This is a genomic window from Streptomyces sp. NPDC051104 (assembly GCF_040682835.1).
GTDB lineage: Bacteria > Actinomycetota > Actinomycetes > Streptomycetales > Streptomycetaceae > Streptomyces > Streptomyces cynarae.
In genome coordinates this window covers 56,397-112,045 of the sequence record NZ_JBFBBS010000001.1, presented here as the reverse complement: position 1 = coordinate 112,045, position 55,649 = coordinate 56,397, and the positions used below count along the sequence as shown (strand labels likewise).

Genomic DNA, 55,649 nt, shown 5'->3' with positions numbered 1-55,649 from the left:
ACTTCAGCCACCTCTATTGAAAATGGATGTCATGAGCATAGGCTGGTGGTGCGGCGAGGCGGTGTCAAATCACTCGCCCCCCAACTCGGTAGATCACCAGGCGAGTTCGGTCACCCGTGGCGCAAACAGGGGATTCCTTTGACCCATACGGAGGAGGCGCGGAGATGAGCGACACGGCGGGCGGCCGTCAGGGCCGTCCTTTCACCCTTGTCGTCTGCGGCTCATGTCATGCCGCCGCGGCCGGGCGGGTGATGGACGGGCTGCGCCGCGCGGTCCGGGGGTGCCCGCACGGGGTCATGGTCTCCACCGGTTGCCTGGCGCAGGTGCTGCACTGCCGGAGCGGCCGTGGGCTGTATGCCGCCGTGCAGGCGTGCGGGGTCGACCGCAGGCCCGCCGGGGCCGTCGTACGCCTGGGTCCGCTGGCGACCGAGGCCGACGCCGAGGCGGTCGGGGAGTGGCTGCGGGCCGGGATGCCCGACGACGGCACGCTGCCCGACCGGCTCCGGGCGGCCCCCGCTCCACGGCAGGCCGCCCAGCTCAACTGACGGGTCACGCCTCCCCGCATCCCGTGAACGGTGGTTGCGGTCAGCCGTCGATGGCTTGGCGGACGCGGCGGGAGGGGGTGAAGGCGTACAGGTCGAGTACGCCGGGTGGGTCTGCGAGCCCGGGGCCGCCGGCGGTGATCCAGGCGGCGATGTCGTCGGTGGCGGCGGGGTCGTTGACCAGGCCCAGCCACACCGGGCGCCCGCCGGCCGCCCGTCCGGCGGCGGAGGGCTGGACGACGATGACGTTGGCGTGCTCGCAGGCGTCCAGGCAGCCGGTCACCCGCACCTGTGCGGTGTCGGCGAGTGCCTGCCGCAGGCCGGCGAGCTGGGCGGCGTGGTCCACACCGGGGATCTTCGCCGTTCCGCAGCAGCAGCCGCGGCAGACGGTGACCGTGCAGCGGGCCGCCCCCGCGGTGGCGGGGGCGGTGGCCTTACGGGTGCGGCGGTTCACTGGCTGGTTCCGATCTCGGTGCGGGCGCGGCGCCAAGCGTGGTCGGCCAGCAGGCGCAGGCCGTTGAGGCCGACGATGACGGTGGAGCCCTCGTGTCCGGCGACGCCGAGCGGCAGCGGCAGGTTGCCGACCAGGTCCCAGATGACCAGGCCGGTGATGAAGACGCCGGCGATCGCGAGGTTCTGCAGGACCAGGCGACGGGCGCGGCGGGAGAGTGCGACGACGGTGGGGATGGCGGCGAGTTCGTCGCGCACCACGACCGCGTCGGCGGTCTCCAGGGCCAGGTCGGATCCGGCGCGCCCCATGGCGATGCCGGTGTGGGCGGCGGCCAGCGCGGGCGCGTCGTTGACACCGTCCCCGACCACCAGCACCTTCCGCCCGGCCTGCTCCAACTCCCGTACGGCGGCGACCTTGTCCTGCGGCAGGAGACCCGCGCGCACGTCGGTGATGCCGACCTCCTTGGCGAGCCGGGTCGCGGCGCGCGGGTTGTCGCCGGTGACCAGCACCGGCGTTGTGCCGGTCAGCTCGCCCAGGTCCGCGGTGGTGGCGGCGGCCTCCGCACGTAGCCGGTCGGCGATGCCGAGCACGCCGACCGGGATGCCGTCGGCCAGGACCAGCACCGCGGTGCGGCCCTCCTCCTCCAGATCGGTGGCCACCGCAGCGGCCGATTGGTCACTGCCCTTCAGCAGTCGGGTGGGGCTGCCGACGGCCACGGTGCGGTCCCCCACGGTCGCGGTCACGCCGGTTCCAGGGGTGGAGGCGAAGTCCTCCACCAGCGGAATGGTGAGGCCCCGGGTGTGGGCGGCCTCCACGACGGCGCGGGCCAGCGGGTGCTCGCTGGGGTGCTCAGCCGCTGCCGCCAGCCGGAGCAGGGCGTCCTCGTCCAGGCCCGAGCCATCCAGCGGCCGGATGTCGGTCACGCGCGGGGTGCCCTCGGTCAGGGTGCCGGTCTTGTCCAGCGCGACGGCGTCCACCTGCCCGAGCCGCTCCATGACCACGGCGGACTTCACCAGCACCCCGTGCCGCCCGGCATTCGCGATCGCGGACAGCAGCGGCGGCATGGTGGCCAGCACCACCGCGCACGGTGAGGCGACGATCATGAAGGTCATCGCGCGCAGCAGCGTGGACTGCACACCGGCGCCGAAGAGCAGCGGCACGACGAACAGCGCCACCGTGGCCGCGACCATGCCGATCGAGTACCGCTGCTCGATCCTCTCTATGAACAGCTGGGTGGGGGCCTTGGTCTCGGAGGCTTCCTCGACCATGGCCACGATGCGCGCGATCACCGAGTCGGACGGGTCGCGCTCGACCGTCACGCGCAGGGCGCCGGTGCCGTTGAGGGTGCCGGCGAAGACCTCGTCGCCCTCCTGCTTGGCCACGGGCAGCGGTTCGCCGGTGATGGTGGCCTGGTCGACCTCGCTCGCCCCGTCCAGGACCCGGCCGTCGGCGCCGATCCGCTCGCCGGGCCGTACCAGGATCGTGTCGCCGATGCCCAGTTGCCCGGCGGGCACACTCTCCTCGCTGCCGTCGCTCGTGAGGCGGGTGGCGGTGGCGGGGGCGAGGTCCAGCAGGCCGCGCACCGAGTCGGCGGTGCGGGCGGTGGCGATCGCCTCCAGCGCCCCGGAGGTGGCGAAGATGACGATCAGCAACGCCCCGTCCAGCACCTGGCCGATCGCGGCCGCACCCAGGGCCGCGACCACCATCAGCAGGTCCACGTCCAGTGTCTTGTCCTTGAGCGCCTTGAGGCCGGCCCAGCCGGGCTCCCAGCCGCCGGTGGCGTAGACGGCCGCGAACAGCGGGCCCCACGACCAGGCGGGCGCGCCGGTGAGGTACAGCGGCAGCGCGATCAGGAACAGCGCCAGGGCCGCGGCCGCCCACCGGGCCTCGGGCAGCGCGAAGATCCGGGTGTGCCGGCGGGGCGCGACCGTCTCGCGGGTGGCACCGCCGGGTGGGGCCGGGCGTGTGAGAGTGGCAGACATCGACAGGGGTTCCTTCACGGATGGGGGCGCGGTCCGACCCCACCACCGTAACAGGAACGAATGAAGACCGATTCATGCGTTCATGGGATCTTGCCGTATCCTGGGCGCATGGGTCATGGAGCCGCACCGCCTGCCGGAAGCGTCCCGCGCGCACGCCTGGACGCGGCCAATGCCGCCAAGGTGGCCACCACTCTGCAGGCGCTGGCGACCCCGTCCCGGCTGCTCATCCTGGCCCGGCTGCGCGAGGGCCCGCTGCCCGCGACCGAACTGGCCGCCGAGGTCGGCATGGAGCAGTCGGCCTGCTCCCACCAGCTGCGCCTGCTGCGAAACCTCGGCCTGGTCGTCGGCACCCGGCAAGGCCGGTCCGTGGTCTACTCCCTCTACGACAACCACGTCGCAGAACTCCTCGACCAGGCCCTCTACCACGTCGAGCATCTCCGCCTGGGCCTGAGCGACACCGCCGAGACCGGCGCGGAAGCAGGGCGTACAAGGGAAGCCGCCCCGACGATCTGACCCCTGGGCGCGCCGTGGTCGGTGTCAGGGCAGCCGAACGAGGCTGAGCCGGTAGTCCTCGACCTGCGGCACCGGCTGGGCGGCCAGACCGGAGAGCGTGTCCTGTTGGGCGGTGGGCAGCTCGCAGACGGCGGCCGGAAGGATGCTGACGGTCTGCGAGGAGAGGACCTCGATTCCCGGGCGCCACCGGCGTTCGCTCAGCCCGCCTGGACTCTCCTTACGGGTCGGTGATCAGCAGCCTTCGCCGCTCACGGGCTTCCCTCAGCCCGTGTCCCGCACTCCGAGGGGCAGGTGCTCGATGTGGTGGACGGCCTGGTCGAGGAGCTGGGCGACGTGGTCGTCGTAGAGGCTGTAGACGATGCTGCGGCCGTGACGTCGTCCGGTGACCAGACCCAGGGTGCGCAGCAGGCGCAACTGGTGGGAGACGGCGGACTGCTCCATGCCCACAGCGGCCGCGAGATCGCCGACTGGGTGAGGGGACTGCCGCAGGGCGAGCAGGATCAGCAGCCGGGAGGGCGTGGACAGGGCCTGGAGCGTGGCGGCGACGGAGGCCGCGGTGGTCCCGTCGACCATGGCACACGTCCTGGACGCCTTGGAGGCCAAGTTCCCCAAGGCAGCCCGGCGGTCGCGGCGCTGGCCGCGGGCCTACGGATCGGCACCGCCGCTGTTCTCCGTAGTTCCCCGCCGCGCACCCGTCAGATGGGCACGCAGCGGGCAGGTCGAACCGCGCTTCCGCCGGGGATGGAGTGATGCCAGGATGCGGCCATGCGGATTGGCGTTGTGACCTCCCGGACGGCTCGTCTCTGCGCTACGGTCGGCGGCATTGCGCTCGCCCCGATCCTTCTCGTGGCTGGCGGCCCTCTCCTCCGCTGCTATTTGCGGTACGTCTACAGCGACGGAGGTCCGGGGCTTGTGGACAAGGAACGTGGCTGGGTGAACCCCGGTTGGTACGTAGTCCACAACGTGGTCGTGCGGTGCCTGATCTGGCCTTCAGAGCAAGTGATGGCCAGGCTCGACCGCCGACGACCCACATGGCATCGCCAGGACGGTTCTTGACCACCGCCGGTGGCTTCCCAAACCGGTGACCATCTCGATGCGAACCTGCTGTACTACCGCCCGGACTTCGTCGGATTCGACATCGAGCTGCACACGTCCAGTGCTTGGAAGGCGCTCCGCTGGTTTGACGGGAGTAGGTCTCTGACCTGGGCAGTCGTATGGCCCGGCGGAGCCTTGCACGCCGACTTCGACAAGCATTCGACATGCTGTCTTCCGGTGCCTGCGGACGGCTCTGCCAGTAGCCGGTCTCTTCGCCCTCGACGTCCACGTACCAGGTGCCGGCGAGCTCCCAAGCAGCGGTGACCGTGGTCGTGCCCGTGCGAAAGGAATGCTCGCCCTCCCCCTCGGCTGTTTCGCAAACCAGCGATCGAGGCTGAAGGACCGCGCTGAGGACCGTGCTGAGGTCTCCGCATATGACGGCCAGTCGTCCCCGCTGGCAGTTCTGATCGTGTACTCGGCCACGGCGTCATCCTGGCCGGGCGCCTGCGAACCTGCCGTCGCCGAGAGGCGGGCTCTCAAAGGTTCCTCTCAGGAACGGCTGGCACTCTCTGCGTGGACACTGCCTGACTAGGAGAAACGCCATCATGACCGCTTACGATTCAACGGGCCCCCACGAGACGACCGCGACGTCAGTGCCGTCGGTCGCTGGAAGTTCAGGCGGCGCCGTACAGCGATCGCTGTCGAACACAAGCCGTCGACGGATCGGAACCGCTGCGCTGCTGTGTGCGGCAATCGGACTTTCCGCCGGCTGTGCCAACTCCTCTCCCTCGGCAACGAGCGGGTCCCCCTCGGGAGCGGCCGGGGGCCCCTCGGCCGCGGCCGGGCACCCCATGCCCGGAGGGAGCGGCTTCCCTGGCCGCCCCGGAGCCTCCGGTGGGGGATCCAACGCCCGCTCTGGGCCCGCGCCCGGGGGAGTAGTCGGCACGGTCGCCAGCACATCCAAGTCGACCTTCACGGTCTCGACGGCAACAGGTCAGACGGTCACCGTCGACGAGGCGTCCTCCACGACATACCGGAAGGGGACGGGATCGGCCACGGCGAGTGCCGTTGCAAAGGGCGAACCCGTCCTCGTACTCGGGTGGACCAGCAGCGCGATCGTCACAGCCACGAACGTCACCGTGCAACCGACTGGCGGCGTATCTGCAACTTCCTCGGCAATGCCCTTCAAGCAGGGTTCCCCGGCCGTGGACAAGAAAGTCGGGCAGATCCCGGCGAACTACACCGAGGGGGAAGGGACGCTCGTCATCGGAACCGAAGCGACCAAGGCAACGGAAGCTGCGCTGACCTCCGCCTACACGGGCGGCGTCGTCGACCGTGTCGTGAAGCTCAGCAACGGCGAGTACGAGGTCCATAACATCGGCACGGCATGGCCGCACCACATCTTCGTCGACCAGGCCTTCAAGTTCGCCGGCGCCTTCTAGGAGGTCCGCTCCAAGCTCAAGCGTCTGGTCAGCCGCGGCATCCTCACCGAGACCGAGCCCCCTGTTCACCCGGCCCGGCCCGTAACCCGGACACGAGCCCGCGACCAGCCGACCTCACCCAACCCCAACTCCGAAACGGGTATTACCTCGCAAATCGCCCTCAGTGCCTTCGCTGGACCCGTCGAGAGATGAATGTCGCTGACTGAGTGTAATCAGTACAGTTCATGGCGATCACCGGCAAGATCGAAGAGCCTGGTTATCTCCCGACGGGCCCGCTTTGGCACACTGCGGCCCATGACGACGAGCGATGTGGCAGAGGACGTCACCGAGGCTGCGTGGCAGGAGTGGCTTTCCAGCGACCGAGTCGACAGCACGCTGGTCCGGTCAGCGTATGCAGAGCCTCGGCTGCGACAGCTCTTTCCCTGGGTTGGCATGTGGGAGCTGCACTTCAGCCGCTGCACTGAGCATCCCCCCACGTGGGATATCCCGTATATCGCCCCGATGAAGGGCGGGGGCTTCCTTGTGGAGGGACCGTCTCGATCAGAGGTCGTCGGCCCGGCGGAGACGGCGGAAGCGGCCGTCGCGATCGTGGTCGGGCACCTATCTCCAGGCTGGGGCCCGGCCTTCCTGGGCAACCGGCATCAGCTCGCTCAGAAGGAGCAGGCCAAACAGCGGTGAACGTCCCCGCGCGGGCGTGACCCCCTTGAGCCGCGCCCTACGACACGCGCTCTGCGCCGCCGAGGTTCATGAACCAGGCCGCGAGACGGGATCCCCGAACCGTCCGCCGCACAGTCTGGTCGGATGGGGCGGGACGGGAATACGGCGTCGGCGGTCGGACCGCTGACGAGCGGACCGATCGCCGACGCACCCGGGTGTCAGGCGCCGGAACCGGCCAGGGGGACCCGGGTCCAGTTGAGGACCTGGGGGTTGTGTGGCTGGACGGTGACCTTCAGGTAGTCCTTGGCGTTGTTGGAGCCGTCGACGGTGATGCGGTGCAGGTTGGGCACCGCGGTGGTCAGGTGGTAGAGGGACAGCCACGAGGATCCGGTAGCCAGCGGCTGGTCGCTGTTGTAGAGGTGGCTGTCGCCGTTGAAGAGGTAGACCGGGCCGTCGAAGGCGGCCGACTCGCGGGCGATGGCGGCGACGATCGGCTGGAAGGCGTAGTAGTCGGCGTAGGAGGGATCGCTGACGGTGGGGTCGAACATGTCGGCCTGCATCATCAGGGTGACGGCTCGGTCGTGGTGGCGGCGGGCCGAGGCGAAGGTGTCGTGGATGGACTCGGTCACCGATGCCGTGCGGGCCAGTACCTCGGCGGCCTGCTCGGGGGTGGGCTGGGTGTTGCCGGTCCACGGCGCCATGCTGTTGTTGCTGCCCACAACGTCGACCGCGGCGAACGCGACGCCGGCGCGGGTGTAGCGGACGTCCTCCGGTATGCCCTCGTCGGCCTGCGAGGTCACCGGCACGCTGTTCTGGCCCAGGGTCCGGCCGGGGCGGGGGAAGAACACCTGGCGGATCTTGGCGAGGCGTTCCAGCGGGTTGTAGGAGCCGTTGTTCGGCCGGTGGCAGTCGGTCCACTCGTTGTCGCCCACCGTGTACACGAGCGGGTCCTTGAACTGGTCGAAGTCCGACTTGATCATCTGGAAGTATGCGTCGCTGCACACCGTCGAGCCGTTCTTGATGTCCCCGAGGTGCGTGACGAAACTGACGTCGGGGTCGGCGTTGATCTGGCTGATGACGTGCGGGAAGTCGGCGATCTCGGCGTCGCCGTAGGGCATGTCGCCGAACACCGCGAAGGTGAAGGGCTTGTCCTCGGTGATGGTGCCGGCATCTGCGGCGTGCGGGCGGGCCGATGCACTCCCGGCGGACACGGCGAGCGTGAGCAGGCTCAGGGCAGCGGTGGCGGACACGGCATGGCGCCACGATCTCATGGGTTTCTCCCTCGCGGTGGGGCGGCCCGGGCGGGCCGGGATACATCTGGTCAGCGGCCGGCGGGGGGTAGCGGTGCGGCTCACGGCGGGCGCGTGCGGCAGCCGGTGATCGGCCCGGCGGGAAGTGTGGCGGTCCCGGTTGACCTCGGGGTAGGTCGGCGAACGGACGGGCGGTGAATTCTTGCTGGCGCTCCGGTGGCCGGTCCGGGACCGTTCGCGCTGCGAGGGCGACGATCGGTGTGCTGGTCGTCGAGGAGGCGGAGGCGCTGTGAACCCAGGTCGTGACCGAGAGTGAGGTGCCACCCAACCCTGCAGCAGTCCCGGCAGCAGCACCTATTGCCGGGTATGACGAGACGCTCGCGAGTACACGCTACCGCCGGAACTCCAGGCCTCCACCCTTCGGGGACGAAGAGTTCGACACGGCCACAAGGCTGCCCGACTCGATGGTCGAGAAGGCAGCTTCCATGACCTGGTACGCCTTCGCTCTGAAGTACTTGGCCATGAAGGGCCTCACGCGGCGCCGAACACGCGCAACGGGATCAATGAGGCCCTGACCGCAGTAACTGTGGCTCTTCTCGACGATCGTCCGGGGCAGCCGTCCGAGGAACTGATCAGGAAGGCGCTCCGCAACTGGGCCTTTGTCCTTCCTGGCCCGGAGGAGCGCGATTTGCCGAGCGAGATCGCGAACACTTTGCATTGGGTGGGCAAGGCGTCGCGCCCGCTTTCGGACCTTGGGGACGCCGCGATCGGCAGGGCTGTCCTGGACTCGCTCAAGCTGAAGCTCGACGGGACGGCGGCAGCCGCGGAGACCGTCCGGCGCAAGCGTCGGACGCTCGTCAACGCGCCGCACTATGCAGTGGACCTCGGCGAGTTCAAAGAGAACCCGATCACGGGCATCCGCTGGAAGAAGCCGAAGGTCGCCGCGGAAGTCGATCCCCGGGCGGTCGCCAATCCCGCGCAGGCTCGTTCCCTGCTGACTGCGGTCTCGTACGTCGGTGGGTACGGCCGGGCGCGTGGCCGCCGGCTTGTCGGCCTGTTCGCCTGCATGTACTACGGCGCCTTGCGCCCGGCTGAGGCCGTCGGCCTTGCCGACGCGGACCTGAAGCTGCCCGAGGCCGGCTGGGGAACGGCGCTGCTGAACCGGACACGCCCCAGCGTCGGAAAGCAGTGGACGGACTCCGGCGAGACCCACGACGACCGAGGCCTCAAGAACAGGCCGGCGGAAGAGGTCCGCCTCGTACCGATCCCGCCCCAGCTCGTCGCCATCCTCCGGCAGCACCTCGACACGTTCGGCACTGCGGAGGACGGGCGGCTGTTCACCAACGAACGTGGGGGAGTGGTCGGCTCCTCGACGTACTACCGCGTCTGGCAGGAAGCCCGCGCGCTGGCCCTTCCGCCGGCCGCGGTCGCCTCCCCGCTCGCTGCGCGTCCGTACGACCTCCGGCACTCGGCGCTGTCGACCTGGCTCAACTCCGGGGTGGACCCGACCGAGGTGGCGGAACGTGCGGGCAACAGCGTTGAGGTTCTGCTGAGCCGCTATGCCAAATGCATCGACGGTCGGGAAGAGATCGCCAACCGCAAGATCGAAGAGCTGTTGCGCGAGTACGAGTGAGACCGGCTGCACATGCCTTGAGGCCCCTGGAATCCCAGGGGCCTCTTCGTTGCCGTAGCACCCCGTGGCAGTGTGTGCTCGTGCGCAATTCCACGGATGATCTGCCAAGAGTCCTGGCCACGTGCTGGCTCTACTGGATCGCTGTACCGACCGGTGACCGAGCAGGCGTCATGGAAATGATGGGGCTTGTTCAGCATCGTCCCGTGACGTTCGCCGAAGCCGAGGAGATCATCGACGAAGACGGCCACGGAGGAGCGGAGGACAACCCCGACGGGATGGCTCGGGTGTACGTCAGCCCGGAACTCGACGGGTGGACTTTGGTCATAGGCCCGTGGTGCGACCCGTGCGATGTCGAGCGCAGTGACGACGTGTTGCATCTCTGCAGGGATCTGAGCGCCCGCTACGGCCAGGCGCAGGCGTACTACTACGGGGCCCAGCGCGACGGTTCCGCCTGGCTCGTCGCTCAGGACGGCGTCGTGCTGCGGCGCTACTGCGAGACCGGTGAGGCCGAGAACGCCTACTTGACGGTGGGAGAGCCCCTGCCCATCGAACGGGCTCGCCGAGAGCAACTCGGATTGCCGGCGGTGTGGGACGAGGCAACGGAATCAGACGAGGATGAGGCCGAGTGGAAGTGGGCCGCGTTCGACCTCGCTCCTGAGATCGCCGCGGCTCTGGGTGTCAGTCCGCTGAAGCTGACGGCGGATATGCGCGTTGTGGGTACTGGGGTTATCGCTCTCACCCCGCACGCGGCAGAGGTTCGAGCCGAGTCCTCGCGCTTGGGCGCCGGGGCCGACCTGTTCACCTGATGGCCTCCTGGGCCTCGGGCCAGGCAGGCGCCGGTCCGGCTTCTACGGGTCTTGGTAATTCGCGGTGCTGAGCTCGGCCGATGCCCCAAGATCCTGTCCACGAATAGTCCACAGACCGTGTCATAGGGTCACTTCGAGCGGCAGACGCCTGCACATACACGAAGACCCCGACCGCAGCGTTTCCGCTGGTGACGGGGTCTCTGGGCACCTCATACAGGGTGGCCCCCGGCAACGGGCCCAGAACATGGGAACAGGGCAAGGGTGCGGTCGGGGGTGGGCATCTGGTCATCCAGGGGATCGTCCCCTTGAACCGATAGCCGCTTGGCAGCAGGTTCGAGTCATCGGCAGGACCTCCCGAGCCTGGGCTGGTTACTCCCTAGTCACTGTGACGTGTGGAGATGCCCTGCTGGTGGTGATGTCTAGGCATCTACCGAAGACGCGACCGGGCCGAAGCAGCGCCTCGCTGCTCTCATGTCCGTCACGTTGCGAGACGACGGCAAGCGCTTCGGCTCCGGCCTCCTGCCGTCCTGCGCTCCAGCCAGGGGCCGCCCTTCCTGGCTGTGGCTGAACCGCAGAGGGGTCATGAGCGCGTCGTGCTCACCGCCATGACGGCTGCGGCTGTGCTCACTGCGTGCGGATCCGGATCGGGTACTGCGCACGGACTGCAGCACCCCATGACATGCGAACAAGCTCAAGCCAAAGGCGTTAAGGGGCCCAGGGGTCACAAACGACGTGGAGGGGACCGACGCCAACCCACCGGGCGCGACATGGCGGAACTTCACGGTCAGCGCCAGGGCAAGTGTGCCGGGATGCTCCGATCAACATGTTTCCGAACCACGAGAGCTGATCACGTGGATCGCTGGGCGGTGAGCGTCGACGATCCACCGGGGCAGGCGACCGGTCAGATTCTGTCAGTCAGTTCCTCTGCGAACACCTGTGACAACGGTTGCGGTCCCACGTACCGCTGGCAGTTGCACTGCCCGGCTTCGTAGCGCAGCGGTTTCTTATTCTCGTCCCATGCCGTCGGCACCTCCACGCGTTCGTGGCAGCGACCCTGTTTGTCGTGCTTCGCCAGATGGTGTGTGCATCCGCACACCGGCTCTGGCGACTTGTACGCCTCTTCCACAGCCAAGCGTTCCTGCTGCGCGGCCTTCATCAGCTCCAGCTTCCGTTCGTGCCGGTTGCGCAGCGCCGTGCGGACCGTGTCGGCGACCCAGGCGAAGCCACCCGTCCAGAAGACGATGAGCACCCACCAGAACCAGTCCATCAACTACCCTTCCCCGTATGCTCCTGTGGAGCGGCCGGCCGTCGGCGCCGGTACCCGGTGCGCAGGACGCAGCCTCAGGTTCAGGATAGGTCGGCAGCGTTGTGTCCCAGTGTGCCCTCCCTGAGGACACGGATGACCGGGGTTGTCTCCATGGAATGCATCTGAAGCTTGCTCGCCTCTTCGAGATCGTGAGGAACCTCAGTCTCGCTCGTCTGCGTCCTCCCGTACGAAGTTCGCCCACAAGCCTGTGCCGGGCAGGGTTGGATATAGGCATGCACTCAAACGCTGATCAGCCACCTGGGACCATCGCCAAGGGGTCGGCCATGCTGATGGCCATCTTCGGTATCCTCTGGTGGTTGTCGGGATCGATGGCCATGGACATTGCGGCACGAGGAGCGGCCGCCGTCGCCGGTGTGGCTCTGGGGGCGATCCTCTGCTGGCTCGCTGCGCGACAGATCTCCGGGCACAGGAGCCATGACGTGTACGCCCGTGCCGCCAACAGGTTCCGCATGACGAATGTGATCCAGGCCGGGGCGATCGTGGCCGTCATCGTCATCGGTAACGCGACGGGTGAGCGGGGCTGGATTCCCGGACTGATCGCCGTGGTTGTGGGTCTTCACTTCCTGCCGTTGGCAGGACCTTTCGAGCGTCCCGAGTACCGGTGGGTCGGAGGCTTCATGGCCTTGCTGGGTGTGTCGGGGTGCGGCCTTGCCTTCGCCGGGGCACCGGCGGCTCGGGTACTGTCCGTGGTGGGGATGGGATGCGCAGTGGTCCTGTGGGCATCGGTGGTCTGGCTGCTGTCGGCCGCGCGGTCGCAACGCCGTGACCAGCTCGGCTGAGCCCTCGCGTACAGCGCCCAGCGGTGTCTGCCGGTCACCGGCTCGTCTGACGACCCGACACACTATGTAGTTGTAAGGGCCGATTCAGGCCCCGATCTGCATTTGACCCATCATCCCCATCATCTGGTGCTCCAGCATGTGGCAGTGATACATGAACAGGCCTTCGTAGTCCGTGAAGGTCAGTTTGATGCGAGCCGTCTCACCGGGGGCGACGACGACCGTGTCCTTCAGCCCCGACTCTCCGGGGGCAGGCGGTGCACCGTTGCGGTCCAGCACGGTGAAGTGGTTCAGGTGCACGTGCAGCGAATGAGGGATGTTCAACTCGGTATCGGCGTTGGTGATCTTCCATATCTCCGGTTTGCCGAGAGTGGGCCGGATGTCGATGCGGTCCATGTCGAAGGCTTTGCCGTTGATGAGATGCTGGCCCGTGGCCGGGTCGAACTTGAGGGTGAACTCTCGTTCCACGACTGCCTCGCCCTGTTCCGGCACATCACGCAGCCGGGCCGGAACGCTGCTGGGGTCCGCTGCCTCCCGGACCACGTCGAACCGAAGCACCTCTGGGGCCTCGCCTGGGAACGTGGCCAGGTTCTCCAGGACGACCTGCGAACCGACGGGGTGGCCGGAGAAGTCGATGACGATCTCCTTGCGTTCGGCGGGCCACAACGGGAGGACTGCGGTCGGGGCCGGCGCGGGCAGCAACCCGCCGTCCGAGGCGATCTGCACCAGATTGCCACCGCCGCGCAGCCGTAGGAGGAAGAAGCGCCTCGTCGGCCAGCAGCGGCACGGCATCGCCTTCCGCGCTGCCGCGGTTGCGCCGGCCGCGTTCCCGGTCTCCTCCGAGGCCGCTGCCTGATGACCGACCTGGCGACGCTTCTTGAAGCGGGTGGTCCCGTCGCCGTTCTCGGTGCTGGGGCCGCCTACGCCCGGGCCAAGCACCCGGGGGTGTACTGGTCCTCGGTCGGCCTGCCGATATCCACGGTCCGGCTTCTGGGCTCGTACGGGTCGGTCATGGAGGCGTGTGGCCTGACCGTTCAGCCTTCCCGGTTACGGGTCCTGGCCGTCAAGGCGACCACTCGCCGTGAGGTGCGGCCGGTGCCGCCGCGTCGGGGCATCATCCGGCCCACTTCGACCGGGCTGCGGCTTCGGCTACGACTGGGTCCGGGGCAGGAACCGGCCGATATCGCCGCCTCGGCGGAACGGTTGCGACACGCCTGGGGCGTGCACGCCGTGTACGTGACGGACGTGAAGCCGGGTGTGGTGGAGCTTCGGCTCGTCGGCTTCGACGTGCTGCGCAACGTTCGGATGCCCAGGAAGGCGGGTGGCGGACTCCTCAGAGTGCCGGTGGCCCTCAGGGAGGACGCGACGGCCTTCATACGGGACTACCGGACCATCCCGCACCAGCTCACCCTCGGCGCAACACTGTCGGGGAAGTCCATGTACCAGCGGCACCTGGTCACCGGGCTGGCACAGCAGCCGGTCGCGCTGGTCGGTATCGACTGCAAGCGGGGCGTGGAGCTGGCGCCCTTCGCCCCGCGTCTGTCGGCACTGGCGACTGATCCGCAACAGGCGGCCGAGCTGCTGCCGGTCCTTGTGCGGGAGATGGAAGACCGGTACGACCTGATCAAGGCCCGGCAGTGCATCGCGCCCAGCACCCCGGACGAGGAGATCACCTCCGACATCTGGGGACTGCCCGAGCATGAACGCCCGGTGCCGATCGTGCTGTTCGTCGACGAGGTGGCGGAACTCTTCCTCGTCGCCACAAGGAAGGACGAGGAACGGCGGGACGAGATGGTCACCCAGCTCATCCGCCTCGCCCAGCTCGGCCGCGCCGCCGGTATCTACTTGGAGGTGTGCGGGCAGCGCTTCGGTGCCGAGTTGGGCAAGGGAGCGACCATGCTGCGGGCCCAGTTGACCGGCCGGGTCTGCCACCGCGTCAACGACGAAGTCTCCGCCAAGATGGCGCTCGGCGACATCGCACCCGAGGCGGTCGACGCCGCATGCGCCATCGCACCAGAGCGGCCTGGCCTGGCCGTGGCCGGTGACACCTCCGGCGGCTGGTCCCGCATCCGTACGCCGTTCCTCTCCCTCGCCGACGCTGCTGAAGTCTGCCGGGAATCGGCGCACCTGGTGCCGGACCTGCCCGCGCTCGAACCCTTCCGGCCCGCAGTTCCGGCCCCGCCGACTGACCCCTCGGTATCGCTGGTCAAGCCGGTCCCGGTCGCCGAGTAGGCCGTTCACCCCTCCTCAACGGCCGGCACGTCCGACTCGTGCCAAGTCCCTACCCCGGCATGCCCGAACCCCGAGGGAGCCGCCTGTGTCCCGCCCGTCCATTTCCGAAGTCTCGGCGCTACTTGCCGACTTGACCGATCACCGCAAGTTCGGGGTCGGCGATTACGCCGAACTGATGAGCCGCAAAGCCGACCTGCTGGAACGTATCGCTGCTGATCAGCCCGGCGACGCCGAAGCGGCCGAGGTCGCCGCCGCTGCCCGCGCACGGGCCGACGAACTCAAGCCCACTGACTGACCGCACCGGAAGGAATCAAACCGTGCGCGCCCACCTGGCCCGCGTCGACGCGGTGCTTATTCAAGCGGTCATCGCCGCCGCGCTGTCCTTCGCCCACCTGCACGACCTGGCCTCGGCCGCAGGACAGCACGGGTGGAAGGCGTGGGCCTACCCGGTCTCCGTCGACCTGCTCTTGGTGGCGGCCTGGCGGCGACTGCGCTCCGGCGGGGCGAAAGCGGCCGGGTGGTGCTGGTTCTTCGTGGCGCTGACCGCCTCGCTCGGCGCCAACGTCGCCACCGCCGGCCTGCTGGACCTGGGCGCCGTACCGGCCTGGCTCCGCATCCTCGTCGCCGGATGGCCCGCGGTCGCCTTCCTCGGCGGCACCCTCCTCGCCCACACCGCACATGACGCGATCGGCGAACCCGTACCTGTCATGCCCGAGCCGACAGACCCCGAGCCCGAACGGCGACCGGCCATCGCTCCTTCTTCCGTACCGGTCCCGACCGCCCTGGTCGACCACGCCCGCAAGGTTGCCGCCGAACACCGTGCACGGACCGGAGCGGCCATCGACACCCCGACCCTCCGCGCACGGCTTGGTGTTCCGGCACAGCTGGCCGAAGCCATCGCCGCACAGCTCTGAAAGGAGCGCACATGTCCGCCAACCGCCGCTTCCGCAACGTCGTCCGCATCGACCCCGTCCAGGTCGGCACGTACTACGACGGCCGGGGCCGGGAGAAGCACACCGCCGCCTGCACAGCTCCGCGCTGTGGCTTCTCCACGGACTTCGACAGCCGCGCCGCCGCCGAGCTGGCTGCCCGCACCCACCGCTGCCCCGTCCGCTGAGGGGAGCTCCCGTGACCGTCTCACTCCCGCTCGTCTTCGTCCTGGGCGTCATCACCTGGGCCGCGATCAAGTTCCTCGGCATCCGCCTCTGGGTCGCTGTCGTGATCGCACTGTTCGGCTTCTGGCTCTCGCGCACCTTCCTCGCCCCCGCCATCGAGTCCGGCACCCGCTCCGGGGTCGGCGTCGTCAACGGCACCCACAAGTGACAAGGAGGTTCACCATGTTCCGCCCCAAGCTCCCCGACGTTCCGACGCTGCCGACGACGCCGGTCGTCCCTCAGCAGACGCAGGCTCCAGTGCCCCCCCATGGGCCGGTCACTCACGCCGTACGCGGGCGCGGTAGCCGCCGTGGTCGTCGTCGGCGTCGTCCTCACCGCGCTCCTGGCGGCCGTCGCCGTCACCGCCATGTCCGTGACCATCGCCGCCGTGGTCCTGCGGTCCCTGCTCAACAGCGCCACCAAGCGCTGACCGGCCGCCGGGGCGGCAAAAGCCGCCAAGCATCCCGCCGCCCCGGGGCCGTTTCCTCCCAACCGCTGAAACAGCCGAAAGGAAGTCCCATCATCACCCGGCAGCCTCCGCCTCCGCTGGCGGAACTCTCCATGCTGGCCTCACTCGGCACCATGCCCGAGCTGGCTCGCCAACTGTCCGGTCTGGGCGGCTGCACCCGACCTGTCCGCCTCGACGGCCACCGCACCGAATACGCGGTGGACCAGACGACCGGCGAGATCGGCCGCGTCCTGCACCACCTCGACTCGGCCACCCTCCCCGCCGGACAGCTCCTCGTCCGCTGCAACAACCGCCGCGCAACCCGCTGCGCGGCCTGCGCCGATACGTACCGCCGTGACACTTACCACCTGATCACCGCCGGACTCCGCGGCGGCAAGGGCACCCCCGAACGGGTCGCCACGCACCCGCGTGTCTTTGCGACTTTCACCGCTCCGAGCTTCGGCCCGGTCCACAACCGCCCCTCCGGTGGCCGGGACTGCCGCTGCGGCATCCGGCACGACGAGGGAGACGCTGTCCTGGGCACGCCCCTGGACCCGGAGACGTACGACTACGAAGCGGCCGTGCTGTGGAACGCGCACGCCGGTGCGCTCTGGCGGCGCTTCTCGATCTACCTCCGCCGTGAGGTCGCCAAGCGCGCCGGGCTCACTCAGCGAGCTTTCCGCGATCACGCCCGGGTTTCCTTCGCGAAGGTGGCCGAGTACCAGAAGCGCGGCGCCGTCCACTTCCATGCCGTCATCCGCCTCGACGGTCCCGACGGCGGCGACTCCCCGCCCCCGGTCTGGGCCACGGCCGGGCTGCTGACGGACGCCATCCGGGCCGCTGCCACCGCCGCGCGCGTCGACGGACCGGTGATCAACGATCAGGCGCATACGTTCGTCTTCGGCCGTCAACTCGACGTGCGCACGATCCGCTCCGCCGACTTCGACGGCGGCCAGGAGCTGACCGAGCGGGCCGTAGCGGCGTACATCGCCAAGTACGCCACCAAGGGCGCCGAGACAGCCACCGGCACCCTGGACCGTCCGATCAGGTTCCTCGCCGAGCTGGCCCAGGCCCGAATCAGCGAACACGCCCGGCGCATGATCCGCACTGCCTGGACCCTCGGCGCACGCCCCGAGCTGGCAGACCTCCGCCTGAGGGCATGGGCCCACATGCTCGGCTTCCGCGGTCACTTCTCCACGAAGTCCCGCCGCTACTCCACCACCCTCGGCGCACTCCGTGACGCACGCGCCGACTGGCGCCGGGCCCAAGCTGCCCCGCCCGTCCCGCAGGACGGCGAAACCACGCTCGTCCTCGCCCACTGGGTCTTCGCCGGTACCGGCCTGTCGAGCGCCGAAGCCTGGCTTGCCGAATCCCTCGAACCCGCTCCCGGAACGGAAGGAGAGCCGACATGGACGTCCGCCACGACGAACTGATGACCGTTCGCCAAGTCCTGGCCGAGCTGGGCGGCGTCTCTCGACGGACGTTCTACCGCTGGCGCGAGCTGGGACAGGGGCCGGCCGCATTCAAGCTGCCAATGGTGAGCTTCGGGTCTGGCGCAGTGATTTCACGTCGTGGCTTCGGCAGTTGGAGGAGGCGGCATGAAGTCTCTCGACGTCAAGGTCTGGGGTGTACGCAAGCGGGACACCAAGACACCCTCGTGCGGCGTCCGCTGGTCCGTCGCGGGCAACGTCTTCTCGGACTCGTTCCGTACCAAGGCGCTCGCTGATCACTACCGAACGAAGCTCATGCGCGCCATGCGGGACGGCGAAGAGTTCGACACGGAGACTGGACTTCCGGACTCTATGGAACAGAAAAAGTCGCCGTTGTCCTGGTACGACTTCGCCCTCAGGTACCTCGCGATGAAGTGGCCCCACGCTGCGCCCAATACGCGAGACGGCATCAACGAATCTCTCACGAGCGTCACCATGGAACTGCTCGTAGAGCGCGCAGGACGGCCGTCCGATGAGGAGATCCGCAAGGCCTTACGCAACTGGGCCTTCGTGCTGCCAGGGCCCGACGACCGTGAAGTCCCGGACAATGTCCGGAACGTTCTGCACTGGGTGGCAAAGGCCTCCCGACCGCTTGCGGATCTCACTGAACCCGCAACGGCCCGTGCGGTGCTCGATGGGCTGAAGCTGAAGCTCGACGGCACCGCGGCAGCGGCTGAGACTGTGCGGCGGAAGCGGCGGACCCTCGTCAACGCTGCGAACTATGCGGTCGACCTGGGGGAGCTTCGTGAGAATCCGATCACGGCGGTCCGCTGGCAGAAGCCCAAGGTCTCGAACCAGGTAGATCCGCGGGTTGTCGCCAATCCGGAGCAGGCCCGCAATCTCCTGGCGGCAGTCTCCTATGTGGGCGGCTACCGGCGTGCTCGCGGCCGTCGTCTCGTCGGGCTGTTCGCAGCGATGTACTTCGGTGGCCTCCGGCCTGCTGAGGCGGTTGGCCTGGTCGAGACTGACCTCGTCCTCCCCAAGCAGGGCTGGGGATCGGCACTGCTCCACCGGACCCGTCCTTCGGTCGGCAAGCAGTGGACCGACTCGGGGGAGACGCACGACGACCGCGGACTCAAGAATCGGCCGGCCGAGGACGTTCGGCCCGTGCCCATCCCGCCCCAGCTCGTCACCGTGCTGCGCGATCACCTGGCCACGTTCGGCACGGCGGAAGACGGGCGACTCTTCTTCAGCGAGAAGGGCTCGGTCGTCCCGTCCTCGACCTACTACCGCGTGTGGCAAGAGGCTCGGCTCCTCGCCCTCCCGCCGGCCGTCGCAGCTTCGCCGCTCGCAAGTAGGCCGTACGACCTTCGGCACTCGGCGCTGTCGACGTGGCTCAACGCCGGAGTGGATCCCACCGAGGTTGCCGAGCGCGCCGGCAACAGCGTTGAGGTCCTGCTGACCCGCTACGCGAAGTGCCTCGACGGACGGCAGGACGTCGCCAACCGGCGGATCGAGGACCTGCTTCGCGAGTACGAGTGAGGTTCACTGCCCGTTGCTCAGGGCCCCCTGGAACCGTCCAGGGGCCCTGCTGCTTCCCGGCGCACCTGTGACTAGGGGCCAGACTCGGCCCATAGCTCGTCCGCGGGGGAGTTTTTGGCGAGCGCCTGATGCGTGAGTGCTTCGTCACGTAGAGTGCGTGAACTACTCCGATCATGCCAGGAGCTGCATGCCTCCACTACCGCCTTTCGACCCGGACACTCTGTGTCCGCCTCCCGGTCGCTACCCCATCACGTGGGAGGAAGTTGAAAACACCTTGGTGCGGGGAGAACCCTTCCGAGATTCGAGCACTCGTCCTGGGCTGTGGGCCGAGCTGCAGGCGCATAGGGCAGCGGTTGAATGCTTGTTCGGAGGAGTGAGACGTATATGGCTGGCAGGTAGCTTCGTAAGCGGCAAACTGGACCCCAGCGATGTGGACCTTGCCTATCTGATTGACGCAGACGTCTACGGGGCAGTCACCGAGGCAGACGACATCGCTGACCTGGCCAACCTCAGTGATCGGGAGTGGTGCGTGAAGCACGGCATGCGCGTCGACGCCTACATCCTGAGTCTGCCTGCCACTGTGGACTTCCAGGATCTGGGGTTGGTTGGAGCGATGGCAGCCGGGGACAGCGAAGTCTTCCAGATGCTTGGTCTGTACGACGAAATCTGGCAGCGTTGCCGCGCGGGCGCTAACCAGCGCAGGGGCTACGTGGAGGTATCGCTATGAGCACGCCTCACAGCTTGCCTGACGCCACAGACAAGAACGCCCTGCGTGCCTGGCTGGCGGCTAGGCGGTCTGAGTCTGCTGAGAAGCCGGCCCCTCGCACGATGGCTGAACTACGGTCTGTCCAGCTCAAGCGGCTTGCCAGGTCCATGGAGAGTGGCACGGAAACAGAGTCTCACGAGCGCCAGGAGCGGCCTGTCCTGAGGTTTGCCCTCGATGGCGATGCGGTGCGTAGTCATCGCATCGAGTCGGCTGTCCTAGGCGACTGGCTCCGGGCCTTCCAGGCTGCGGTCCAGTCTGTGGCCTACGCACTGGATGACCTCCGTCCGACAAGGGACTCGGGACCCGTACCCAAAGAGATTCAACGGATGACCAGGCTGTTCTCTGGCCCGGTCTTCGCATCCTCGTACGGCATGGTCTTGGAGGGGGCTCCTGACCTCGAACAGGGAGAGCTGCCGGGCACTGGTTCTGACGTGCTCCTAGACAGAGCGATCAACCGGATCTTTGATGTGGCTGACCGAGCAAGCTCTGGTGTCGATGCTGAGGACGCTGTCCTCGATGCTGCATTGCCATTGGGTCGGCGAGTGATCAGCCATCTGTCGGAGCTGTCGGACGTTCTCGCGTCTACCGGGACCAACGTAACCCTGACCTGGGAGTCGAAAGCAACGTCCCGCCGCACATCTTCTCTGAGCTCGGAGAGCGCTGACCGCTGCCGACAAGCCCTGAGGGCGGCGCAGGTCGAAGACACCAACGATCGCCTCGTTGGCACAGTGGTCGGAGGCAGCAAGCTACGCGGAGTAATCGAGCTTGAAGTTGAGGGTAGGGGCGTCGTAGTCGTCCGCACACCAAAAGAAGATGTGACCGGTCTCCTCGCGGCCTATGCAGAGCGGCAGGTAGTGGCAGATCTACATGTTCTAACGGCGCGATCACCAGGTGGGCGCGAGCACCGAAGCTACGTCTTGCTCGAACTTCAAGAGCCAGCTTTCTGAAGAACCTGCGTAGCTTTGCCGCTTCAGTGGTGTCCTAGAGGACGGTAGGCGGCTGGCATTTCCCGGCTCAGCGCCCTCCGATGCGGCGCAGGTGCGGTGTTGTTGAGGTCCCGCGAGCGGTCCTTGGAGGTCAGGGGCTGGGGCGGCCAGCCCCTGCCCGACTTTGGCGCCCACCTGCGACGACGCCTCAAGATCCCGTCCACAGCTCGTCCACAGACCCCGACATACGCCCGCTCCGGGCGGCATACGCCTGCACAAACACGAAGACCCCGGCCTCAGCGTTTCCGCTGGTGACGGGGTCTCTGGGCACCTCATACAGGGTGCCCCCGGCAGGATTCGAACCTGCGCACACGGCTCCGGAGGCCGTTGCTCTATCCCCTGAGCTACGGGGGCGTGTCCCGCGCTGTTGCGCTGACGGGTAGAACCCTACCAGCTCCTTCGTGGTGGTCATGAACGGTTTCCCGGGGGCTCCGTCGCCGCGGCTCGCCCGGACGGGGCGGAAGTGGGGAAAAGCCGGACGCGGCCCCCTGGGGCGACCTACTCTCGAGTTGTGCCAGGCGCGTCCGGCCGGGTGCTTGTTGTGGACGACAACAAGGTCATCCGGCAGCTGATCAGGGTCAACCTCGAGCTGGAGGGTCTCGAGGTCGTGACCGCCGCCGACGGTGCCGAGTGTCTGGACATCGTGCATCAGGTGCGGCCCGATGTCGTCACCCTGGACGTCGTCATGCCTCGGCTCGACGGGTTGCGGACGGCAGCGCGGCTTCGTGCCGATCCCCGGACCCGGAAGCTGCCTCTCGCCATCATCAGCGCCTGTACGCAGTCGGAGGTCGAGAGCGGCCTCGATGTCGGCGTCGACGCCTTTCTCGCCAAGCCCTTCGAGCCGTCCGAACTCGTCCAGCTCGTGAAGGACTTGATCGAGCGCGGTCCTCAGGTCGGTCGGCAGCACCAGCACCCCCAGCACCAGATCGGCCAGCACCAGCACCACCAGATCGGCCGGCAGCACCAGATCGGTGGGATTCAGCACGTCGGCGGGGCCGGTGCGCACGTCGAAGACGCTGGAGAGCTCGACGGCACCCCCGACTCGGGTGCCGCCGGGGCCGCCGATCGCGTCGAGCCCGCCGGCCACGCACCCCACGCCGGCCAGCCGGGCGGTTGAGGCAACCCCTCCCCGCACGCCCCGCCGGGCAACCGCAAGCCACCCGCATGCCCCGCCAGGCAAGCAAGCCACCACCCACGCCGCCCCCGGGCACCCACAGCCACCCGCACGCCCCACCAGGCAACCGAGCCGCCACCCACGCCCCGCCGGGCACCCCAACGCCCAAGTGCAGCCCCGCACCCCCGCCCCCGTCCACATCCCGGACCCCAGCGGAAACCAACTCGCCTACCCACCCCCCTCCTCCCCTACCCTTGTCCCCGTGACCCCCGTCGAGCTGTCCCGCACCGTGCTGCGCGCGGTGCGTCGTGCCGTTGACGTGGGGGAACTCAGCGTGCCCCTGCCGGCACGTGCCGTGGTCACTCCGCCCGGGCCCGGCGGTCGTGGTGACTACGCCACCAACATCGCCCTTCAGCTGGCCCGCCCCGCCGGGCGTCCGGCCCTTCAGGTCGCCGAGATTCTCCGGCCCCACCTCCGTGACACCGTCGGCGTCGCCGATGTCGAGATCACCGGGCCCGGGTTCCTCAACATCCACCTCGATCAGGGCGCCGCCACCGCCGCCCTTGTCCGCGAGATCCTCGACCGCGGTGACCACCTCGAGAACGACTACGGGCACGGTCAGGCCCTCGACGGCCACCTCGTCCCGCTCCGCATCCCCTACGACATCCGCGCCGAAGTCGTGGCCGACACCCTCGTCCGGATCATCGCGACCCAGGGCGGACGCGCCGAGATCGATCACGCCCGTCCCGGCGAACCCGTCGACCTGCGCCCCGTCCCCGCGCCCGAGGACCCCACCCCTCTCGGCCCCGACGCCGCTCGCTGGGCCCTCCTCCACCCCGCCGCCCACGACCGGCCCCGCATCACCGCCGACCACCTGCTCCAGCGCGAGAGCAACCCTCTCTTCCGCGTTCGCTACGCCCACTCCCGCGCCCGCGCCCTCGGTCGTAACGCCGCTCGACTCGGATACGAGGCCGTCCCGGGTGACGTACCGGAGGCGACCGCCGCCTCCCTCACCCGCGCCCTCGCCGAGTACCCCACCGCTCTCGCCCAGGCGGCCGCCCATCGTGCGCCCGATCGGCTCGCCCGGCACCTCGTCGCCGTCGCCGACGGACTGCTCGCCTTTCAGCACACCGTTCTTCCGCTCGGCGAGGAAAAACCCTCGGCCGCCCACCGCGCCCGGCTCGCTCTCGCCGAAGCCGCCGGGACGGTGCTGGCCGGCGGCCTGTCCCTGCTCGGTATCAGTGCACCCGATTACCTGTGAGAGAGCCAGACCAGTCATGAGTCGTTCCGCGCACCCCGCCGGGCCCCGCCACGCCGACGTCCTGCCCGAGGGGCACTACTCCGCCCCGCCCGCCGACCTCAACGCACTCGACCCCAAGGTGTGGGCGCAGACCGTCACCCGTGACGCGCAAGGTGTCGTCACCGTCGGCGGCATCGACGTCAAGACGCTCGCCGAGCGGTTCGGCACCCCGGCCTACTTCATCGACGAGGCCGACTTCCGGACCCGCGCCCGCGCGTGGCGTACCGCCTTCGGGCCGGACGCCGACGTGTTCTACGCCGGGAAGGCGTTCCTGTCCCGCGCCGTCGTGCGCTGGCTGTACGAAGAAGGGCTCAACCTCGACGTCTGTTCCGGTGGTGAGCTCTCCACCGCTCTGGCCGGCGGTATGCCCGCCGACCGCATCGCCTTCCACGGCAACAACAAGTCCGTCGAGGAGATCACCAAGGCCGTCGAAGCCGGTGTCGGGCGGATCGTCCTCGATTCCTTCCAGGAGATCGTGCGGGTCGCGCACATCGCCTCGTCCCTGGGCAAGCGGCAGCGCGTCCAGATCCGCGTGACCGTCGGTGTGGAGGCGCACACCCACGAGTTCATCGCCACCGCCCACGAGGATCAGAAGTTCGGCATCCCGCTCGCCGACGGGCGGGCCGCCGAAGCCGTACGCCGTGCCCTCCAGCTCGACGGGCTCGAGCTCATCGGGATCCACAGTCACATCGGGTCCCAGATCTTCGACATGTCCGGGTTCGAGGTCGCCGCCCACCGGGTTGTGGGTCTTCTCAAGGACATTCGGGACGAGCACGGCGTCGAGCTGCCCGAGATCGACCTCGGCGGCGGCCTCGGCATCGCCTACACCAGCGACGACGACCCCCGTGAGCCCCATGAGATCGCCAAGGCCCTGACGGAGATCGTTTCGCGCGAGTGTGAGGGCGCCCGCCTCCGCACGCCCCGTATCTCCGTCGAGCCGGGCCGTGCCATCGTCGGGCCGACCGCCTTCACCCTCTACGAGGTCGGCACCATCAAGCCGCTCCAGGGGCTGCGTACGTACGTCTCCGTCGACGGCGGCATGTCCGACAACATCCGCACCGCGCTCTACGACGCCGAGTACAGCGTCTGTCTCGCCTCGCGCACCTCGGACGCGGAGCCGATGCTGGTCCGCATCGTCGGCAAGCACTGCGAGAGCGGGGACATCGTGGTGCGGGACGCCTTCCTGCCCGCCGATCTCGCGCCCGGTGACCTCATCGCCGTACCTGCCACCGGCGCCTACTGCCGCTCCATGGCCAGCAACTACAACCACGCGCTCCGCCCGCCCGTCGTCGCCGTGAGCGACTCGGACGCCCGGGTCATCGTCCGCCGTGAGACGGAGGACGACCTGCTGCGTCTCGACGTCGGGTGAGCCAACCGACCGGCAGACGGCGGAAGATCTTCCGGTCGTGCGCCGCTGACAAAATGAAATAAACGTCTCACAATCCGGACCAAGGGCAGAAACTCCCGTCCGGTGAGTGAGACTGGTCCAACCGTAGACCGCATGAGGAAACGAGGTCGGATGATGCGTACGCGTCCGCTGAAGGTGGCGCTGCTGGGCTGTGGGGTTGTCGGCTCAGAGGTGGCGCGCATCATGACGACGCACGCCGACGACCTCGCCGCCCGGATCGGCGCGCCCGTGGAGCTCGCGGGCGTGGCCGTGCGGCGGCCCTCCAAGGTCCGGGAGGGCATCGACCCCGCCCTCGTCACCACCGACGCCACCGCCCTCGTCAAACGGGGGGACATCGACGTCGTCGTCGAGGTGATCGGCGGCATCGAGCCGGCTCGTACCCTCATCACCACCGCCTTCGAGCACGGCGCCTCCGTCGTCTCCGCCAACAAGGCCCTCCTCGCCCAGGGCGGGGCCGCCCTCCACGCGGTCGCCGAGGAGCACGGCAGGGACCTGTACTACGAGGCCGCCGTCGCCGGGGCCATCCCGCTGATCCGGCCGCTGCGCGAGTCCCTGGCCGGCGACAAGGTCAACCGGGTGCTCGGCATCGTCAACGGGACGACCAACTTCATCCTCGACAAGATGGACTCGACCGGCGCCGGGTACCAGGAGGCCCTCGACGAGGCCACCGCCCTGGGATACGCGGAGGCCGACCCCACCGCCGACGTCGAGGGTTTCGACGCGGCCGCCAAGGCCGCCATCCTCGCCGGGATCGCCTTCCACACGCGCGTGCGTCTCGACGACGTCCACCGCGAGGGCATGACCGAGGTCACCGCGGCCGACTTCGCCTCCGCCAAGCAGATGGGCTGCACCATCAAGCTGCTCGCCATCTGTGAGCGGGCCGCCGACGGGGGCTCGGTCACCGCGCGCGTGCACCCCGCCATGATTCCGCTGACCCACCCGCTCGCCTCCGTGCGCGGCGCGTACAACGCCGTGTTCGTGGAGTCCGACGCCGCCGGTCAGCTCATGTTCTACGGTCCGGGTGCCGGTGGTGCGCCGACCGCCTCCGCCGTACTCGGTGATCTCGTCGCCGTGTGCCGCAACCGGCTCAGCGGCGCCACCGGGCCCGGGGAGTCCGCGTACGCCGCCCTGCCCGTGTCGCCCATGGGCGATGTCGTCACCCGGTACCACATCAGCCTCGACGTCGCCGACAAACCGGGTGTTCTCGCCCAGGTCGCCACCGTCTTCGCCGAGCACGACGTCTCGATCGATACGGTTCGTCAGCAGGGCAGAAGTCAAAGCAGCGGCGACGCAGTCGCCGTCGATCAGGGTGGTGGCGGGCGACGGGAGGGCGGCGAGGCGTCCCTCGTCGTCGTCACCCACCGAGCGTCCGACGCCTCGCTCAGCGGGACCGTCGAGGCGCTGCGCAAGCTCGACACCGTGCGGGGTGTCGCCAGCATCATGCGGGTTGAAGGAGAGTAACCAGCAATGACCCACCAGTGGCGCGGAATCATCGAGGAGTACCGGGACCGGCTGCCGGTGTCCGACAGCACGCCGGTCGTCACGCTCCGCGAGGGCGGTACGCCGCTCGTGCCCGCGCAGGTGCTCTCCGAGCGCACCGGGTGTGACGTCCATCTCAAGGTGGAGGGTGCCAACCCCACCGGGTCCTTCAAGGACCGCGGTATGACCATGGCCATCTCCAAGGCCAAGGAGGAGGGGGCGAAGGCCGTCATCTGCGCCTCCACGGGCAATACGTCCGCCTCTGCCGCCGCCTACGCCGTACGGGCCGGGATGGTTTCCGCCGTGCTCGTGCCGCAGGGCAAGATCGCGCTCGGCAAGATGGGCCAGGCCCTGGTGCACGGGGCGAAGATCCTCCAGGTCGACGGCAACTTCGACGACTGCCTCACCCTCGCCCGGGCGCTCAGCGACAACTACCCCGTGGCGCTGGTCAATTCGGTCAACCCGGTACGTATCGAGGGTCAGAAGACGGCGTCCTTCGAGATCGTGGACATGCTCGGCGACGCCCCGGACATCCACGTCCTGCCGGTCGGCAACGCGGGCAACATCACGGCCTACTGGAAGGGCTACAAGGAGTACGCCGCCGACGGCGTCGCCGAGCGCACCCCGCGCATGTGGGGCTTCCAGGCGTCCGGCTCCGCCCCGATCGTGCGCGGCGAGGTCGTCAAGGACCCCTCGACCATCGCCACCGCCATCCGTATCGGCAACCCGGCGTCCTGGAAGTACGCCCTCGAGGCGCGGGACGAATCGGGCGGGTTCATCGACGAGGTGACGGACCGTGAAATCCTGCGCGCCTACCGGCTGTTGGCCGCGCAGGAGGGCGTCTTCGTGGAGCCCGCGTCCGCCGCGTCCGTCGCCGGGCTGCTGAAGGCGGCCGAGCGGGGCAAGGTCGACCCCGGGCAGCGGATCGTGTGCACCGTCACCGGCAACGGCCTCAAGGACCCCGACTGGGCCGTCGCGGGCGCCCCGCAGCCGGTCACCGTCCCGGTCGACGCGGCGACCGCTGCCGAGCGGCTCGGCCTCGCGTAACCAGGCCCTTCCGGGGGGATAACCCCTACGGGCACCCGACAGAGGGGGCACAGGGGCGGTACGACACGCATCGTGCGCCTCCTGTGCGCCCTATGTCGCCACAGAACCTTCCTTCGATAGGCTGTACTGAACCCGCCCGCCGCATATGCCGCAGCCGCATGTGCCGTGGTGCCGCGCCGCCTTCGCGGCCTTCGGGTCTTCCGTACGTCATCGAATGTCATTCGACGATCACGCAGCTCAAGGAGAGTCAACGAGCGATGGCCGGTCCAGCGTTCCGCGCCGCCGCCGTCCGGGTGCGCGTCCCCGCCACCAGCGCCAACCTCGGTCCGGGCTTCGACGCCCTCGGGCTCGCGCTGGGGCTCTACGACGACGTGGTCGTCCGGGTGGCCGATTCCGGGCTGCACATCGACATCGCGGGCGAGGGCAGCGAGACCCTCCCGCGGGACGAGAGCCATCTCCTCGTACGGTCCCTGCGCGCCGCCTTCGACTCGCTGGGCGGGCAGCCGCGCGGCCTGGAGATCGTCTGCGCCAACCGCATCCCGCACGGCCGGGGCCTCGGCTCCTCCTCCGCCGCCATCTGCGCCGGCATCGTCGCCGCCCGCGCCGTGACCATAGGCGGCGACAGCCGGCTCGACGACACCGCGCTGCTGGAGCTCGCCACCGAGATCGAGGGCCACCCCGACAACGTCGCGGCCTGCCTCCTCGGCGGCTTCACGCTGTCCTGGATGGAGCGCGGCGCCGCACGTGCGATCCGCATGGACCCCGCCGATTCCATCGTTCCGGTGGTTTTCGTCCCCGGGAAGCCGGTTCTGACCGCGGCCGCGCGCGGACTGCTCCCGCGCACCGTGCCGCACGTCGACGCCGCCACCAACGCGGGCCGCGCCGCCCTGCTCGTCGAGGCACTGACCAGGCGCCCCGAACTGCTGCTGCCCGCCACCGAGGACCGCCTCCACCAGGAGTACCGCGCCCCGGCGATGCCGGAGAGCGCCGCACTGGTGGAGCGGCTGCGGGCGGACGGCATCCCCGCGGTGATCTCCGGCGCCGGCCCCACGGTCCTGGCGCTCGCCGACGGCGCGAGCGCCGACAAGGTGGCCGACCTGGCGGGCGAGGGCTGGGCCGCCAACCGGCTGGAGCTGGACGGCCAGGGAGCGAGCGTGCTGCCGCTTGCGCCCTGACACACGGTTGCCGGATTTCGAGAGGGGGAATGTTTGTTGGATCCGGTAGTGTTAACCTCAAGTCTGCACCCGAGCCCGCCATGGCGAGGTGCTTCGTGTCCCCGTCCGGGACCAACATTCTTCCGGGAGCTTCCCAAGCTGCTCTGTGTTCCGTATCACGTACCTGAGCCATACGTCGTACGCGGACACTGAGCGGATTGCAGAGCACGCTCCGGAACCGGCGTGACCGAGCCGCGCGACACAAAACCGGGTGTCACGGCTTCGGGAAGCGCCAATCACCAGAAATTTCTTCCGCCGCTTTGGCGGACCACCGCACCGGCACGGTTCACACAAACCGGACCGAAGCCGGACAGCACAACCGGTCGCCGAGCCAGACAGGCCGACGTCCGCTCCAGGGAAGGACCCTTCGTGAGCGACACCACCGATCTGATGGGCGCACGTGTCGAGGACACCGCTGCCGCGCCCGCCACGGACGCCTCCGCGCCTGCCACCGGTGCCGGGTCCCGGCGGCGCCGCGGTACCGGCCTCGAGGGCATGGTGCTGGCCGAGCTGCAGCAGGTCGCATCCGGCCTCGGCATCAGGGGCACGGCGCGCATGCGCAAGAGCCAGCTGATCGAGGTCATCAAGGAGGCGCAGGCGGGGGGCGGAGCCCCGGCCGCCAAGGCCGACACCGCCACCGAGACCAAGCCCAAGCGCCGGGCCACCTCCAGGACCCGCACCGGCGACGAAGCCGCCGCGGCCGAGCCCAAGGCCGACAAGGCCGCCGAGCAGGCCGTGGCCCCGCAGCAGATCGAGATCCCCGGCCAGGGAGCCGGTGACGACGCCCCGGCCGAGCGCCGCCGGCGCCGCGCCACCGCCGAGGCCGGCAGCCCCGAGACGGTCGCCGCCGAGGCGCAGAGCGAGCCGAAGGCCGAGACCCAGCCCCAGCAGACCCAGCCGCAGGGCGACGGCGCCAAGGCCGACGCCGGCGATGGCGGCGAGGGCCGCCGCCGCGACCGCCGCGAGCGCGGCCGTGACCGCGACCGCCGCGGCAAGGGCGACGACCAGCAGCAGGGCCAGGGCGGCGGCCGTCAGGACCGTCAGCAGCAGGGCCAGCAGCAGGGCCAGCAGCAGGGCGGCGGCCGCCAGGACCGCAACACCGGTCCGCAGGACGACGACGACTTCGACGGCGGCCGCCGAGGCCGTCGCGGCCGCTACCGCGACCGCCGTGGCCGCCGTGGCCGCGACGACATCGCCGCCGAGCCGCAGCTCGCCGAGGACGACGTCCTGATCCCCGTCGCGGGCATCCTGGACATCCTCGACAACTACGCCTTCATCCGTACGTCGGGCTACCTGCCCGGTCCCAACGACGTGTACGTCTCCCTCGCCCAGGTCCGCAAGAACGGCCTGCGCAAGGGTGACCACATCACGGGTGCGGTCCGTCAGCCCAAGGAGGGCGAGCGCCGCGAGAAGTTCAACGCGCTGGTCCGCCTGGACTCCGTCAACGGCATGGCGCCCGAACACGGCCGCGGCCGCCCGGAGTTCAACAAGCTGACCCCGCTCTACCCGCAGGACCGCCTCCGCCTGGAGACGGACCCCGGTGTCCTCACCACCCGCATCATCGACCTGGTCTCGCCGATCGGTAAGGGCCAGCGCGGTCTGATCGTGGCCCCGCCGAAGACCGGTAAGACCATGATCATGCAGGCGATCGCCAACGCGATCACCCACAACAACCCCGAGTGCCACCTGATGGTCGTCCTCGTCGACGAGCGTCCGGAAGAGGTCACCGACATGCAGCGGTCGGTCAAGGGCGAGGTCATCTCCTCGACCTTCGACCGCCCGGCCGAGGACCACACCACGGTCGCGGAGCTGGCCATCGAGCGCGCCAAGCGCCTGGTGGAGCTGGGCCACGACGTCGTCGTGCTGCTCGACTCGATCACGCGTCTGGGCCGTGCATACAACCTCGCAGCCCCGGCCTCCGGCCGCATCCTGTCCGGTGGTGTCGACTCGACCGCCCTGTACCCGCCGAAGCGCTTCTTCGGTGCGGCCCGCAACATCGAGGACGGCGGCTCGCTGACCATCCTCGCCACCGCGCTGGTGGACACCGGGTCCCGCATGGACGAGGTGATCTTCGAGGAGTTCAAGGGCACCGGCAACATGGAGCTCAAGCTCGACCGGAAGCTTGCCGACAAGCGCATCTTCCCGGCGGTGGACGTGGACGCGTCCGGCACCCGTAAGGAAGAGATCCTGCTCGGCGCCGAGGAGCTCAACGTCGTCTGGAAGCTGCGCCGGGTGCTGCACGCGCTCGACCAGCAGCAGGCGATCGAGCTGCTCCTCGACAAGATGAAGCAGACCAAGTCGAACGTCGAGTTCCTGATGCAGATCCAGAAGACGACCCCGGCGCCCGGCAACGGGGACTGAGCAGGTCGTCACAGCACAGGGCCGTCCCGTCGGGTACGACGGGGCGGCCCTGTGCGTTGGCGAGATCTACGCCACAAGGAACTGGTTGCGGGCGGTACGGCCCCTAGGCCCCTGTACGGGCGAAGCCGCAGGTGAACGCAGTGCTGCCGACCCCGGAGTGACCGAGCGTGTTTGCCGGGTCACGTCCTGGACACTCAGCGTTGTGCAACTCTTGCTCCAGTTTCTCCGTCTGACCGAACGGAGCGACCATGGAGCAATGAGAGGCCGCCAGGACTGAGGAGCACATGCCTTCCGAGAGCACGCCGGACGCCGGCATAGCCGGCGAGGCCACGACGCTGGGCCCGCGCCGCGGCGGCAAGGGCCGCCGCCGCAAGCCCCGCAGCGCCGGACGCAAGGCCCTCCTGGCCACCGCATGGAGCGCGGCGGGCATCCTGCTGCTCGGCGGCACCGGCGCCGGCTACCTGTACTTCAAGCTCAACGGCAACATCAAGAGCGTCGACATCAACCAGGCGCTCGGCGGGGACCGGCCCCAGAAGGTCGACAACGGCTCCGAGAACATCCTGGTCCTCGGCTCGGACACCCGTTCCGGCGCCAACAAGAAGCTGGGCGGCGGCACCGACGACGGCACCGGGCGTTCGGACACGGCGATGATCGTGCACCTGTACAAGGGGCACAAGCAGGCCAGCGTGGTCTCCATCCCGCGCGACACCCTCGTCGACCGCCCCGCGTGCACCGACCCCAAGGGCGTCACACACGCCGCGGCCCGCGGCTCCATGTTCAACGAGGCCTACTCCGTCGGCGGCGCCACCTGCGCCGTGAAGACCGTCGAGTCGATCACCGGCATCCGTATGGACCACTACATCGAGGTCGACTTCGCCGGCTTCGAGAAACTGATCGACACTCTCGGCGGCGTCCAGGTGACCACCACCAAGGACATCCACGACAGCAGCAGCCACCTCGACCTGAAGGCCGGCACGCACACCCTGAGCGGGCAGGAGGCGCTCGGCCTGGTCCGCACCCGGCACGGCGTGGGCGACGGCTCCGACCTCGGGCGCATCCAGCTCCAGCAGGCGTTCATCAAGGCCCTGGTCAGCCAGGTCGAGCACATCGGCGTGCTGACCAGCCCACAGAAACTGTACGATCTCGCCGACACCGGGACGAAGTCCGTCACCACCGACTCCGACCTGGCCTCCGTCAAGGACCTGGCGTCGTTCGCCGAGGGGCTGAAGGGCATCAGCTCCTCCCACATGAACATGGTGACGATGCCGGTCCAGTACGACCCGGTGAACCCGAACCGGGTCCTGCTGGACGAGGCCAAGGCCCGGCTGATGTGGACCGCACTGAAGAACGACCAGCCGATTCCTGCGGCGGCGACGAAGGGGACGGCCACGGGTGAGGCCAAGGGGGTCGTGGCCTCGTCCTGAGGGCACCCGGGGGTGCCGTTGCCCGGGGAGGGTCGCGCAACCCGGCGCTTACGGGGTGCCTCCCCCAAGCTCTTCGAGCAGGGGGTACCCCCAGCGCCCGCCCGCGCCGCCCCTGGGGGTCCCCCCAGGCCGTCAAGGCTCTGGGGGAGGCACGACTGCCCGCAGCTCCCCCGGGAATACGCGGTCTCCGCCCCCGGTTTTGGGGGATGGCGCCAGTCCTGGCAGACTGGTACGTCGGCTCCGGTTCACGCTCCCGCATCCCGCGGCTGCGACCCGGCGCCCTCCCGGAACCTAGGAGACACCTTGAAGCGCGACATCCACCCCGCGTACGTCGAGACGCAGGTCAGCTGCACCTGCGGCGCGTCGTTCACCACCCGTAGCACCATCGAGTCCGGCACCATCCGGGCCGAGGTCTGCTCCGAGTGCCACCCGTTCTACACGGGCAAGCAGAAGATCCTCGACACCGGTGGCCGTGTGGCCCGCTTCGAGGCCCGCTTCGGCAAGGCTGCCGCTGCCAAGAAGTAGCGAGCCCACAGCGCCGGTCTCCGGTGCCCCCTTCGCCGGGGCACCGGGGCCGGCGCTTTGCGGTGCAGCCATTGTTCGTCGTACACACGTCCCCATGCCCCGGCCGGGCAGGGGGCATTTCAGGGAGCCGGAGATGTTCGAGGCGGTCGAGGAACTGGTCGGGGAGCACGCCGACCTGGAGAAGAAACTCGCGGATCCGTCGATCCACGCCGACCAGGCGGGCGCGCGCAGGCTGAACAAGCGCTACGCCGAGCTGGGCCCGATCGTCGCCACGTACCGCTCCTGGAAGCAGACCGGCGGCGACATCGAGACGGCGCGCGAACTCGCCGCCGACGACCCGGACTTCGCCGCCGAGGTCAAGGAGCTGGAGAAGCAGCGCGAGGAGCTGACCGAGAAGCTGCGCCTGCTGCTCGTTCCGCGCGACCCCAGCGACGACAAGGACGTCATCCTCGAGATCAAGGCGGGCGCGGGCGGCGACGAGTCCGCCCTGTTCGCCGGCGACCTGCTGCGCATGTACCTGCGCTACGCCGAGCGCGTCGGCTGGAAGACCGAGATCATCGACTCCACCGAGTCCGAGCTCGGCGGCTACAAGGACGTCCAGGTCGCGGTGAAGGCCCGCGGCCAGATCGAGCCCGGCCAGGGCGTGTGGGCCCGGCTGAAGTACGAGGGCGGGGTGCACCGCGTGCAGCGCGTGCCCGCGACCGAGTCCCAGGGCCGTATCCACACCTCCGCGGCCGGTGTCCTCGTCACCCCCGAGGCCGAGGAGGTCGACGTGGAGATCAACCCCAACGACCTCCGGATCGACGTCTACCGGTCCTCGGGCCCCGGCGGCCAGTCCGTCAACACCACCGACTCAGCGGTGCGCATCACGCACATCCCGACCGGCGTCGTCGCCTCCTGCCAGAACGAGAAGAGCCAGCTGCAGAACAAGCAGCAGGCCATGCGTATCCTGCGCTCCAGGCTGCTCGCCATGGCGCAGGAGGAGGCGGAGAAGGAGGCCGCCGACGCCCGCCGCAGCCAGGTCCGCACCGTCGACCGCTCCGAGAAGATCCGCACGTACAACTTCCCGGAGAACCGCATCTCGGACCACCGCGTCGGCTTCAAGGCGTACAACCTGGACCAGGTCCTGGACGGCGACCTCGACGCGGTCATCCAGGCCTGTGTCGACGCTGACTCGGCCGCCAAGCTCGCCGCCGCCGCGTAAGGCTCCGTACCAGCCGTACCAGGCCCGTACACAGCACCGGAGGACCAGCGTGAACCTGCTGCTCGCGGAGGTGGCCCAGGCCACCCAGCGGCTGGCCGACGCCGGCGTGCCCTCGCCGCGCAACGACGCGGAGGAGCTCGCCGCGTTCGTGCACGGCGTCAAGCGGGGCGAGCTGCACTCCGTGAAGGACTCGGACTTCGACGCCCGCTACTGGGAGGTCATCGCGCGCCGGGAGCAGCGCGAGCCGCTCCAGCACATCACCGGGCGCGCCTACTTCCGGTACCTGGAACTCCAGGTCGGACCCGGGGTGTTCGTGCCGCGCCCGGAGACGGAGTCGGTCGTCGGCTGGGCCATAGACGCCGTACGGGCCATGGACGTCGTCGAGCCGTGCATCGTGGACCTGTGCACCGGCTCCGGCGCCATCGCGCTCGCCCTCGCCCAGGAGGTGCCGCGCTCGCGCGTGCACGCCGTGGAGCTGTCCGAGGACGCCCTGCAGTGGACCCGCAAGAACATGGCGGGCTCCAGGGTCGACCTGCGCCAGGGAGACGCGCGGGACGCGTTTCCGGACCTCGACGGACAGGTCGACCTGGTGATCTCCAACCCGCCGTACATCCCCCTCACCGAGTGGGAGTACGTGGCCCCGGAGGCCCGGGACTACGACCCGGAGCTGGCCCTGTTCTCCGGCGAGGACGGCCTGGACCTCATCCGGGGCATCGAGCGCACCGCGCACCGGCTGCTGCGCCCCGGCGGTGTCGTCGTCATCGAGCACGCCGACACCCAGGGCGGCCAGGTGCCGTGGATCTTCACCGAGGAGCGGGGCTGGGCCGACGCGGCCGACCACCCCGACCTGAACAACCGCCCGCGCTTCGCGACCGCCCGCAAGGCGCTGCCGTGAGCATCCCTGAGACTCTTTTCCCGCAGCAGTACGTGTACGAGGAGGCCAGCTGACAATGGCACGGCGATACGACACCAACGACGCGACCGACCGCGCGACGGGTCTGCGTGAGGCCGCGTCCGCCGTCCGCCGGGGCGAACTCGTGGTGCTGCCGACCGACACGGTGTACGGCATCGGCGCCGACGCGTTCTCCGCGGAGGCCGTGGCCGACCTGCTCCAGGCCAAGGGCCGGGGCCGCAACATGCCCACGCCCGTCCTCATCGGCTCCCCGAACACGCTGCACGGCCTCGTCACGGGCTTCTCCGAGATGGCGTGGGAGCTGGTGGACGCGTTCTGGCCGGGGGCCCTCACGCTCGTCACCAAGCACCAGCCGTCGCTGCAGTGGGACCTGGGGGACACCCGGGGCACCGTCGCCGTGCGGATGCCGCTGCACCCGGTCGCGATCGAGCTGCTGACGGAGGTCGGGCCGATGGCGGTCTCCTCCGCGAACCTCACCGGCCACCCGGCGCCGGAGACGTGTGACGCCGCGCAGGAGATGCTCGGCGACTCCGTCTCCGTCTACCTGGACGGCGGCCCCACCCCCGGCAACGTGCCGTCGTCGATCGTCGACGTCACCGGCAAGGTGCCCGTGCTGCTGCGCGAGGGCGCCCTGTCGCCGGAGGAGCTGCGCAAGGTCGTACCCGACCTCGAGGTGGCGAATTGACGGCCCCTGACGCGGGGCGTGGCATAGGCAACGGGGACGAGACGGGGGACCTGGCCCAGCCGGGTCCGCCCCGCGACACCTTCCGCATCCTCCACGTCAGCACCGGCAACGTGTGCCGCTCGCCGATCACCGAGCGGCTGACCCGGCACGCCCTGGCGGACCGGCTCGGCGACCCGCTGTGGGGCGGGGTCATCGTCGAGAGCGCGGGCACCTGGGGCCATGAGGGCGCGCCCATGGAGGCGAACGCCGAGGCGGTCCTCGCTGACTTCGGGGCGGACGCCTCCGGGTTCGTGGGGCGGGAGCTGCTGGACGAGCATGTGATCAGGGCCGACTTGGTGCTGACCGCCACGCGGGACCACCGGGCGCAGGTGATCTCGATGGGGCACTCGGCGGGGCTGCGCACGTTCACGCTGAAGGAGTTCACGCGGCTGGTGCGCGCGATAGACCCGGCCACCTTGCCGCCCCTGGAGGACGGTGTGGTCGCGCGTGCGCGGGCGCTGGTGCGGGCCGCGGCGGCTCTACGCGGGTGGCTGCTGGCGCCTACGGCGGAGGCGGACGAGGTGTACGACCCGTACGGGGCGCCTCTGCCGTTCTTCCGGTCGATCGGGGACGAGATCCATCAGGCGCTGGAACCGGTGGTGACGGCGCTGACGGGGGTGCCTGCGCGGACGTAGGGTGCCGTGGCTTTTCGGCGCCCGGGGGTGTGCAGTGCCCGGGGGCGGTTGCCCGGGGGGAGGGCGCGCGAACCGGCGCTACGGAGTGCCTCCCCCAAGCTCTTCGAGCAGGGGGTACCCCCAGCGCCCACCCGTGCCGCCCCTGGGGGTCCCCCCAGGCCGTCAAGGCTCCGGGGGAGGCACGACTGCCCGCAGTTATGGCAGCTGCGGCGGCACGACTGTTCTCAGCGGCGTGAAGCCGCAGTCGCCGTGGCCACAGAACGCCCCGAGTTCCCAGGCGCCTCCGATACCGGGCGTCTCAGCCGCCCCCGGCCTACATTGGTCCTACGTCCCCGTCGTCGCCCGGGAGCTCACCATGGCGGTCATCCCCACCCTCGAGGCCGATGTCCTGCGGCGGCAGGACCCCGAGATGGCCGAGCTCCTGCTCGGGGAGCTGGCGCGGCAGTCGACGACCCTGCAGCTGATCGCCGCCGAGAACTTCAGCTCGCCGGCGGTGCTCGCCGCCCTCGGGTCCCCGCTCGCCAACAAGTACGCCGAGGGATACCCCGGTGCCCGGCACCACGGCGGGTGCGAGATCGTCGACGTCGCCGAGCGCCTCGCCGTGGAGCGGGCCAAGGCACTCTTCGGTGCTGAGCACGCGAATGTGCAGTGCCACTCGGGATCGTCGGCGATGCTCGCCGCGTACGCCGCCCTGCTCCGCCCCGGCGACACCGTGCTCGCGCTCGGGCTGCCGCACGGCGGCCATCTCACGCACGGCTCGCCCGCCAACTTCTCCGGCCGCTGGTTCGACTTCGTCGGATACGGCGTCGAGGCGGAGTCCGGGCTCATGGACCATGTGCAGGTGCGCGCCCTGGCTCGTACGCACCGCCCGAAGGCCATCGTGTGCGGGTCGATCGCCTATCCGCGCCACATCGACTACGCCTTCTTCCGAGAGGTCGCCGACGAGGCGGGGGCGTATCTCATCGCCGACGCCGCGCACCCGATCGGGCTCGTGGCCGGGGGAGCGGCGCCCAGTCCGGTGCCGTACGCCGACATCGTCTGCGCCACCACCCACAAGGTGCTGCGCGGCCCGCGCGGCGGCATGATCCTGTGCGGAAGCGAACTGGCCGAGCGCGTGGACCGGGCCGTCTTCCCGTTCACCCAGGGCGGCGCGCACATGCACACCATCGCGGCCAAGGCCGTCGCGTTCGGGGAGGCGGCGACGGACGGCTTCGCCGCTTACGTCCACCGGGTGGTCGCCAATGCCAGGGCGCTCGCGGCGGGACTGGCCGCCGAGGGGCTGCACATCACCACCGACGGTACCGACACACACCTGATCATCGCCGATCCGGCGCCGCTGGGCGTCGACGGCCGCAGCGGGCGCGGGCTGCTCGCCGCCGCCGGGATGGTCCTGGACTGCTGTGCGCTGCCGCACGGCGACGCCCGCGGCCTGCGCCTGGGCACCGCGGCGCTGACGACCCAGGGCATGGGCGAGGGCGAGATGGCGTATGTGGCGGCCCTGTTCGCGTCCGTGCTGCGCCGCGAGACGGGGCCCAGGACGGCACGGGGGAAAGTGCGGGATCTCACCGAGGGATTTCCGCCGTATCCCGGGCGATGAGGGGTAGGCGCGCGTTATACACAGCCACACGTGCAACCATCTTCGCTACCCGTGAGTCCTCAACCATATGCACGCGAAGCTAGGGTGTGGGGCTGAGGACGCCCAGCGAGACCTGTGGGGAAGCCCGTGCGTGAATACCTGCTGACGCTCTGCATCACGGCTGCGGTGACGTATCTGCTGACAGGGCCGGTACGCAAATTCGCGATCGTGGCAGGAGCGATGCCGGAGATCCGGGCCCGGGACGTGCACCGGGAACCGACGCCCCGGCTCGGCGGGATCGCCATGTTCTTCGGCCTGTGCGCGGGCCTGCTGGTCGCCGACCACCTCAAGAACCTCAACGAGGTCTTCGCCAAGTCCAACGAGCCTCGGGCGCTGCTCTCCGGAGCGGCCCTCATCTGGCTGATCGGTGTGCTGGACGACAAGTTCGAGATCGACGCCCTGATCAAGCTGGGCGGGCAGATGATCGCCGCGGGTGTGATGGTCATGCAGGGTCTGACCATTCTCTGGCTGCCGGTCCCGGGCGTCGGCACGGTCTCGCTCACCCCCTGGCAGGGCACCTTGCTGACCGTGGCGCTGGTCGTCATCACGATCAACGCGGTCAACTTCGTCGACGGTCTCGACGGTCTCGCCGCCGGCATGGTGTGCATCGCGGCGGCGGCGTTCTTCATGTACGCGTACCGGATCTGGTACGGCTACGGGCTCGAGGCCGCCGCCCCCGCCACCCTCTTCGCGGCCGTCCTGATGGGCATGTGCCTGGGCTTCCTGCCGCACAACATGCACCCGGCGCGGATCTTCATGGGTGACTCGGGATCGATGCTGATCGGGCTCGTGCTCGCCGCCGGCGCCATCTCGGTCACCGGGCAGGTCGACCCGGACGCGATGAACCTCTTCTCCGGTTCCGAGCGCGCGACGGTCCACCAGACCGTCCCCGTCTACATCCCGCTGCTGCTCCCGCTGACGATCATCGCCGTCCCGGCCGCGGACCTGGTCCTCGCGATCGTGCGCCGTACCTGGCGCGGCCAGTCCCCGTTCGCCGCCGACCGCGGTCATCTGCACCACCGGCTGCTGGAGATCGGGCACTCGCACAGCCGTGCCGTGCTGATCATGTACTTCTGGTCGGCGCTCATCGCCTTCGGCACCCTCGGCTACTCCGTGAACTCCGCGTCCATGTGGATCGTGCTCGGCATCGTGGTGCTCAGCGCGGTCGGTCTGGTGCTGCTCCTGCTGCCGCGGTTCACGCCGCGCGCCCCGCAGTGGGCCGAGTCCTTCGTGCCTCCGCGCTACCGCCGTCGGCGCGGCACCGCCGCGAAGCCGCTGCCGGCCGCCGCGTACGCCGAGAGCGGGCCGGCACGACAGGAGGAGTGCCGCACCCCTGCGGTCGCAGGGGTCTCGGGAGTCAACGGAGCCACTGCCATCGGCGCCCGTGCGCGGATGGAGCGGCGCCGGGCGGAATCGTCACGCTGACGTGCAAGGTAAGAATCTGGCGAGCGCGTTGCCATTCCGTGGGGGTGCAAAGCGCCGCAATACCAGACAAGGCGCCGCCGCGTCCGCGCAGACGGGCAGATTCACTCTCATGTGTGACAGTTGGCACACCACCTAGGTAAAGACCGCATCAAATAGTTTGTGATACGGTTCACGAGAACCCCGGGATAGAGCCGGAGGGTCCGGATGCGACGGCCCCTCGGCGTGCGGACCCCGCTCGGCCCGGGACTACGCTCGTCCATGACGACACCCTGCCCCCTGTGAAAGCGGAGTTGCCGCCATGCCGTCCAATGACGCCCGGAACCTTCTGCAGATCGCTGTGCCCACAGCGTCTGCCGGCGCGGTCGCCGTCGTTGTCAGCGGTGTTGTCGCGGGCGGCAAGGGAGCGATCGGGGCGGCCGTCGGCACAGTGCTCGCCGTCCTCTTCATGGGCATCGGGCTCTACGTCCTGCAGTGGACGGCGAAATCGCTCCCGCACCTGTTCCAGGCCATGGGGCTGATGCTCTACATGGCCCAGCTTCTGCTGCTCCTGATCTTCGTGGGCCTCTTCAAGGGCACTTCTCTCTTCAACCCCAAGACGTTCGCGCTCGCGCTCGTCGTCACCACGGTCGTGTGGATGGCCGCGCAGGCGCGTGCGCACATGAAGGCCAAGATCTTCTACGTCGACCCGGACTCCCAGGAGAGCAAGAAGCCCGAGAAGACAGGGCCCACGTCGTGAGGGGTAGGGCCGGGATAAAGACTTGTGAGATCTCCTGCTATCGTCCGGTGCCAACTGCGGCATCGTGGGCGCGGGCATCTGAGCTGACGCCTGCTCAATCGCGAGGCTCGATGCCCCTCAGCCGCCCCCACATCCGTAACACCAGTCCGGTGCCGATCCGCGGCTGCGCGCCGCGCCGACACAACGAGGTTGCCGTACCCATGCGTCACGCCGAAGGAGCCCGCGGTGAGTGCTGACCAGACCCAGCTCGCCTTTGACTGGAGTTGTCGGGTCCTGTCCGACAACGGGTGCGGTTTCCCGGCCCCTGGCCTGCAATCCTTCTTGTTCAAGCCGCTCGCCACGGTCGGAGGCTTCGAGTTCAACAAGGTGATGCTGCTCGCGCTCGTCACCACTCTGCTCATCGTGGCCTTCTTCTCGGCAGCCTTCGGCAAGGCCAAGGTCGTCCCGGGCAAGCTGCAGATGATCGGCGAGGCCGGTTACGACTTCGTCCGCCGCGGCATCGTCTACGAGACGCTGGGCAAGCGGGAGGGCGAGAAGTACGTCCCCTTCATGGTCTCGCTGTTCTTCTTCATCTGGATCATGAACGTCTGGTCCGTGATCCCGCTGGCCCAGTTCCCGGTCGCCTCGGTGATCGCGTTCCCGATGGTCCTGGCGGCGATCGTCTACATCACGTGGGTCGCGCTCACCTTCAAGAAGCACGGCTTCGTCGGCTTCTTCAAGAACGTCACCGGATACGACAAGTCGCTCGGTGCCGTGCTGCCGCTCGTCATGGTCATCGAGTTCTTCTCGAACCTCCTGGTCCGCCCGTTCACGCACGCCGTGCGACTGTTCGCCAACATGTTCGCCGGCCACCTGATGCTGGTCATGTTCACCGTGGCCTCCTGGTACCTGCTGAACAGCTGGCTCGTCGTGGGCGCCGGTGTGTCGTTCATCATGACCATGGCCATGATCTGCTTCGAGCTCTTCGTGCAGGCCGTCCAGGCGTACGTCTTCGTCCTCCTGGCCTGTTCCTACATTCAGGGCGCTCTCGCCGAGCACCACTGAGCCACACCGCACCCAACCCCTGGTCGTCCGGTGGCCAACCCCCACCGGTCCATGAAAGAGAAGGAAGAACCGGCATGTCCGCTCTTGAGACCCTCGCCGCCGCCACCGGTGTCCACGGTTCCGTCGGCTCCATCGGCTACGGCCTCGCGGCCATCGGCCCCGGCATCGGCGTCGGCATCATCTTCGGCAACGGCACCCAGGCCCTGGCCCGCCAGCCCGAGGCCGCCGGTCTGATCCGTGCCAACCAGATCCTGGGCTTCGCCTTCTGTGAGGCGCTCGCCCTCATCGGCATCGTTATGCCGTTCGTGTTCGGTAAGTAATCATCTTCTTACTGACACGAATCGACGAAAGGCACTGATGTGATCGCCAACCTGGTACAGCTGGCGGCCGAGGAGACGGAGCAGAACCCGCTCCTCCCGGCCGGTCCCGAGCTGCTCGTCGGCACCATCGCCTTCGCCATCGTGTTCTTCTTCTTCTGGAAGAAGCTGCTTCCGAACATCAACAAGGTTCTGGAGGAGCGTCGCGCGGCGATCGAAGGCGGCATCGAAGAGGCCGACGCCATGAAGGTCGAGGCCCAGAGCGTGCTCGAGCAGTACAAGGCTCAGCTCGCCGAAGCCCGGCACGAGGCCGCGCGGCTGCGCCAGGAGGCGCAGGAGCAGGGCGCCGCCCTCATCGCCGAGATGCGCGCGGAAGGCCAGCGGCAGCGTGAGGAGATCATCGCCGCCGGTCACGCGCAGATCGAGGCCGACCGCAAGGCCGCCGCGCAGAACCTGCGGCAGGACGTCGGCAGGCTCGCCACCGAGCTGGCCGGCAAGCTCGTCGGCGAGTCCCTCGAGGACCACGCCCGGCAGAGCCGCGTGATCGACCGCTTCCTCGACGAGCTCGAGGAGAAGGCCGAGGCCGCGCGATGAACGGAGCGAGCCGCGAGGCCCTGGCAGCCGCACGCGAGCGTCTCGACGCGCTGACGGACTCCACGTCCGTGGACGCGGCGCAGCTCGCCGACGAGCTGGCCGCCGTCACCGCGCTGCTCGACCGCGAGGCGTCGTTGCGCCGGGTCCTCACCGACCCGGCGCGGGCCGGCGAGGCCAAGGCAGGGCTGGCCCAGAGCCTGCTCGGCGGCCAGGTCGGCGGGCCGGTCGTGGACCTGCTGTCCGGCATGGTGCGCTCGCGCTGGTCGCAGTCGCGTGACCTGGTGGACGCGCTGGAGGAGCTGGCGAACCTCGCCGACCTCACCGCCGCCGAGAGGACGGGCGCGCTGGACGACGTCGAGGACGAGCTGTTCCGGTTCGGCCGGATCGTCTCCTCCAGCACGGAGCTGCGCGCCGCGCTCACGGACCGTGCCGCCGGCACCCCGGCCAAGATCGAGCTGCTGCACCGGCTGCTCGGCGGCCGCGCCCACGTCACGACCGAGCGTCTGGTCACGCGCCTTGTGACCGCGCCGCGGGGACGTAGCCTGGAATCGGGAATCGAGTCCCTGTCCAAGCTGGCCGCCGCCCGCCGTGATCGCGTGGTCGCCGTCGTGACCTCGGCGGTCCCGCTGAGCGACTCCCAGAAGCGGCGCCTCGGTGCCGCGCTGGCCAAGCTCTACGGCCGCCAGATGCACCTCAACCTGGACGTCGACCCCGAGGTCGTCGGCGGGATCCGGGTGCAGGTCGGTGACGAGGTCATCAACGGTTCGATCGCGGACCGACTCGAGGACGCCGGCCGCCGCATGACGAGCTAGCACCAACTCCATACGCAGTACTACGGCCCGGGTTGGGCCGTGCAGAGGATGCAGAGTTTCTGGGGGGCGCCCCCAGAACCCCCACAGAAACTTCGGGCCCAACAAGGAGAGCAGGGAACCCAGATGGCGGAGCTCACGATCCGGCCGGAGGAGATCCGGGACGCGCTGGAGAACTTTGTCCAGGCGTACAAGCCGGACGCGGCCTCGCGCGAGGAGGTCGGCACTGTCACGTTCGCCGGTGACGGCATCGCGAAGGTCGAGGGCCTGCCCTCGGCCATGGCCAACGAGCTGCTGAAGTTCGAGGACGGCACCCTCGGCCTCGCCCTCAACCTGGAGGAGCGGGAGATCGGTGCCATCGTCCTCGGTGAGTTCAGCGGCGTCGAGGAGGGGCAGCCGGTGCAGCGCACCGGTGAGGTGCTCTCCGTGGCAGTCGGCGAGGGCTACCTCGGCCGCGTCGTCGACCCGCTCGGCAACCCGATCGACGGCCTCGGCGAGATCGAGACCGACAGCCGCCGTGCCCTCGAGCTGCAGGCTCCGGGCGTCATGGTCCGTAAGTCGGTGCACGAGCCGATGGAGACGGGCTACAAGGCCGTCGACGCGATGACCCCGATCGGCCGTGGTCAGCGTCAGCTGATCATCGGCGACCGCCAGACCGGCAAGACCGCCCTGGCCGTCGACACGATCATCAACCAGCGCGACAACTGGCGCTCGGGCGACCCGAAGAAGCAGGTCCGCTGCATCTACGTCGCCATCGGCCAGAAGGGCTCCACCATCGCGGGCGTCCGCCGCTCGCTGGAGGAGAACGGCGCGCTGGAGTACACGACCATCGTCGCCGCCCCGGCGTCCGACCCGGCCGGCTTCAAGTACCTGGCGCCGTACACCGGTTCTGCCATCGGCCAGCACTGGATGTACCAGGGCAAGCACGTCCTGATCATCTTCGACGACCTGTCGAAGCAGGCCGACGCCTACCGCGCCGTGTCGCTGCTGCTGCGCCGCCCGCCGGGCCGTGAGGCCTACCCGGGTGACGTCTTCTACCTGCACTCCCGTCTGCTGGAGCGCTGCGCCAAGCTCTCCGACGACATGGGTGCCGGTTCGATGACGGGTCTGCCGATCGTCGAGACCAAGGCCAACGACGTCTCGGCGTTCATCCCGACCAACGTCATCTCCATCACCGACGGCCAGTGCTTCCTGGAGTCCGACCTGTTCAACGCCGGCCAGCGCCCGGCCCTGAACGTCGGTATCTCGGTCTCCCGCGTCGGTGGCTCGGCCCAGCACAAGGCGATGCGCCAGGTCTCCGGCCGTCTGCGCGTGGACCTCGCCCAGTTCCGTGAGCTGGAGGCGTTCGCCGCCTTCGGTTCCGACCTGGACGCCGCGTCGAAGGCGCAGCTGGAGCGCGGTTCGCGCATGGTCGAGCTGCTGAAGCAGAACCAGTACGAGCCGATGGCCACCGAGGACCAGGTCGTCTCGATCTGGGCCGGCACCAACGGCCGTATGGACGACGTTCCGGTCGCCGACATCCGCCGCTTCGAGAAGGAGCTCCTCGACTACCTGCACCGCAAGGAGCAGGGTCTGATGACCTCCATCAAGGAGGGCGCCAAGATGTCGGACGACACCATCCAGGCGATCGACGACGCCGTCGCGGAGTTCAAGAAGCAGTTCGAGACCTCGGACGGCAAGCTGCTCGGCGAGGACACCCCGGCCGCAGCCGCCAAGTGACGTAAGGAAGGGACCTGACTCATGGGAGCCCAGCTCCGGGTCTACAAGCGTCGCATCCGATCCGTCAGCGCGACCAAGAAGATCACGAAGGCGATGGAGATGATCGCCGCCTCGCGCGTCGTCAAGGCGCAGCGCAAGGTGGCGGCCTCCACGCCGTACGCGACCGAGCTGACGCGCGCGGTATCGGCGGTCGCCACGGGGTCGAACACCAAGCACCCGCTGACGACGGAGTCGGAGAACCCGACCCGTGTCGCGGTCCTGCTCCTCACGAGCGACCGCGGCCTGGCCGGCGCCTTCAACTCCAACGCCATCAAGACGGCGGAGCAGCTGACCGAGCGGCTCGAGCGGGAGGGCAAGCAGGTCGACACGTACATCGTCGGCCGGCGAGGTGTGGCCCACTACAACTTCCGTGAGCGCAAGATCGCGGAGTCGTTCACGGGCTTCACCGACGACCCCTCGTACGCGGACGCCAAGAAGGTCGCGGCCCCCCTGATCGAGGCCATCGAGAAGGACACGGCGGACGGCGGCGTGGACGAGCTGCACATCGTCTACACGGAGTTCGTGTCGATGATGACGCAGTCGGCCGTCGACGCCCGCCTGCTGCCGCTGAGCCTCGACGAGGTGGCCAAGGAGGCAGCGCCGAAGGGCGACGAGATCCTGCCGCTGTACGACTTCGAGCCGTCGGCGGAGGACGTCCTCGACGCCCTGCTGCCGCGGTACGTGGAGAGCCGTATCTACAACGCGCTTCTCCAGTCGGCCGCTTCGAAGCACGCCGCGACGCGGCGCGCGATGAAGTCGGCCACCGACAACGCCGGTGAGCTCATCGAGACGCTCACCCGGCTTGCCAACGCGGCCCGTCAGGCCGACATCACCCAGGAAATCAGCGAGATCGTCGGTGGCGCGAGCGCCCTGGCCGACGCGACCGCGGGGAGTGACTACTAATGACCACCACTGTTGAGACGGCCACGGCGACGGGCCGCGTCGCGCGGGTCATCGGCCCGGTCGTCGACGTGGAGTTCCCCGTCGACGCGATCCCGGACATGTACAACGCCCTCCACGTCGAGGTCTCCGACCCGGCGAACGCGGGCGAGAAGAAGACGCTGACCCTGGAGGTCTCCCAGCACCTGGGTGAAGGCCTGGTCCGCACGATCTCGATGCAGCCCACCGACGGGCTGGTCCGCCAGGCCACGGTGACCGACACCGGCGCCGCCATCTCCGTCCCGGTCGGCGACTTCACCAAGGGCAAGGTGTTCAACACCATCGGTGACGTCCTGAACGTGGACGAGAAGTACGACGGCGAGCGCTGGCCGATCCACCGCAAGGCGCCGAACTTCGACCAGCTCGAGTCCAAGACCGAGATGTTCGAGACCGGCATCAAGGTCATCGACCTGCTGACCCCGTACGTCAAGGGCGGCAAGATCGGTCTGTTCGGTGGTGCCGGCGTCGGCAAGACGGTGCTCATCCAGGAGATGATCTACCGCGTCGCCAACAACCACGACGGTGTCTCCGTGTTCGCCGGTGTCGGCGAGCGCACCCGTGAGGGCAACGACCTCATCCAGGAGATGTCCGAGTCCGGCGTCATCGACAAGACCGCGCTGGTCTTCGGTCAGATGGACGAGCCGCCGGGCACCCGTCTGCGTGTGGCCCTCGCGGGTCTGACGATGGCGGAGTACTTCCGCGACGTCCAGAAGCAGGACGTGCTGTTCTTCATCGACAACATCTTCCGCTTCACCCAGGCCGGTTCCGAGGTCTCCACGCTGCTCGGCCGTATGCCGTCCGCGGTGGGTTACCAGCCGAACCTGGCCGACGAGATGGGCCTCCTGCAGGAGCGCATCACCTCGACCCGCGGTCACTCGATCACCTCCATGCAGGCGATCTACGTCCCCGCCGACGACCTGACCGACCCGGCCCCGGCCACCACGTTCGCCCACCTCGACGCGACGACGGTTCTGTCCCGTCCGATCTCCGAGAAGGGCATCTACCCGGCCGTGGACCCGCTGGACTCCACGTCCCGCATCCTGGACCCGCGTTACATCTCCCAGGACCACTACAACGCGGCCATGCGCGTCAAGACGGTCCTGCAGAAGTACAAGGACCTCCAGGACATCATCGCGATCCTCGGTATCGACGAGCTCGGCGAGGAGGACAAGCTCGTCGTCCACCGGGCCCGTCGCGTGGAGCGCTTCCTGTCCCAGAACACCCACGTCGCCAAGCAGTTCACCGGCGTCGACGGGTCGGACGTGCCGCTGGACGAGTCGATCGCCGCGTTCAACGCGATCATCGACGGCGACTACGACCACTTCCCGGAGCAGGCGTTCTTCATGTGCGGTGGTATCGACGACCTGAAGAAGAACGCGAAGGAGCTGGGCGTCTCCTGACGGTCGCCTGCGGCGGGCTCGAACCGGGCCCGTCACAGGTACCGCCTCTTGGTGAGAGGGGTGGAGAAGCGTCCCGCGGGCTTGCCCGCGGGGTGCGGTCCGCCCCTCTCCGTACGCCTACTAGAATTCAGACCAACACCCGGCGACCGCCGGGTGGTGACCCGAGGAGCCACCCTTGGCTGCTGAGCTGCATGTCGAACTGGTCGCCGCCGACCGTCAGGTCTGGTCCGGCGAGGCCACCCTGGTCGTCGCGCGCACCACGTCCGGCGACATCGGCGTCATGCCCGGTCACCAGCCGCTGCTCGGTGTGCTGGAGTCGGGCCCGGTGACCATCCGTACGAGTGATGGTGGAACGGTCGTCGCCGCGGTGCACGGCGGTTTCATCTCGTTCGCGGACAACAAGTTGTCGCTGCTGGCCGAGGTCGCCGAGCTGTCGGACGAGATCGACGTCCAGCGCGTCGAGCGAGAGCTCGAGCGCGCCAAGGCGGAGGACGACGCCGTCGCCGAGCGGCGCGCGGATGTCCGCCTGCGGGCGGCACAGGCGGCGCGCTGACCGGGGGTACCTCCCAGGCCGTCTAGGCTCTGGGGGAGCGCTTGCTATGACGTGACTCAGCCGCGGTTGGCCCGGAGTGATCCGGTGCCGGCCGCGGCTGAGGCAAATCGGGGTGTTTTTTCCGTTCCGTTACCTAGGAGACGAGGAGGTCGGTGTCGATGGTCCTCGCTCTGAGCGTGTGCGGAGTGGTCGTGGCACTCGTACTGGTGGGGCTGTTCGTCTTCGGCCTCAGGCGCCGCCTCATCCAGCGCTCCGGCGGCACCTTCGACTGCAGCTTGAGGTGGAACGTCCCGGAGGAGCCCGACACCAGCGGCAAGGGCTGGGGATACGGCGTGGCCCGCTACAACGGCGACCGCATCGAATGGTTCCGCGTCTTCTCCTACGCCCCGCGCCCGCGCCGTGTCCTGGAGCGCTCGGCGATCGAGGTGGCCGGCCGGCGCGATCCCGAGGGCGAGGAGGAGCTGGCGCTGCTCTCCGACGCGGTGGTCCTCGCCTGTCACCACCGGGGCACCCGTCTGGAACTGGCGATGAGCGAGGACGCGCTGACCGGGTTCCTGGCGTGGCTGGAAGCCGCACCTCCCGGACAACGAGTGAATGTGGCGTAGACGCATTCACCCTCCCCCAAACGAAGTCCGGGGGAGGGTGAATACCGTTCAGACCCTTCGCTCAGGTTTACGACAGCCCGTTGCTGAGGGCGCTCACCAGCTCACCATTGCTGGTGTCGCCGCTGAACTCCCAGAAGAAGGCGCCGCCGAGACCCTGGTTCTTGGCCCACGCCATCTTCGTCCCGATGGTGGCCGGGGTGTCGTACGACCACCAGTTGCTGCCGCAGTGCGCGTACGCCGTCCCCGCGATGGTGCCGGTGGCCGGGCAGGACGTCTTGAGCACCTTGTAGTCCTCGATGCCCTGCTCGTACGTGCCGGCCGCTGGGCCCGTGGCCGTGCCGCCCGGTGCGTCCTGGGTGACGCCGGTCCAGCCGCGGCCGTAGAAGCCGATGCCGACGAGGAGCTTCTTGGCGGGCACACCGATCGCCTTGTACTTGGCGATCGCGTCGGCCGTGGTGAAACCGGCCTTCGGGATGCCGCTGTAGGACGTGAGCGGGGAGTGCGGGGCCGTGGGGCCCTGCGCGTCCCAGGCGCCGAAGAAGTCGTACGTCATCACGTTGTACCAGTTCACGTAACTCGAGGCGCCCGCGTAGTCGGCGGCCTCGATCTTGCCGCCGGAGGAGCCGTCGGCGGTGACGGCCGCGGTGACCAGAGCGGAGGAGCCGAACTTGGCGCGCAGCGCGGCCATCACGTTCTTGAAGGCCGCAGCGCCGCTGGTGTCACAGGACAGGCCGCAGGAGTTCGGGTACTCCCAGTCGATGTCGATGCCGTCGAAGACGTCGGCCCAGCGCGGGTCGTGCACCAGGTCGTAGCAGGACTGGGCGAAGCCCGCCGGGTCCTTGGCCGCGTCCGCGAAGCCGCCGGACCAGGTCCAGCCGCCGAAGGACCACAGCACCTTGAGGTTCGGGTACTTGGCCTTCAGCTCCCGCAGCTGGTTGAAGTTGCCGCGCAGCGGCTGGTCCCAGGTGTCGGCGACGCCGCTGACGGACTGGTCGGCGGTGAACGCCTTGTCGTAGTCGGCGTAGGAGTCGCCGATCGCGCACTTGCCGCCGGTGACGTTGCCGAAGGCGTAGTTGATGTGCGTGATCCTGGACGCGGACCCGGACGTCACCAGGTTCTTGACGTTGTAGTTGCGGCCGTAGATGCCCCACTCGGTGAAGTAGCCGAGCTTGACCTTGTCGCCGGTGGTCGGGGGAGTGGTGGTGCCCCCGGTGGTGTGCACGGCGACCGCGCCGCTGACCGGACCGGTCTGGCCGGCGGTGTCGCGGGCCTGGACGGTGTAGGAGTAGTCGGTGCCGGCGGTCAGGCCGGTGTCCGTGTACGAGGTGGCCGTCACGGTGGCGACGGCCTTGCCGTCGCGCAGGACGTCGTAGTTCTTGACGCCCTTGTCGTCGGTGGCCGCGCCCCAACCGAGCTTGACCGAGGTGTCGGTGATGCTCGAGGCGGTGGGGGTGCCGGGCGCGGAGGGTGGGTTGTCGCCGGGGACGGTCGTGCCGCCGTCACAGCTGCCGCCGCTGAGCTTGCAGTTGGACGGTGAGCCGGAGCCGCTGCCGTTGAAGCCGAAGGAGACGGAGGCGCCGGGGGCGAGGGTGCCGTTGTAGGACTTGTTCTTGGCGGTCCAGTGGGTGCCGGAGTTGGTGACGTCCGCGTCCCACGCCGAGGTGACGGACGTGCCGGAGGGGAAGTCCCACTCGACGGTCCAGGAGTTGATGGTCGTGGAGCCGGTGTTCTGCACCGTCCACTTGCCTTCGAAGCCGGTGCCCCAGTCCTGCGTCTTGGCATAGGTCGCGGTGGCGGTCGAGGCGGCCTGGGCGGGGCCTGCGGCGAGTCCGACGAGCCCGGCCAGCGGGAGCAACAGGGTCGCGAACCCTGCCGCGGCTCTGTGTCTGAAGCGCATGCTGCGCCTCCCTGTCTTGGGGATGGGGAGTGGTGGGCATGACTGAGCCTTCACGCCCAGGGTGCCGCGAGAATAGAAAGGTCTGGACCAGAGGTCAATAGGTCTGGACCACTGCGCGACAGGGGTGCTAGATCCCCAACTCCTGCGCCAGGACCGCCGCTTGGACCCGGCTTGTCGAGCACACCGTCGCGCTGGACGAGAGACACGGTGACCCTGCCCGGGCGGGCGTGCTTGAGGGCGTTGGTCAGCGACTCCTGGACGATCCGGTACGCGGCCAGCTCCACGGGCGCCGGGACCCTCTCATACTCGGCATCGAGGGTGACGTCGAGTCCGTTGGCACGGGCACTGTCCACCAAGGCGGGGAGCCCGCCGAGGGTGGGGGTGGCAGCGGGTGCGCTTTCGGCGCCGCCGTCGCGCAGGATGCCGATCAGCCGACGCATCTCCTCCAGCCCGGCCACGCTGTTCTCACGGATGACGGCGAGGGCCTCCCGGGAGGTCTCCGGGCCGTCGAGGGACAGCGCGGCCGTGGAGTGGATGGCGATCGCGGACAGGTGGTTGGCGACCATGTCGTGCAACTCTCGTGCCATCCGGGCGCGTTCGGTGGTGACGGCCTGGGTGCGGTCCATCTCGGCGAGCAGGGCCGTCTGTTCGGCGCGCAGGCGTTCGACGACGGCCGTGTCCCGGTGGTTGCGCACCACCCAGCCGGTCGCGGCGGGCACCAGGCTGACCAGCCCGACGCCCGCGCCGATCAGCAGGGCCGGCGGGGTGCGCCAGAGGAGGAACGGGACCACGGAGCCCAGGACCGTGAGCAGGCCGGTGATCCACGGGATGCGGCGGGCGGAAGCGGCGCTGCCGTACAGGACGGCCGCGTACACCAGGTCGGTGTACATCACCACGGTGGCGAGGCTGCCGCGCGTCATCAGGTCCGCGACGATCGCCACGGTCCCGACGAGCAGCGCCGCCCGCGGCCGAGTACGGCGCAGCAGCTCACAGCCCGCCGTCACCACGAGCGGGAGCAGGACCGCCCATCCCGGATCCAGAACGGACATCGGGTCCTCAGGCGTCCGGCTGTACAGGCCGAGCCGGATCAGGAGCAGCCCCGCGAGCAGCCCGCCCACGGCGATCCGCACGTCGTCACGGTGCGGGCGGGGGAGTCGTACGGGCATGGGTCCATCCAACATGGGCCTTGGGCCGCCCGCGTAGTTCCCCGGGACGGCCCGGACTGCATCTTTCGATGTAGGCCGGCCTCCTCACCGCCGACGACGACCAGCCCGTCCCGGGACGGGAGCCTGTGGGGTGAGCGAGAGGAGGGAACCGTGATCGTCGGGTTGGTCGTCGCCTGCGAGGTCGGCTTCTGGGTGCTGTTGGCCGCGGGGTTGTCCGTCCGGTATCTGCTGAAGTGGCGCCGTACGAGTGTGGCGCTGCTGCTGTGCGAGCCGCTGTTGGAGGTCGTGCTGTTCGTCGTGACGGCGATCGACCTCAGGAACGGGTCGAAGCCGAGCTGGGAACACGGACTGGCGGCGCTCTACGTCGGCTTCACCGTTGCCTACGGGCACTACACGATCCGATGGCTCGACGGCCACGCGGCCCACCGGCTGCAAGGAGCCCCGCCCCCGCCGAAGCCGCCCCGGTACGGCCTGGCCCGCGCCGCACACGAGGGCCGACTGTGGCTGCGCACCCTGCTCGCGACGTCAGTGGCCTGCGCGCTGCTGCAGGGCGCGATCTGGTACGTCGGCTCCCCCGCGTCCCTGCGGGACTGGCAGTACGCGTCCCTGCGCACCCTCGGCATCCACGGGCTGATCGCCGTCACGTACCTGCTGTGGCCGAAGAAGGCCCCCGCCCAAGAGAGGCGGACGGCGACCAGGCGCTGATCCGGCGGCTTGACCCCTGCAGCCCCGGACGCCGATGCCGCCCTCTCGCAGGAGCGCCGTACGCTGACCCAGCGACAGGCGGTCCAGGGAGGGCGTATGAGCGACGCGGTCGGGGCGGTGCTGGTCGTGGACGACGACGCGGCCATCCGCCGTTCGCTGGAGCGCGGCCTCAGGCTCAGCGGTTTCCGGGTACGGACCGCCGAGGGCGGGGCCGAGGCGCTCGCCGTCATCCGGGACGCACCCCCCGACGTCCTGGTCCTCGATGTGTCGATGCCCGGTATGAGTGGCATCGCGGTGTGCACACGGCTCCGTGAGGACGGCCAGGACCTGCCCGTCCTCATGCTCTCCGCACTCGACGAGACCGCCGACCGCATAGCCGGCCTCCAGGCGGGCGGCGACGACTACCTCGTCAAACCCTTCGCCCTGCAGGAACTCGTCCTCAGGCTGCGCGCCCTGCTGCGCCGCCGCCCGCCCGCCGACCGGGACGTGCTGCGCGTGGCCGACCTGGTGATCGACCCGGCGGCCCGCACCGCCCATCGCGACGGCCGTCCACTGGAGCTGACCCGGCGCGAGTTCGAACTCCTCGAGGTGCTCGCCCGCAACGCCGGCCTCGTCCTCACCCGCGACCAGCTCCTGGAACGTGTATGGGGCTACGACTTCGACGTCCGCACCGACGCCGTCGACACCTTCGTCAGCTATCTGCGGCGCAAGCTGGAGGCGCAGGGGCGGTCCCGGTTGATCCACACCGTGCGCGGGGTGGGCTTCGTCCTGAGGGACCAGCCGTGAGGCTCTCGACCCGCATCGGACTCGCCGTGGGACTCACCGTCCCGCTCCTCGTGCTGGCCTCCGGCTGGCTGCTGCTGCGCCTGGTCGCCCGCGACCTGCACCAGGAGGAGGACCGCCATCTGCGCGTCCGGGCCGCCGCCGTCGCCCCGGACGCGCGCTCCCTGCTGCGCGCGGCCGCCGCCGACCGGCCCAAGGCCGCCGACACCCGGGAACGCCGGCTCTACACCGCCGCCCTCGACGTCGGCGTACGCGTCGTCGGACCGGACGCCACCTTCAGCGGCGGGCCGCAGCCCGACACCGCGGTCGCCCTGCCGGCCGAGGCCACCGCGCCGGTCACCGTCCGGGACGCCGGGCGCAGCTGGAGGGCCCTGTCGAAGCCGATCGAGGGCCCCCAGGTCTCCGGCACCCTGTGGGTCTTCCAGCCCGACACCGCCGACCGCACCCAACTCCGCCTCGTACGGCGCCGCGTCGTCATGACCGCCCTGCTCGCCGCGCCCCTGTCCGGCCTGCTCGCCTGGGGTCTCGCCACCGGCGCCACCGGCCCGCTGCGCCGCCTCGGCCGCCGTACCGCGGGCCTCGACCCGCGCACCAGCACCGCCCGGCTTCGCCACGAGCCGACCGGCGTGAAGGAGATCGACGAACTCGCGGCCACCCTGCGCACCGTCCTCGCCCGCTACGACGAACAGGCCGCCCGCACCGCCGAGGCCCTGGACACCGCCCGCTCCTTCTCCGCCGCCGCCTCCCACGAACTGCGCACCCCGCTGATGAGCATGGGCACCAACCTCGACATCCTCGCCGACCACCCCGACCTGCCCGAGCCGGACCGCACGGAGGTCCTCACCGACCTGCGCCGGGAGCACGCCCGGCTGCTCGGACTGCTGGTGATGCTGCGCGAGCTGGGGCGCGGGGACCTGGTGGAGGCGGAGGCGTTCCGCACGGTGGACGTGGCGGAGGCCGCCGACGCGGCGGTCGCCGAGGCCCGCCGCCGCGCCCCGGACGCCCGCATCACCTCGAGCGCGCAGCCGGGGCTCACCGTGCACGGCTGGGAGCCCGGACTGCGGCTGCTGCTCGACAACCTGCTCGCCAACGCGCTGGCCCACGGACGGGACGGGCAGGGCGGGGCGGCCGTGACGGTCGGCGTACGCGAAGACGGCCGAGAGGTGGTGATCACGGTGGACGACCACGGGCCCGGGGTCCCGCCCGAATCCCGCGCCCGGATCTTCGAACGATTCCAGCGGGGGCCGGACAGTGCCGGCTCCGGGCTCGGCCTCACCCTGGTCGCGCAGCAGGCGGCGCTGCACCGGGGGAGCGTCACGGTGACGGACGGCCCGGACGGGGCGGGGGCGCGCTTCGAGGCACGGCTGCCCAGGGCGGGCGGAGCGCTGCCCGAACGGCGGGACTGGCTGATCGGTACAGCAGGGGCAAACCGGTCACAGAGTTCCCACAAAGACGGCTCCTAGCCTCCGCGGCGTCGGACGGACGACGGGCCGTCCGGGAACGGAGGAGGACATGGACGCACGACGACGGCGCACCCTGCTCGCGGGTCTGGCCACGACCGTGCTGCTGGTGAGCGGGACCGGGGTGGCCGCGGCGGAGACGTCACCCACGCCCGCGTCCCCGCACACGGCGGAGGCGGCGCCCAAGGGCGACGGGGCGAAGGCGCTGTGCAAGCGGGTGCCGAAGATCGACCGGCGCATCGACCGCGCGCTGAAGCGGCTGGAGGGCGGCGCCGACGTGCGCGGTTCCATCGCCCGGCTGCAGCATCGCGTGGACAACGCGAAGAAGGCGGGCCACGACGAGATCGCGACCTATCTCCAGGACCGCCTCACCTCCCGCAAGTCGCTGGTGACCACGCTGCAGCAGCGGCAGAAGGACCTGGCCGGGGTCAAGACGTGGTGCGCGGACAACGACAACGGCAAGGCGGCGAGCTGATGCGAGCGCTGCGGGCGGGCGCCCCCGTGGTGGGCCTCCTCGTGGGCCTCACCGCGGGCTGCGCACGGGACCACGGCACGGCGGCCACCCCGGCGTCGTCCGGTGGCCCGTCCGCGGCCCCGTCCGCGGCCGCGTCCGGGTTCGCGGACATGCAGCAGAAGGTGGCCGCCGCGGAGTCCGCGCTCGCGCAGGCGGACCGGGACGCGGACCAGGACGGCACCGGCCGCTGAGCAGGTGGGGGTGCGGGCTCAGCGCTCCCACCGGCACGACCGGAGGGGCGTCGGGGTCAGCGTTCGCCGCCGGGCACCCACAGCACGTCCCCGGTCTCCTTGTTCGCGTACCGGGCGAGGATGAACAGCAGGTCCGAGAGCCGGTTGAGATACGTGGCCGTCAGGGGGTTCATCACCTCGCCGTGGATCTCCAGCGCGGCCCACGTGGAGCGCTCGGCGCGCCGTACGACCGTGCACGCCTGGTGCAGCACGGCCGCGCCGGGGGTGCCGCCGGGCAGGATGAACGAGCGCAGCTTCTCCAGGTCGGCCAGGAAGCGGTCGCAGTCCGCCTCCAGCCGGTCGATGTAGAACTGTTCCACCCGCAGCGGCGGGAACTCCGGGTTCTCGGCCACCGGAGTCGACAGGTCCGCGCCCACGTCGAACAGGTCGTTCTGCACGCGGGTGAGGACCTTGACGACCTCCTCGCCGAGGCCGCCCAGCGCGATCGCGGTGCCGATCACGGCGTTCGCCTCGTTGGCGTCCGCGTAGGCGGCGATCCGCAGGTCGGTCTTCGGCACCCGGCTCATGTCCCCGAGGTGCGTCGTGCCCTTGTCGCCGGTCCGCGTGTAGATGCGCGTGAGATTGACCATGCGACCAGCGTAGTTACGCCCCGGCCGTACGGAACACCCGTGTGCCCACCGTCACGGCGAGCGCCGTGAGGCCGACCGCGACCAGGACGCCGTAGAGCATGTGCGCCGTCGCGTAGGAGCCGACGTACGCGTCCCGCACCGCATCCACCAGATAGCGCAGCGGCATGA

Annotated in this window: 54 protein-coding genes, 1 tRNA gene and 5 pseudogenes (1 of these 60 only partly in view); 48 read left to right on the top strand and 12 right to left on the bottom strand. The window is 69.5% G+C overall.

Going from position 1 to position 55,649, the window contains the following annotated elements; all coding sequences use genetic code 11:
* Window positions 1–164 precede the first annotated feature (164 nt).
* Window positions 165–545 (top strand): hypothetical protein, encoded by a 381-nt coding sequence (locus tag AB0N14_RS00560; RefSeq protein ID WP_366023552.1) that lies wholly within the window; start codon window positions 165–167, stop codon window positions 543–545.
* 40 nt (window positions 546–585) lie between these two features.
* Here AB0N14_RS00560 and AB0N14_RS00555 read toward each other — a convergent pair whose 3' ends face one another.
* Together AB0N14_RS00555 and AB0N14_RS00550 are read right to left on the bottom strand one after the other, a co-directional pair.
* A complete protein-coding gene (locus tag AB0N14_RS00555; RefSeq protein ID WP_366023551.1) occupies window positions 586–996 on the bottom strand; it encodes a (2Fe-2S) ferredoxin domain-containing protein in 411 nt (136 codons plus the stop codon).
* Window positions 993–2,975: a heavy metal translocating P-type ATPase gene (locus AB0N14_RS00550; protein ID WP_366023550.1), complete on the bottom strand. Its 1,983-nt coding sequence runs from the start codon at window positions 2,973–2,975 to the stop codon at window positions 993–995. The genes AB0N14_RS00555 and AB0N14_RS00550 overlap by 4 nt, the downstream gene beginning before the upstream one ends.
* 108 nt (window positions 2,976–3,083) lie before the next feature.
* On the opposite strand from AB0N14_RS00550, the gene AB0N14_RS00545 reads away from it, so the two are divergent.
* Window positions 3,084–3,488 (top strand): metalloregulator ArsR/SmtB family transcription factor, encoded by a 405-nt coding sequence (locus tag AB0N14_RS00545; RefSeq protein ID WP_366023549.1) that lies wholly within the window; start codon window positions 3,084–3,086, stop codon window positions 3,486–3,488.
* 261 nt (window positions 3,489–3,749) lie between these two features.
* Here AB0N14_RS00545 and AB0N14_RS00540 read toward each other — a convergent pair whose 3' ends face one another.
* Both AB0N14_RS00540 and AB0N14_RS00535 read right to left on the bottom strand, forming a co-directional pair.
* On the bottom strand, window positions 3,750–4,061 hold the full coding sequence (locus AB0N14_RS00540; protein WP_366023548.1) for a metalloregulator ArsR/SmtB family transcription factor: 312 nt from the start codon (window positions 4,059–4,061) through the stop codon (window positions 3,750–3,752).
* A 1,456-nt stretch (window positions 4,062–5,517) separates the two neighbouring features.
* Window positions 5,518–5,652: a hypothetical protein gene (locus AB0N14_RS00535; RefSeq protein WP_366023547.1), complete on the bottom strand. Its 135-nt coding sequence runs from the start codon at window positions 5,650–5,652 to the stop codon at window positions 5,518–5,520.
* Window positions 5,653–5,728: 76 nt separating this feature from the next.
* Between AB0N14_RS00535 and AB0N14_RS00530 the strand changes: the two genes are divergently transcribed.
* Window positions 5,729–5,965 carry a hypothetical protein gene (locus AB0N14_RS00530; protein WP_365731612.1) on the top strand — a complete coding sequence of 79 codons (237 nt, stop codon included), beginning with the start codon at window positions 5,729–5,731 and terminating at the stop codon, window positions 5,963–5,965.
* 294 nt (window positions 5,966–6,259) lie between these two features.
* Window positions 6,260–6,643, top strand: coding sequence for a DUF6193 family natural product biosynthesis protein (locus AB0N14_RS00525; protein WP_366023546.1), 384 nt, complete (start codon window positions 6,260–6,262; stop codon window positions 6,641–6,643).
* Window positions 6,644–6,840: 197 nt separating this feature from the next.
* Here the strand turns inward: AB0N14_RS00525 and AB0N14_RS00520 are convergent, their stop codons facing one another.
* Window positions 6,841–7,893, bottom strand: coding sequence for a metallophosphoesterase (locus tag AB0N14_RS00520; RefSeq protein WP_366023545.1), 1,053 nt, complete (start codon window positions 7,891–7,893; stop codon window positions 6,841–6,843).
* A gap of 407 nt (window positions 7,894–8,300) precedes the next feature.
* Here AB0N14_RS00520 and AB0N14_RS00515 point away from each other — a divergent pair.
* Window positions 8,301–9,505: pseudogene (locus AB0N14_RS00515) on the top strand (site-specific integrase); the annotation flags it as partial.
* Between the two features lie 80 nt (window positions 9,506–9,585).
* On the top strand, window positions 9,586–10,311 hold the full coding sequence (locus AB0N14_RS00510; RefSeq protein ID WP_366023544.1) for a hypothetical protein: 726 nt from the start codon (window positions 9,586–9,588) through the stop codon (window positions 10,309–10,311).
* Between the two features lie 901 nt (window positions 10,312–11,212).
* Here AB0N14_RS00510 and AB0N14_RS00505 read toward each other — a convergent pair.
* Window positions 11,213–11,578, bottom strand: a complete 366-nt coding sequence (locus tag AB0N14_RS00505) for a hypothetical protein (RefSeq protein ID WP_366023543.1) — start codon at window positions 11,576–11,578, stop codon at window positions 11,213–11,215.
* A 323-nt stretch (window positions 11,579–11,901) separates the two neighbouring features.
* Between AB0N14_RS00505 and AB0N14_RS00500 the strand changes: the two genes are divergently transcribed.
* On the top strand, window positions 11,902–12,417 hold the full coding sequence (locus AB0N14_RS00500) for a hypothetical protein (RefSeq protein ID WP_366023542.1): 516 nt from the start codon (window positions 11,902–11,904) through the stop codon (window positions 12,415–12,417).
* A gap of 84 nt (window positions 12,418–12,501) precedes the next feature.
* Here AB0N14_RS00500 and AB0N14_RS00495 read toward each other — a convergent pair whose 3' ends face one another.
* Complete coding sequence (locus tag AB0N14_RS00495; protein WP_366023541.1) at window positions 12,502–13,206, bottom strand: multicopper oxidase domain-containing protein; 705 nt, start codon at window positions 13,204–13,206, stop codon at window positions 12,502–12,504.
* Between the two features lie 63 nt (window positions 13,207–13,269).
* Between AB0N14_RS00495 and AB0N14_RS00490 the strand changes: the two genes are divergently transcribed.
* The 11 genes and pseudogenes from AB0N14_RS00490 to AB0N14_RS00440 all read left to right on the top strand — a co-directional run bounded on the left by AB0N14_RS00490 (window position 13,270) and on the right by AB0N14_RS00440 (window position 20,933).
* Complete coding sequence (locus AB0N14_RS00490; protein ID WP_366023540.1) at window positions 13,270–14,646, top strand: FtsK/SpoIIIE domain-containing protein; 1,377 nt, start codon at window positions 13,270–13,272, stop codon at window positions 14,644–14,646.
* 85 nt (window positions 14,647–14,731) lie between these two features.
* Window positions 14,732–14,941: a hypothetical protein gene (locus AB0N14_RS00485; protein WP_366023539.1), complete on the top strand. Its 210-nt coding sequence runs from the start codon at window positions 14,732–14,734 to the stop codon at window positions 14,939–14,941.
* Window positions 14,942–14,963: 22 nt separating this feature from the next.
* Complete coding sequence (locus tag AB0N14_RS00480) at window positions 14,964–15,560, top strand: DUF2637 domain-containing protein (RefSeq protein WP_366023538.1); 597 nt, start codon at window positions 14,964–14,966, stop codon at window positions 15,558–15,560.
* An 11-nt stretch (window positions 15,561–15,571) separates the two neighbouring features.
* A complete protein-coding gene (locus tag AB0N14_RS00475) occupies window positions 15,572–15,763 on the top strand; it encodes a mobile element transfer protein (RefSeq protein WP_366023537.1) in 192 nt (63 codons plus the stop codon).
* Between the two features lie 11 nt (window positions 15,764–15,774).
* Window positions 15,775–15,969 carry a hypothetical protein gene (locus tag AB0N14_RS00470; protein WP_366023536.1) on the top strand — a complete coding sequence of 65 codons (195 nt, stop codon included), beginning with the start codon at window positions 15,775–15,777 and terminating at the stop codon, window positions 15,967–15,969.
* Window positions 15,970–15,983: 14 nt separating this feature from the next.
* A pseudogene (locus AB0N14_RS00465) lies at window positions 15,984–16,230 on the top strand (SpdD protein).
* A 131-nt stretch (window positions 16,231–16,361) separates the two neighbouring features.
* Window positions 16,362–17,681, top strand: coding sequence for a replication initiator (locus AB0N14_RS00460; RefSeq protein ID WP_366023535.1), 1,320 nt, complete (start codon window positions 16,362–16,364; stop codon window positions 17,679–17,681).
* Window positions 17,681–17,850, top strand: a pseudogene (locus AB0N14_RS00455) (helix-turn-helix domain-containing protein). Before AB0N14_RS00460 ends, AB0N14_RS00455 begins: the two are co-directional and overlap by 1 nt.
* A complete protein-coding gene (locus tag AB0N14_RS00450) occupies window positions 17,847–19,220 on the top strand; it encodes a site-specific integrase (RefSeq protein WP_366023534.1) in 1,374 nt (457 codons plus the stop codon). The pseudogene AB0N14_RS00455 and the gene AB0N14_RS00450 overlap by 4 nt, the downstream one beginning before the upstream one ends.
* A gap of 430 nt (window positions 19,221–19,650) precedes the next feature.
* Window positions 19,651–19,947 carry a hypothetical protein gene (locus AB0N14_RS00445; RefSeq protein ID WP_366023533.1) on the top strand — a complete coding sequence of 99 codons (297 nt, stop codon included), beginning with the start codon at window positions 19,651–19,653 and terminating at the stop codon, window positions 19,945–19,947.
* Complete coding sequence (locus AB0N14_RS00440; RefSeq protein WP_366023532.1) at window positions 19,944–20,933, top strand: hypothetical protein; 990 nt, start codon at window positions 19,944–19,946, stop codon at window positions 20,931–20,933. The genes AB0N14_RS00445 and AB0N14_RS00440 overlap by 4 nt, the downstream gene beginning before the upstream one ends.
* A 321-nt stretch (window positions 20,934–21,254) precedes the next feature.
* Here AB0N14_RS00440 and AB0N14_RS00435 read toward each other — a convergent pair.
* Window positions 21,255–21,326, bottom strand: a tRNA-Arg gene (locus tag AB0N14_RS00435).
* A 109-nt stretch (window positions 21,327–21,435) separates the two neighbouring features.
* On the opposite strand from AB0N14_RS00435, the pseudogene AB0N14_RS00430 reads away from it, so the two are divergent.
* The 25 genes and pseudogenes from AB0N14_RS00430 to AB0N14_RS00310 all read left to right on the top strand — a co-directional run.
* Window positions 21,436–21,858 (top strand): annotated as a pseudogene (locus AB0N14_RS00430) (response regulator); the annotation flags it as partial.
* A gap of 490 nt (window positions 21,859–22,348) precedes the next feature.
* A complete protein-coding gene (nrtL, locus tag AB0N14_RS00425; RefSeq protein WP_366023531.1) occupies window positions 22,349–23,347 on the top strand; it encodes an ArgS-related anticodon-binding protein NrtL in 999 nt (332 codons plus the stop codon).
* A 16-nt stretch (window positions 23,348–23,363) separates the two neighbouring features.
* Window positions 23,364–24,755, top strand: coding sequence for a diaminopimelate decarboxylase (gene lysA, locus AB0N14_RS00420; protein ID WP_366023530.1), 1,392 nt, complete (start codon window positions 23,364–23,366; stop codon window positions 24,753–24,755).
* Between the two features lie 150 nt (window positions 24,756–24,905).
* Window positions 24,906–26,255 (top strand): homoserine dehydrogenase, encoded by a 1,350-nt coding sequence (locus AB0N14_RS00415; protein WP_366023529.1) that lies wholly within the window; start codon window positions 24,906–24,908, stop codon window positions 26,253–26,255.
* Between the two features lie 6 nt (window positions 26,256–26,261).
* Window positions 26,262–27,320 carry a threonine synthase gene (gene thrC, locus AB0N14_RS00410; protein WP_366023528.1) on the top strand — a complete coding sequence of 353 codons (1,059 nt, stop codon included), beginning with the start codon at window positions 26,262–26,264 and terminating at the stop codon, window positions 27,318–27,320.
* A gap of 257 nt (window positions 27,321–27,577) precedes the next feature.
* Window positions 27,578–28,495, top strand: coding sequence for a homoserine kinase (thrB, locus tag AB0N14_RS00405; RefSeq protein ID WP_366023527.1), 918 nt, complete (start codon window positions 27,578–27,580; stop codon window positions 28,493–28,495).
* Window positions 28,496–28,903: 408 nt separating this feature from the next.
* The gene (gene rho, locus AB0N14_RS00400; RefSeq protein WP_366023526.1) at window positions 28,904–30,895 is read left to right on the top strand and encodes a transcription termination factor Rho; all 1,992 of its coding nucleotides are present in this window, start codon (window positions 28,904–28,906) and stop codon (window positions 30,893–30,895) included.
* A 284-nt stretch (window positions 30,896–31,179) separates the two neighbouring features.
* Window positions 31,180–32,319: an LCP family protein gene (locus AB0N14_RS00395; protein ID WP_366023525.1), complete on the top strand. Its 1,140-nt coding sequence runs from the start codon at window positions 31,180–31,182 to the stop codon at window positions 32,317–32,319.
* 303 nt (window positions 32,320–32,622) lie between these two features.
* Window positions 32,623–32,844 carry a 50S ribosomal protein L31 gene (rpmE, locus tag AB0N14_RS00390; RefSeq protein WP_103838593.1) on the top strand — a complete coding sequence of 74 codons (222 nt, stop codon included), beginning with the start codon at window positions 32,623–32,625 and terminating at the stop codon, window positions 32,842–32,844.
* 133 nt (window positions 32,845–32,977) lie between these two features.
* The gene (gene prfA / locus AB0N14_RS00385) at window positions 32,978–34,048 is read left to right on the top strand and encodes a peptide chain release factor 1 (protein WP_366023524.1); all 1,071 of its coding nucleotides are present in this window, start codon (window positions 32,978–32,980) and stop codon (window positions 34,046–34,048) included.
* A 49-nt stretch (window positions 34,049–34,097) separates the two neighbouring features.
* On the top strand, window positions 34,098–34,943 hold the full coding sequence (gene prmC, locus AB0N14_RS00380; protein ID WP_366023523.1) for a peptide chain release factor N(5)-glutamine methyltransferase: 846 nt from the start codon (window positions 34,098–34,100) through the stop codon (window positions 34,941–34,943).
* A gap of 55 nt (window positions 34,944–34,998) precedes the next feature.
* Complete coding sequence (locus AB0N14_RS00375) at window positions 34,999–35,646, top strand: L-threonylcarbamoyladenylate synthase (protein WP_366023522.1); 648 nt, start codon at window positions 34,999–35,001, stop codon at window positions 35,644–35,646.
* On the top strand, window positions 35,643–36,320 hold the full coding sequence (locus AB0N14_RS00370; RefSeq protein WP_366023521.1) for a protein-tyrosine-phosphatase: 678 nt from the start codon (window positions 35,643–35,645) through the stop codon (window positions 36,318–36,320). The genes AB0N14_RS00375 and AB0N14_RS00370 overlap by 4 nt, the downstream gene beginning before the upstream one ends.
* A gap of 355 nt (window positions 36,321–36,675) precedes the next feature.
* On the top strand, window positions 36,676–37,917 hold the full coding sequence (gene glyA / locus AB0N14_RS00365; RefSeq protein WP_366023520.1) for a serine hydroxymethyltransferase: 1,242 nt from the start codon (window positions 36,676–36,678) through the stop codon (window positions 37,915–37,917).
* 126 nt (window positions 37,918–38,043) lie between these two features.
* Complete coding sequence (locus AB0N14_RS00360) at window positions 38,044–39,381, top strand: MraY family glycosyltransferase (RefSeq protein WP_366023519.1); 1,338 nt, start codon at window positions 38,044–38,046, stop codon at window positions 39,379–39,381.
* Window positions 39,382–39,679: 298 nt separating this feature from the next.
* Window positions 39,680–40,117 carry a hypothetical protein gene (locus AB0N14_RS00355; RefSeq protein ID WP_366023518.1) on the top strand — a complete coding sequence of 146 codons (438 nt, stop codon included), beginning with the start codon at window positions 39,680–39,682 and terminating at the stop codon, window positions 40,115–40,117.
* Between the two features lie 273 nt (window positions 40,118–40,390).
* The gene (gene atpB, locus AB0N14_RS00350) at window positions 40,391–41,161 is read left to right on the top strand and encodes a F0F1 ATP synthase subunit A (protein ID WP_366024218.1); all 771 of its coding nucleotides are present in this window, start codon (window positions 40,391–40,393) and stop codon (window positions 41,159–41,161) included.
* A gap of 74 nt (window positions 41,162–41,235) precedes the next feature.
* Window positions 41,236–41,481 carry an ATP synthase F0 subunit C gene (gene atpE, locus AB0N14_RS00345; RefSeq protein ID WP_234514092.1) on the top strand — a complete coding sequence of 82 codons (246 nt, stop codon included), beginning with the start codon at window positions 41,236–41,238 and terminating at the stop codon, window positions 41,479–41,481.
* 39 nt (window positions 41,482–41,520) lie between these two features.
* On the top strand, window positions 41,521–42,072 hold the full coding sequence (locus tag AB0N14_RS00340) for a F0F1 ATP synthase subunit B (protein ID WP_366023517.1): 552 nt from the start codon (window positions 41,521–41,523) through the stop codon (window positions 42,070–42,072).
* Window positions 42,069–42,884, top strand: a complete 816-nt coding sequence (locus AB0N14_RS00335; RefSeq protein ID WP_366023516.1) for a F0F1 ATP synthase subunit delta — start codon at window positions 42,069–42,071, stop codon at window positions 42,882–42,884. Before AB0N14_RS00340 ends, AB0N14_RS00335 begins: the two co-directional genes overlap by 4 nt.
* A 123-nt stretch (window positions 42,885–43,007) precedes the next feature.
* Entirely contained in the window at window positions 43,008–44,600 is a 1,593-nt protein-coding gene (atpA, locus tag AB0N14_RS00330; protein ID WP_366023515.1) for a F0F1 ATP synthase subunit alpha, read from the top strand.
* Between the two features lie 21 nt (window positions 44,601–44,621).
* Entirely contained in the window at window positions 44,622–45,542 is a 921-nt protein-coding gene (locus tag AB0N14_RS00325) for a F0F1 ATP synthase subunit gamma (protein ID WP_366023514.1), read from the top strand.
* Window positions 45,542–46,978, top strand: a complete 1,437-nt coding sequence (gene atpD, locus AB0N14_RS00320) for a F0F1 ATP synthase subunit beta (RefSeq protein WP_366023513.1) — start codon at window positions 45,542–45,544, stop codon at window positions 46,976–46,978. The genes AB0N14_RS00325 and atpD overlap by 1 nt, the downstream gene beginning before the upstream one ends.
* Before the next feature lie 175 nt (window positions 46,979–47,153).
* Window positions 47,154–47,531: a F0F1 ATP synthase subunit epsilon gene (locus AB0N14_RS00315; protein WP_103838606.1), complete on the top strand. Its 378-nt coding sequence runs from the start codon at window positions 47,154–47,156 to the stop codon at window positions 47,529–47,531.
* Between the two features lie 158 nt (window positions 47,532–47,689).
* The gene (locus AB0N14_RS00310; protein ID WP_366023512.1) at window positions 47,690–48,136 is read left to right on the top strand and encodes a DUF2550 domain-containing protein; all 447 of its coding nucleotides are present in this window, start codon (window positions 47,690–47,692) and stop codon (window positions 48,134–48,136) included.
* Window positions 48,137–48,203: 67 nt separating this feature from the next.
* Here the strand turns inward: AB0N14_RS00310 and AB0N14_RS00305 are convergent, their stop codons facing one another.
* Window positions 48,204–50,033 (bottom strand): glycoside hydrolase family 18 chitinase, encoded by a 1,830-nt coding sequence (locus AB0N14_RS00305; protein WP_366023511.1) that lies wholly within the window; start codon window positions 50,031–50,033, stop codon window positions 48,204–48,206.
* A 50-nt stretch (window positions 50,034–50,083) separates the two neighbouring features.
* On the bottom strand, window positions 50,084–51,199 hold the full coding sequence (locus AB0N14_RS00300; protein ID WP_366023510.1) for a histidine kinase: 1,116 nt from the start codon (window positions 51,197–51,199) through the stop codon (window positions 50,084–50,086).
* 150 nt (window positions 51,200–51,349) lie between these two features.
* On the opposite strand from AB0N14_RS00300, the gene AB0N14_RS00295 reads away from it, so the two are divergent.
* The 5 genes from AB0N14_RS00295 (at window position 51,350) to AB0N14_RS00275 (ending at window position 54,852) form a co-directional block, all read left to right on the top strand.
* The gene (locus AB0N14_RS00295; RefSeq protein WP_366023509.1) at window positions 51,350–51,904 is read left to right on the top strand and encodes a hypothetical protein; all 555 of its coding nucleotides are present in this window, start codon (window positions 51,350–51,352) and stop codon (window positions 51,902–51,904) included.
* Window positions 51,905–52,000: 96 nt separating this feature from the next.
* Window positions 52,001–52,690 (top strand): response regulator transcription factor, encoded by a 690-nt coding sequence (locus AB0N14_RS00290; RefSeq protein ID WP_366023508.1) that lies wholly within the window; start codon window positions 52,001–52,003, stop codon window positions 52,688–52,690.
* The gene (locus AB0N14_RS00285; protein WP_366023507.1) at window positions 52,687–54,150 is read left to right on the top strand and encodes a HAMP domain-containing sensor histidine kinase; all 1,464 of its coding nucleotides are present in this window, start codon (window positions 52,687–52,689) and stop codon (window positions 54,148–54,150) included. The genes AB0N14_RS00290 and AB0N14_RS00285 overlap by 4 nt, the downstream gene beginning before the upstream one ends.
* 49 nt (window positions 54,151–54,199) lie before the next feature.
* A complete protein-coding gene (locus AB0N14_RS00280; RefSeq protein WP_366023506.1) occupies window positions 54,200–54,622 on the top strand; it encodes a hypothetical protein in 423 nt (140 codons plus the stop codon).
* Window positions 54,622–54,852 carry a hypothetical protein gene (locus AB0N14_RS00275; protein ID WP_366023505.1) on the top strand — a complete coding sequence of 77 codons (231 nt, stop codon included), beginning with the start codon at window positions 54,622–54,624 and terminating at the stop codon, window positions 54,850–54,852. The genes AB0N14_RS00280 and AB0N14_RS00275 overlap by 1 nt, the downstream gene beginning before the upstream one ends.
* 56 nt (window positions 54,853–54,908) lie before the next feature.
* On the opposite strand, the gene AB0N14_RS00270 is transcribed toward AB0N14_RS00275, so the two are convergent.
* Both AB0N14_RS00270 and AB0N14_RS00265 read right to left on the bottom strand, forming a co-directional pair.
* Complete coding sequence (locus tag AB0N14_RS00270; RefSeq protein WP_366023504.1) at window positions 54,909–55,481, bottom strand: cob(I)yrinic acid a,c-diamide adenosyltransferase; 573 nt, start codon at window positions 55,479–55,481, stop codon at window positions 54,909–54,911.
* Window positions 55,482–55,494: 13 nt separating this feature from the next.
* A pseudogene (locus AB0N14_RS00265) lies at window positions 55,495–55,649 on the bottom strand (ABC transporter permease); its annotated part runs 151 nt beyond the window's last position; the annotation flags it as partial.

What these genes read in the sequence shown, in the direction of transcription:
- AB0N14_RS00560 (WP_366023552.1), top strand. Translation starts at nt 165, where the DNA reads ATGAGCGACACGGCGGGCGGCCGTCAGGGCCGTCCTTTCACCCTTGTC.
- glyA (WP_366023520.1), top strand. Translation starts at nt 36,676, where the DNA reads ATGGCGGTCATCCCCACCCTCGAGGCCGATGTCCTGCGGCGGCAGGAC.
- AB0N14_RS00395 (WP_366023525.1), top strand. Translation starts at nt 31,180, where the DNA reads ATGCCTTCCGAGAGCACGCCGGACGCCGGCATAGCCGGCGAGGCCACG.
- lysA (WP_366023530.1), top strand. Translation starts at nt 23,364, where the DNA reads ATGAGTCGTTCCGCGCACCCCGCCGGGCCCCGCCACGCCGACGTCCTG.
- AB0N14_RS00290 (WP_366023508.1), top strand. Translation starts at nt 52,001, where the DNA reads ATGAGCGACGCGGTCGGGGCGGTGCTGGTCGTGGACGACGACGCGGCC.
- AB0N14_RS00375 (WP_366023522.1), top strand. Translation starts at nt 34,999, where the DNA reads ATGGCACGGCGATACGACACCAACGACGCGACCGACCGCGCGACGGGT.
- AB0N14_RS00280 (WP_366023506.1), top strand. Translation starts at nt 54,200, where the DNA reads ATGGACGCACGACGACGGCGCACCCTGCTCGCGGGTCTGGCCACGACC.
- AB0N14_RS00355 (WP_366023518.1), top strand. Translation starts at nt 39,680, where the DNA reads ATGCCGTCCAATGACGCCCGGAACCTTCTGCAGATCGCTGTGCCCACA.
- AB0N14_RS00460 (WP_366023535.1), top strand. Translation starts at nt 16,362, where the DNA reads ATGCTGGCCTCACTCGGCACCATGCCCGAGCTGGCTCGCCAACTGTCC.
- AB0N14_RS00550 (WP_366023550.1), bottom strand. Translation starts at nt 2,975, where the DNA reads ATGTCTGCCACTCTCACACGCCCGGCCCCACCCGGCGGTGCCACCCGC.
- AB0N14_RS00305 (WP_366023511.1), bottom strand. Translation starts at nt 50,033, where the DNA reads ATGCGCTTCAGACACAGAGCCGCGGCAGGGTTCGCGACCCTGTTGCTC.
- thrB (WP_366023527.1), top strand. Translation starts at nt 27,578, where the DNA reads ATGGCCGGTCCAGCGTTCCGCGCCGCCGCCGTCCGGGTGCGCGTCCCC.
- AB0N14_RS00475 (WP_366023537.1), top strand. Translation starts at nt 15,572, where the DNA reads ATGTCCGCCAACCGCCGCTTCCGCAACGTCGTCCGCATCGACCCCGTC.
- AB0N14_RS00545 (WP_366023549.1), top strand. Translation starts at nt 3,084, where the DNA reads ATGGGTCATGGAGCCGCACCGCCTGCCGGAAGCGTCCCGCGCGCACGC.
- AB0N14_RS00325 (WP_366023514.1), top strand. Translation starts at nt 44,622, where the DNA reads ATGGGAGCCCAGCTCCGGGTCTACAAGCGTCGCATCCGATCCGTCAGC.
- AB0N14_RS00335 (WP_366023516.1), top strand. Translation starts at nt 42,069, where the DNA reads ATGAACGGAGCGAGCCGCGAGGCCCTGGCAGCCGCACGCGAGCGTCTC.
- AB0N14_RS00505 (WP_366023543.1), bottom strand. Translation starts at nt 11,578, where the DNA reads ATGGACTGGTTCTGGTGGGTGCTCATCGTCTTCTGGACGGGTGGCTTC.
- AB0N14_RS00500 (WP_366023542.1), top strand. Translation starts at nt 11,902, where the DNA reads ATGCTGATGGCCATCTTCGGTATCCTCTGGTGGTTGTCGGGATCGATG.
- AB0N14_RS00310 (WP_366023512.1), top strand. Translation starts at nt 47,690, where the DNA reads ATGGTCCTCGCTCTGAGCGTGTGCGGAGTGGTCGTGGCACTCGTACTG.
- atpD (WP_366023513.1), top strand. Translation starts at nt 45,542, where the DNA reads ATGACCACCACTGTTGAGACGGCCACGGCGACGGGCCGCGTCGCGCGG.
- AB0N14_RS00415 (WP_366023529.1), top strand. Translation starts at nt 24,906, where the DNA reads ATGATGCGTACGCGTCCGCTGAAGGTGGCGCTGCTGGGCTGTGGGGTT.
- AB0N14_RS00490 (WP_366023540.1), top strand. Translation starts at nt 13,270, where the DNA reads ATGACCGACCTGGCGACGCTTCTTGAAGCGGGTGGTCCCGTCGCCGTT.
- AB0N14_RS00275 (WP_366023505.1), top strand. Translation starts at nt 54,622, where the DNA reads ATGCGAGCGCTGCGGGCGGGCGCCCCCGTGGTGGGCCTCCTCGTGGGC.
- prfA (WP_366023524.1), top strand. Translation starts at nt 32,978, where the DNA reads ATGTTCGAGGCGGTCGAGGAACTGGTCGGGGAGCACGCCGACCTGGAG.
- AB0N14_RS00300 (WP_366023510.1), bottom strand. Translation starts at nt 51,199, where the DNA reads ATGCCCGTACGACTCCCCCGCCCGCACCGTGACGACGTGCGGATCGCC.
- AB0N14_RS00440 (WP_366023532.1), top strand. Translation starts at nt 19,944, where the DNA reads ATGAGCACGCCTCACAGCTTGCCTGACGCCACAGACAAGAACGCCCTG.
- AB0N14_RS00495 (WP_366023541.1), bottom strand. Translation starts at nt 13,206, where the DNA reads ATGCCGTGCCGCTGCTGGCCGACGAGGCGCTTCTTCCTCCTACGGCTG.
- AB0N14_RS00450 (WP_366023534.1), top strand. Translation starts at nt 17,847, where the DNA reads ATGAAGTCTCTCGACGTCAAGGTCTGGGGTGTACGCAAGCGGGACACC.
- AB0N14_RS00525 (WP_366023546.1), top strand. Translation starts at nt 6,260, where the DNA reads ATGACGACGAGCGATGTGGCAGAGGACGTCACCGAGGCTGCGTGGCAG.
- AB0N14_RS00520 (WP_366023545.1), bottom strand. Translation starts at nt 7,893, where the DNA reads ATGAGATCGTGGCGCCATGCCGTGTCCGCCACCGCTGCCCTGAGCCTG.
- atpE (WP_234514092.1), top strand. Translation starts at nt 41,236, where the DNA reads ATGTCCGCTCTTGAGACCCTCGCCGCCGCCACCGGTGTCCACGGTTCC.
- AB0N14_RS00540 (WP_366023548.1), bottom strand. Translation starts at nt 4,061, where the DNA reads ATGGTCGACGGGACCACCGCGGCCTCCGTCGCCGCCACGCTCCAGGCC.
- atpA (WP_366023515.1), top strand. Translation starts at nt 43,008, where the DNA reads ATGGCGGAGCTCACGATCCGGCCGGAGGAGATCCGGGACGCGCTGGAG.
- thrC (WP_366023528.1), top strand. Translation starts at nt 26,262, where the DNA reads ATGACCCACCAGTGGCGCGGAATCATCGAGGAGTACCGGGACCGGCTG.
- AB0N14_RS00270 (WP_366023504.1), bottom strand. Translation starts at nt 55,481, where the DNA reads ATGGTCAATCTCACGCGCATCTACACGCGGACCGGCGACAAGGGCACG.